Source organism: Caldimonas taiwanensis NBRC 104434 (assembly GCF_001592165.1).
In the GTDB taxonomy this organism is placed as follows: Bacteria; Pseudomonadota; Gammaproteobacteria; order Burkholderiales; family Burkholderiaceae_C; genus Caldimonas; species Caldimonas manganoxidans.
This window is the reverse complement of record NZ_BCWK01000017.1, coordinates 1-56,160: the sequence shown is the minus strand read 5'-3', so window position 1 is coordinate 56,160 and position 56,160 is coordinate 1. Positions and strand designations below refer to the sequence as shown.

55 protein-coding genes and 1 tRNA gene are annotated in these 56,160 nt (G+C 64.0%); 19 read left to right on the top strand and 37 right to left on the bottom strand.

The annotated features are described in order from the left end of the window. Positions 1-20: 20 nt before the first annotated feature. Positions 21-692: a response regulator transcription factor gene (locus CTA01S_RS13140; protein ID WP_062196180.1), complete on the top strand. Its 672-nt coding sequence runs from the start codon at positions 21-23 to the stop codon at positions 690-692. Further along, on the top strand, positions 689-2,137 hold the full coding sequence (locus tag CTA01S_RS13135) for a sensor histidine kinase (protein ID WP_084362427.1): 1,449 nt from the start codon (positions 689-691) through the stop codon (positions 2,135-2,137). Before CTA01S_RS13140 ends, CTA01S_RS13135 begins: the two co-directional genes overlap by 4 nt. Here CTA01S_RS13135 and CTA01S_RS13130 read toward each other — a convergent pair. The 3 genes from CTA01S_RS13130 to CTA01S_RS13120 are packed head-to-tail and all read right to left on the bottom strand — an operon-like array spanning position 2,117 to position 5,109. Beyond that, complete coding sequence (locus CTA01S_RS13130; protein WP_062196178.1) at positions 2,117-3,610, bottom strand: tripartite tricarboxylate transporter permease; 1,494 nt, start codon at positions 3,608-3,610, stop codon at positions 2,117-2,119. The two genes, CTA01S_RS13135 and CTA01S_RS13130, sit on opposite strands and share 21 nt — an antisense overlap. Before the next feature lie 33 nt (positions 3,611-3,643). Beyond that, on the bottom strand, positions 3,644-4,138 hold the full coding sequence (locus tag CTA01S_RS13125; protein ID WP_062196176.1) for a tripartite tricarboxylate transporter TctB family protein: 495 nt from the start codon (positions 4,136-4,138) through the stop codon (positions 3,644-3,646). Beyond that, positions 4,135-5,109, bottom strand: coding sequence for a Bug family tripartite tricarboxylate transporter substrate binding protein (locus CTA01S_RS13120; RefSeq protein ID WP_062196174.1), 975 nt, complete (start codon positions 5,107-5,109; stop codon positions 4,135-4,137). The genes CTA01S_RS13125 and CTA01S_RS13120 overlap by 4 nt, the downstream gene beginning before the upstream one ends. A gap of 226 nt (positions 5,110-5,335) precedes the next feature. Between CTA01S_RS13120 and CTA01S_RS13115 the strand changes: the two genes are divergently transcribed. The 5 genes from CTA01S_RS13115 to CTA01S_RS13095 all read left to right on the top strand — a co-directional run bounded on the left by CTA01S_RS13115 (position 5,336) and on the right by CTA01S_RS13095 (position 10,734). Next, positions 5,336-6,616, top strand: a complete 1,281-nt coding sequence (locus tag CTA01S_RS13115; protein ID WP_198150878.1) for an ABC transporter substrate-binding protein — start codon at positions 5,336-5,338, stop codon at positions 6,614-6,616. Positions 6,617-6,701: 85 nt separating this feature from the next. Continuing rightward, positions 6,702-7,592 carry a carbohydrate ABC transporter permease gene (locus tag CTA01S_RS13110; protein WP_019560344.1) on the top strand — a complete coding sequence of 297 codons (891 nt, stop codon included), beginning with the start codon at positions 6,702-6,704 and terminating at the stop codon, positions 7,590-7,592. Continuing rightward, entirely contained in the window at positions 7,589-8,437 is an 849-nt protein-coding gene (locus tag CTA01S_RS13105) for a carbohydrate ABC transporter permease (RefSeq protein WP_062196172.1), read from the top strand. Before CTA01S_RS13110 ends, CTA01S_RS13105 begins: the two co-directional genes overlap by 4 nt. A gap of 5 nt (positions 8,438-8,442) precedes the next feature. Continuing rightward, positions 8,443-9,510, top strand: a complete 1,068-nt coding sequence (locus CTA01S_RS13100; protein ID WP_062196170.1) for an ABC transporter ATP-binding protein — start codon at positions 8,443-8,445, stop codon at positions 9,508-9,510. A gap of 9 nt (positions 9,511-9,519) precedes the next feature. Further along, positions 9,520-10,734: an AGE family epimerase/isomerase gene (locus tag CTA01S_RS13095; protein WP_019560347.1), complete on the top strand. Its 1,215-nt coding sequence runs from the start codon at positions 9,520-9,522 to the stop codon at positions 10,732-10,734. 19 nt (positions 10,735-10,753) lie between these two features. Here CTA01S_RS13095 and CTA01S_RS13090 read toward each other — a convergent pair whose 3' ends face one another. From CTA01S_RS13090 to CTA01S_RS13075, 4 genes are all read right to left on the bottom strand, one after another. Beyond that, a complete protein-coding gene (locus CTA01S_RS13090) occupies positions 10,754-12,634 on the bottom strand; it encodes a carbohydrate-binding module family 20 domain-containing protein (protein ID WP_062196167.1) in 1,881 nt (626 codons plus the stop codon). A 232-nt stretch (positions 12,635-12,866) separates the two neighbouring features. Continuing rightward, positions 12,867-14,063, bottom strand: a complete 1,197-nt coding sequence (locus tag CTA01S_RS13085; RefSeq protein WP_084362425.1) for an MFS transporter — start codon at positions 14,061-14,063, stop codon at positions 12,867-12,869. Positions 14,064-14,067: 4 nt separating this feature from the next. After that, positions 14,068-15,174, bottom strand: a complete 1,107-nt coding sequence (gene aroC, locus CTA01S_RS13080) for a chorismate synthase (RefSeq protein WP_019560350.1) — start codon at positions 15,172-15,174, stop codon at positions 14,068-14,070. Between the two features lie 166 nt (positions 15,175-15,340). Beyond that, positions 15,341-15,799 (bottom strand): CBS domain-containing protein, encoded by a 459-nt coding sequence (locus CTA01S_RS13075; RefSeq protein ID WP_019560351.1) that lies wholly within the window; start codon positions 15,797-15,799, stop codon positions 15,341-15,343. Positions 15,800-15,932: 133 nt separating this feature from the next. Here CTA01S_RS13075 and CTA01S_RS13070 point away from each other — a divergent pair, with 133 nt between their 5' ends. The 3 genes from CTA01S_RS13070 to CTA01S_RS13060 are packed head-to-tail and all read left to right on the top strand — an operon-like array spanning position 15,933 to position 18,414. After that, positions 15,933-17,255, top strand: a complete 1,323-nt coding sequence (locus CTA01S_RS13070; protein WP_062196165.1) for an O-acetylhomoserine aminocarboxypropyltransferase — start codon at positions 15,933-15,935, stop codon at positions 17,253-17,255. Continuing rightward, positions 17,252-18,082 carry an alpha/beta fold hydrolase gene (locus CTA01S_RS13065; RefSeq protein WP_062196163.1) on the top strand — a complete coding sequence of 277 codons (831 nt, stop codon included), beginning with the start codon at positions 17,252-17,254 and terminating at the stop codon, positions 18,080-18,082. The genes CTA01S_RS13070 and CTA01S_RS13065 overlap by 4 nt, the downstream gene beginning before the upstream one ends. Continuing rightward, positions 18,079-18,414 (top strand): Mpo1-like protein, encoded by a 336-nt coding sequence (locus CTA01S_RS13060; protein WP_026330090.1) that lies wholly within the window; start codon positions 18,079-18,081, stop codon positions 18,412-18,414. The genes CTA01S_RS13065 and CTA01S_RS13060 overlap by 4 nt, the downstream gene beginning before the upstream one ends. 6 nt (positions 18,415-18,420) lie before the next feature. Here CTA01S_RS13060 and CTA01S_RS13055 read toward each other — a convergent pair whose 3' ends face one another. Beyond that, the gene (locus CTA01S_RS13055; RefSeq protein WP_062196160.1) at positions 18,421-19,653 is read right to left on the bottom strand and encodes a YihY family inner membrane protein; all 1,233 of its coding nucleotides are present in this window, start codon (positions 19,651-19,653) and stop codon (positions 18,421-18,423) included. 19 nt (positions 19,654-19,672) lie between these two features. Between CTA01S_RS13055 and CTA01S_RS13050 the strand changes: the two genes are divergently transcribed. After that, positions 19,673-20,056 (top strand): DUF2069 domain-containing protein, encoded by a 384-nt coding sequence (locus CTA01S_RS13050; RefSeq protein ID WP_019560356.1) that lies wholly within the window; start codon positions 19,673-19,675, stop codon positions 20,054-20,056. Positions 20,057-20,063: 7 nt separating this feature from the next. Continuing rightward, on the top strand, positions 20,064-21,470 hold the full coding sequence (locus CTA01S_RS13045; protein ID WP_019560357.1) for an FAD-binding oxidoreductase: 1,407 nt from the start codon (positions 20,064-20,066) through the stop codon (positions 21,468-21,470). A 33-nt stretch (positions 21,471-21,503) separates the two neighbouring features. Here the strand turns inward: CTA01S_RS13045 and CTA01S_RS13040 are convergent, their stop codons facing one another. The 25 genes from CTA01S_RS13040 to tsaD all read right to left on the bottom strand — a co-directional run bounded on the left by CTA01S_RS13040 (position 21,504) and on the right by tsaD (position 45,495). Beyond that, complete coding sequence (locus tag CTA01S_RS13040) at positions 21,504-21,938, bottom strand: DUF1178 family protein (RefSeq protein ID WP_019560358.1); 435 nt, start codon at positions 21,936-21,938, stop codon at positions 21,504-21,506. Further along, positions 21,935-22,549 (bottom strand): NUDIX domain-containing protein, encoded by a 615-nt coding sequence (locus CTA01S_RS13035; protein ID WP_062196158.1) that lies wholly within the window; start codon positions 22,547-22,549, stop codon positions 21,935-21,937. The genes CTA01S_RS13040 and CTA01S_RS13035 overlap by 4 nt, the downstream gene beginning before the upstream one ends. 12 nt (positions 22,550-22,561) lie before the next feature. Further along, positions 22,562-22,864, bottom strand: coding sequence for a DUF2818 family protein (locus tag CTA01S_RS13030; protein WP_019560360.1), 303 nt, complete (start codon positions 22,862-22,864; stop codon positions 22,562-22,564). Between the two features lie 18 nt (positions 22,865-22,882). Then, positions 22,883-24,379 (bottom strand): NADH-quinone oxidoreductase subunit NuoN, encoded by a 1,497-nt coding sequence (nuoN, locus tag CTA01S_RS13025; protein WP_062196156.1) that lies wholly within the window; start codon positions 24,377-24,379, stop codon positions 22,883-22,885. Positions 24,380-24,392: 13 nt separating this feature from the next. Continuing rightward, positions 24,393-25,868 carry an NADH-quinone oxidoreductase subunit M gene (locus CTA01S_RS13020; RefSeq protein ID WP_062196154.1) on the bottom strand — a complete coding sequence of 492 codons (1,476 nt, stop codon included), beginning with the start codon at positions 25,866-25,868 and terminating at the stop codon, positions 24,393-24,395. Positions 25,869-25,884: 16 nt separating this feature from the next. After that, the gene (gene nuoL / locus CTA01S_RS13015; protein ID WP_062196151.1) at positions 25,885-27,909 is read right to left on the bottom strand and encodes an NADH-quinone oxidoreductase subunit L; all 2,025 of its coding nucleotides are present in this window, start codon (positions 27,907-27,909) and stop codon (positions 25,885-25,887) included. A 21-nt stretch (positions 27,910-27,930) separates the two neighbouring features. Next, on the bottom strand, positions 27,931-28,239 hold the full coding sequence (gene nuoK, locus CTA01S_RS13010; RefSeq protein ID WP_019560364.1) for an NADH-quinone oxidoreductase subunit NuoK: 309 nt from the start codon (positions 28,237-28,239) through the stop codon (positions 27,931-27,933). Continuing rightward, the gene (locus tag CTA01S_RS13005; protein WP_062196149.1) at positions 28,236-28,892 is read right to left on the bottom strand and encodes an NADH-quinone oxidoreductase subunit J; all 657 of its coding nucleotides are present in this window, start codon (positions 28,890-28,892) and stop codon (positions 28,236-28,238) included. The genes nuoK and CTA01S_RS13005 overlap by 4 nt, the downstream gene beginning before the upstream one ends. A gap of 66 nt (positions 28,893-28,958) precedes the next feature. After that, positions 28,959-29,456: an NADH-quinone oxidoreductase subunit NuoI gene (gene nuoI, locus CTA01S_RS13000; RefSeq protein WP_019560366.1), complete on the bottom strand. Its 498-nt coding sequence runs from the start codon at positions 29,454-29,456 to the stop codon at positions 28,959-28,961. A 25-nt stretch (positions 29,457-29,481) separates the two neighbouring features. Then, positions 29,482-30,546 carry an NADH-quinone oxidoreductase subunit NuoH gene (gene nuoH / locus CTA01S_RS12995; RefSeq protein ID WP_019560367.1) on the bottom strand — a complete coding sequence of 355 codons (1,065 nt, stop codon included), beginning with the start codon at positions 30,544-30,546 and terminating at the stop codon, positions 29,482-29,484. Positions 30,547-30,561: 15 nt separating this feature from the next. Continuing rightward, entirely contained in the window at positions 30,562-32,880 is a 2,319-nt protein-coding gene (nuoG, locus tag CTA01S_RS12990; RefSeq protein ID WP_062196147.1) for an NADH-quinone oxidoreductase subunit NuoG, read from the bottom strand. A gap of 12 nt (positions 32,881-32,892) precedes the next feature. Then, on the bottom strand, positions 32,893-34,239 hold the full coding sequence (gene nuoF, locus CTA01S_RS12985) for an NADH-quinone oxidoreductase subunit NuoF (RefSeq protein WP_019560369.1): 1,347 nt from the start codon (positions 34,237-34,239) through the stop codon (positions 32,893-32,895). Next, positions 34,239-34,769 (bottom strand): NADH-quinone oxidoreductase subunit NuoE, encoded by a 531-nt coding sequence (gene nuoE / locus CTA01S_RS12980; RefSeq protein WP_062196145.1) that lies wholly within the window; start codon positions 34,767-34,769, stop codon positions 34,239-34,241. The genes nuoF and nuoE overlap by 1 nt, the downstream gene beginning before the upstream one ends. Then, a complete protein-coding gene (locus tag CTA01S_RS12975; RefSeq protein WP_019560371.1) occupies positions 34,766-36,019 on the bottom strand; it encodes an NADH-quinone oxidoreductase subunit D in 1,254 nt (417 codons plus the stop codon). Before CTA01S_RS12975 ends, nuoE begins: the two co-directional genes overlap by 4 nt. 13 nt (positions 36,020-36,032) lie before the next feature. Continuing rightward, a complete protein-coding gene (locus CTA01S_RS12970) occupies positions 36,033-36,629 on the bottom strand; it encodes an NADH-quinone oxidoreductase subunit C (protein WP_062196142.1) in 597 nt (198 codons plus the stop codon). Between the two features lie 10 nt (positions 36,630-36,639). Continuing rightward, positions 36,640-37,116 (bottom strand): NuoB/complex I 20 kDa subunit family protein, encoded by a 477-nt coding sequence (locus tag CTA01S_RS12965; protein WP_019560373.1) that lies wholly within the window; start codon positions 37,114-37,116, stop codon positions 36,640-36,642. Positions 37,117-37,131: 15 nt separating this feature from the next. Beyond that, complete coding sequence (locus tag CTA01S_RS12960) at positions 37,132-37,491, bottom strand: NADH-quinone oxidoreductase subunit A (protein WP_019560374.1); 360 nt, start codon at positions 37,489-37,491, stop codon at positions 37,132-37,134. Positions 37,492-37,703: 212 nt separating this feature from the next. Beyond that, positions 37,704-37,788: transfer RNA gene (locus CTA01S_RS12955), tRNA-Leu, on the bottom strand. Positions 37,789-38,057: 269 nt separating this feature from the next. Then, the gene (gene secG, locus CTA01S_RS12950; RefSeq protein WP_062196140.1) at positions 38,058-38,456 is read right to left on the bottom strand and encodes a preprotein translocase subunit SecG; all 399 of its coding nucleotides are present in this window, start codon (positions 38,454-38,456) and stop codon (positions 38,058-38,060) included. 33 nt (positions 38,457-38,489) lie between these two features. After that, positions 38,490-39,230 carry a triose-phosphate isomerase gene (gene tpiA, locus CTA01S_RS12945; protein WP_019560376.1) on the bottom strand — a complete coding sequence of 247 codons (741 nt, stop codon included), beginning with the start codon at positions 39,228-39,230 and terminating at the stop codon, positions 38,490-38,492. Positions 39,231-39,263: 33 nt separating this feature from the next. Further along, entirely contained in the window at positions 39,264-40,274 is a 1,011-nt protein-coding gene (locus tag CTA01S_RS12940; RefSeq protein WP_062196138.1) for an NAD(P)H-quinone oxidoreductase, read from the bottom strand. A gap of 28 nt (positions 40,275-40,302) precedes the next feature. Continuing rightward, positions 40,303-42,450 carry a polyribonucleotide nucleotidyltransferase gene (pnp, locus tag CTA01S_RS12935; protein WP_062196136.1) on the bottom strand — a complete coding sequence of 716 codons (2,148 nt, stop codon included), beginning with the start codon at positions 42,448-42,450 and terminating at the stop codon, positions 40,303-40,305. A gap of 203 nt (positions 42,451-42,653) precedes the next feature. Beyond that, a complete protein-coding gene (gene rpsO / locus CTA01S_RS12930) occupies positions 42,654-42,923 on the bottom strand; it encodes a 30S ribosomal protein S15 (RefSeq protein WP_062196133.1) in 270 nt (89 codons plus the stop codon). A gap of 170 nt (positions 42,924-43,093) precedes the next feature. Further along, entirely contained in the window at positions 43,094-44,386 is a 1,293-nt protein-coding gene (locus tag CTA01S_RS12925) for a branched-chain amino acid ABC transporter substrate-binding protein (protein WP_157451368.1), read from the bottom strand. Between the two features lie 74 nt (positions 44,387-44,460). Continuing rightward, entirely contained in the window at positions 44,461-45,495 is a 1,035-nt protein-coding gene (gene tsaD / locus CTA01S_RS12920; protein ID WP_062196129.1) for a tRNA (adenosine(37)-N6)-threonylcarbamoyltransferase complex transferase subunit TsaD, read from the bottom strand. A gap of 225 nt (positions 45,496-45,720) precedes the next feature. Between tsaD and CTA01S_RS12915 the strand changes: the two genes are divergently transcribed. The 5 genes from CTA01S_RS12915 (at position 45,721) to CTA01S_RS12895 (ending at position 50,000) form a co-directional block, all read left to right on the top strand. Further along, the gene (locus CTA01S_RS12915) at positions 45,721-45,993 is read left to right on the top strand and encodes a hypothetical protein (protein WP_019560382.1); all 273 of its coding nucleotides are present in this window, start codon (positions 45,721-45,723) and stop codon (positions 45,991-45,993) included. Positions 45,994-46,037: 44 nt separating this feature from the next. Further along, positions 46,038-46,670 (top strand): ANTAR domain-containing response regulator, encoded by a 633-nt coding sequence (locus tag CTA01S_RS12910; RefSeq protein ID WP_019560383.1) that lies wholly within the window; start codon positions 46,038-46,040, stop codon positions 46,668-46,670. Positions 46,671-46,993: 323 nt separating this feature from the next. Further along, a complete protein-coding gene (locus tag CTA01S_RS12905) occupies positions 46,994-48,247 on the top strand; it encodes an ABC transporter substrate-binding protein (RefSeq protein WP_062196124.1) in 1,254 nt (417 codons plus the stop codon). 24 nt (positions 48,248-48,271) lie between these two features. Further along, positions 48,272-49,183 (top strand): nitrate ABC transporter permease, encoded by a 912-nt coding sequence (gene ntrB / locus CTA01S_RS12900; protein ID WP_062196122.1) that lies wholly within the window; start codon positions 48,272-48,274, stop codon positions 49,181-49,183. A 13-nt stretch (positions 49,184-49,196) separates the two neighbouring features. Further along, the gene (locus tag CTA01S_RS12895; RefSeq protein WP_062196120.1) at positions 49,197-50,000 is read left to right on the top strand and encodes an ABC transporter ATP-binding protein; all 804 of its coding nucleotides are present in this window, start codon (positions 49,197-49,199) and stop codon (positions 49,998-50,000) included. A 1-nt stretch (position 50,001) separates the two neighbouring features. On the opposite strand, the gene lgt is transcribed toward CTA01S_RS12895, so the two are convergent. Together lgt and CTA01S_RS12885 are read right to left on the bottom strand one after the other, a co-directional pair. Beyond that, a complete protein-coding gene (gene lgt, locus CTA01S_RS12890; protein ID WP_062196118.1) occupies positions 50,002-50,829 on the bottom strand; it encodes a prolipoprotein diacylglyceryl transferase in 828 nt (275 codons plus the stop codon). Then, the gene (locus tag CTA01S_RS12885; protein ID WP_019560388.1) at positions 50,829-51,737 is read right to left on the bottom strand and encodes a LysR family transcriptional regulator; all 909 of its coding nucleotides are present in this window, start codon (positions 51,735-51,737) and stop codon (positions 50,829-50,831) included. Before CTA01S_RS12885 ends, lgt begins: the two co-directional genes overlap by 1 nt. A gap of 126 nt (positions 51,738-51,863) precedes the next feature. Here CTA01S_RS12885 and ilvD point away from each other — a divergent pair, with 126 nt between their 5' ends. Then, positions 51,864-53,543 carry a dihydroxy-acid dehydratase gene (gene ilvD / locus CTA01S_RS12880; protein ID WP_019560389.1) on the top strand — a complete coding sequence of 560 codons (1,680 nt, stop codon included), beginning with the start codon at positions 51,864-51,866 and terminating at the stop codon, positions 53,541-53,543. A gap of 5 nt (positions 53,544-53,548) precedes the next feature. Here the strand turns inward: ilvD and CTA01S_RS12875 are convergent, their stop codons facing one another. Beyond that, on the bottom strand, positions 53,549-53,794 hold the full coding sequence (locus CTA01S_RS12875; RefSeq protein ID WP_019560390.1) for a TIGR04438 family Trp-rich protein: 246 nt from the start codon (positions 53,792-53,794) through the stop codon (positions 53,549-53,551). 120 nt (positions 53,795-53,914) lie between these two features. Here CTA01S_RS12875 and CTA01S_RS12870 point away from each other — a divergent pair, with 120 nt between their 5' ends. Further along, positions 53,915-54,217: a c-type cytochrome gene (locus CTA01S_RS12870; RefSeq protein WP_062196114.1), complete on the top strand. Its 303-nt coding sequence runs from the start codon at positions 53,915-53,917 to the stop codon at positions 54,215-54,217. Between the two features lie 56 nt (positions 54,218-54,273). Here CTA01S_RS12870 and pabB read toward each other — a convergent pair whose 3' ends face one another. Continuing rightward, on the bottom strand, positions 54,274-56,013 hold the full coding sequence (pabB, locus tag CTA01S_RS12865; RefSeq protein WP_062196113.1) for an aminodeoxychorismate synthase component I: 1,740 nt from the start codon (positions 56,011-56,013) through the stop codon (positions 54,274-54,276). Positions 56,014-56,160 lie beyond the last annotated feature (147 nt).

Sequence of the window (56,160 nt, the reverse complement as noted above, 5' to 3'; positions counted from 1 at the left end):
GGTCGTTTTGCAGGGCCGACTTGTTAGCCGAAGACGACGCCATACTCGCCGACGCCTTGGTGGCCAACCTCGAACACGCCGGCTTCGAGGTGGAGACGGCCGACAACGGCGCCGTGGCCGAATATCTGCTCAACCGCCAGCACTTCGATGCGGCCATCCTCGACATCGGGCTGCCGCTGGTCGATGGTCTGACCGTGCTCAAGCGCGTGCGCGCCAGCAAGCCAGCCCAGCCCATTTTGGTGCTGACGGCGCTGTGCGATCTGGAACACCGTGTCGAGGGGCTCAATGCCGGGGCCGACGACTATCTGACCAAACCTTTCGAGTTTCCCGAACTCGAAGCCCGGGTGCGAGCCCTGCTTCGGCGGGCTCAGCCGGGCCATGGATCGCTGCTGCAAGCCGGGCAATTGCAGATGGACCGTGACGCACGACGCGCCACCATCGCCGGCGAGGTGGTGGACCTGTCGCCTCGGGAATGGTCTTTGCTGGAGCTCTTGCTCAGTCAGCGCGACAAGGTCGTCACCAAGGAACAGATCACCCAGTCCTGGAGCGGTGAGGCCGCGGCCAAGGGTGAGCCTGCCGGGTCGATCGAGGTGTATATCCACCGTCTGCGACGCAAGCTGGAGCCCTCGGGCTTGTCGATTCGCACGGTGCGCGGCCTGGGCTACTTGCTCGAAACGGATCCCAAGGCGTGAACCTTTCGCGCTGGAGCGCCGTGCAGGCGCGCTTGGGTCTGGCCCCCGGGCGACGCTCGCTGCATCGCCACTTGATGTGGTGGCTGCTGATGCCGCAGCTCGTGCTGTGGATCGCTGCGGCTTTCGTGACCTACAGCGTGGCCGCGCGTTATGCCAACCTGGCCATCGATCGCAGCCTGTACCAATCCTCACGCGCGCTGGCGCAGCAAGTCAAGCCCATCGACAATGGACTGCTGATCGATTTACCCAAGGCAGCCCAGGCGATTTTGGAGACGGACCCGGATGACCGCGTCTACTACATGGTCAGCACGCCCCCGGGCCAGTTCATCCTGGGCAACAACACACTGCCGCCCCCACCGCCGATCCCCAATCTGGAACTCGATCGCCCCTACTTCTACGACGGTCTGGTCGATGGCGTGCCGGTGCGTGTGGCGGCCTTGTACCTTGCCTATGGCGATCAGTCCTCGCCGCAGCACATGCTGGTGCAGCTGGCCAAGAGCCGAGCCAGCCGGGAGGAGCTGGCCCGACAGATCCTGATCGATACGGTCTTGCCTCTGTCGGGCTTGATCCTGTTGATGTCACTGATCGTTTGGGGCGGCATCCGCGCCGGCCTGGCCCCGCTGGCACGGCTGCAGGCCGTGGTGGAAGACCGTGCCCCCAACGACTTGGCCCCCATCGAACTCGAAGCCGCCCCCCAAGAGGTGCGTGCCCTGGCCCAAGCCGTCAACAGCCTGCTGGCCCAGGTGCAGGAGAGTGTCAGCACGCAGCGCCGCTTCATCAGCAATGCCGCTCACCAGTTGCGCACCCCTTTGGCCGGGCTGAAGTCGCAAGTCGAGCTCGCCTTGGCCGAGGCCCAGGACCCGGCTCTGCGGACACAGCTGCAACGCGTCCACGAAAGCGCCACTCGTGCGGCCCACTTGGTGGGACAGCTGCTGGTGCTGGCACGCGCCGAACCGGAATCGGCTGCCGCGCTCGGCCGTCGCCGCTTCGATCTGGACCGGCTGGTGCGCGAGGTGACCGCCGAGCAAGTGCCCCGCGCCCTGCAAGCAGGAGTGGATCTGGGCGTGGAGGACCGCGATGCACAGCCTTTGCCTGTCCTGGGCAACCCGTTGTTGATTCGTGAGCTGCTGCTCAATCTCATCGACAATGCCGTGCGCTACGCTGGCCGAGGTGCCAGCGTTACCGTGCTGACCCGCGCGGTGCACGGGCAGGCCGAAGTGGTGGTCGAGGACGATGGGCCGGGCCTGCCCGCCGAGGCCGGCCCCGATGCCCACCAACGGGTCTTCGAGCGTTTCGTGCGCGCCAGCCAGGACGGCCATGGCTGTGGACTGGGATTGGCGATCGTCAAGGAAATCGTCGAGCGCCATGCCGGCCATGTCCACCTGGAACCCGTGCAGCCGCACGGTTTGCGGGCCGTGGTGCGCCTACCGATGGCGACGGACTGACACTCGCTTCCACAGAGGAGGCACCACCAGCAGCAGTGCGGCAATCAACAGCAAAGAGCCCGAGATCGGCCGGGTCACGAAGGTGCTCCACTGGCCCTGACTGATGGTGAGCGCCTGACGCATCGATTGCTCCAGCATCGGGCCCAGAATGAGCCCCACGACCAAAGGCGCGACGGGGAAATCGAAGCGCCGCATCGCATAGCCGACCACGCCAAAGACGTACAGCAAGGCCACATCGAACAGCGAGTTGCCAGCCCCGTAGACCCCAACCGTGGAAATCAGGATGATGCTGGCATAGAGCAGTGGCACCGGAATCGACAGCAGCTTCACCCACAGCCCCACCAACGGCAAGTTGAGCATCAGCAGGATCACATTGCCAATGTACAAACTGGCAATCAAGGTCCACACCAAGCCGCCTTGCGAAGCAAAGAGTGTGGGTCCCGGTTGCAAGCCATAGCTCTCGAAAGCCGACAGAATGACCGCAGCGGTGGCCGATGTCGGAATGCCCAGGGTGAGCAAGGGCATCAGCACGCCTGCGGCCGAGGCATTGTTGGCCGCCTCCGGTCCGGCCACGCCTTCGATGGCGCCGTGACCGAATTCGTCTTTGTGCTTGGAGAGCTTTTTCTCGGTGTAATACGACAGCAGTGTCGGCAACTCGGCGCCTCCGGCGGGCAAGGCTCCGATCGAAAAGCCAAAGCCCGCGCCACGCACCCAGGGCCAGAAGCTGCGCCGCCAGTCCTCGCGCGTCAGCCATACCCGCCCTTGCAGCCTGAGCACTTCGCCTTGCCCCGCTCGCCCCTGCCAGGCCAAATACAAAGCCTCACCCACCGCAAACAGGCCCACGGCCACGGCAGTGAACTCCACGCCATCGAGCAGCTCGGCCTGCCCGAAGGTGAACCTTGGCTGACCGGTTTGCAGGTCGATGCCCACCAAGCCCAACAGCAAACCCAGCGCCAGTGCGATGAGGCCACGCAGCATCGAGCGGCCCAACACCGCCGAGACGGCCACCAGCGACAGCAGCATCAGGCTGAAATACTCGGCCGGCCCGAAGCGCAAGGCCAGCTCGACCACCCCGGGCGCCACGAAGGTCAGCGCAATGGTGGCCAAGGTGCCTGCCACGAAGCTGCCGATGGCCGCCGTGGCCAGCGCGGGGCCGGCGCGGCCGTTCTTGGCCATCTTGTAGCCCTCCAAGGCCGTCACCACGGTGGCCGACTCCCCGGGGGTGTTGATCAGGATGGACGTGGTCGAGCCCCCGTACATCGCGCCGTAGTACACCCCGGCAAACATCACGAACATCGCCGCGGCCGGCACCTTGTAGGTCAGTGGCAGCAGCAAGGCGATGGTCAGTGCCGGCCCGATCCCGGGCAACACCCCCACCATCGTCCCGAGCAGACAGCCCAAAAACCCATAGAGCAGGATCTCGGGCTGTAGCGCGGCGGCAAAGCCGCCCATCAGGGCTGCGAAGGTGTCCATGCAGTCAAGGCAATGGCCAAGGTCATGAGGCGCTCAAGGCCAGGGCAGGAAGTTGGCAAAGCGGCCGAGCGACACACCCAGCAACCGGTCGAAAAGGATCCACACCGCAAGAGAAACACACCCTCCCACGCACAGATCTCGCCCCCAGCGCGCGCTGTCGAAGGCTCGGGCGATCCCCACGAAGGCCAGCACACCGGCCAGCCCGATGCCCACCACGGGCGTGAGCCCCAGCAGAGCCGCCAAGCCGCCGACAAGCCAGGCCACCCGGCGGTGCTGCCCCGGCAAGGGCGACTCGTGTTCATCGAGCAGCACGTCGCTGCTGCGGCCCTGCAAGCTCATGGCCAGATACAACACCGACAGCACGGCCAACGCTGCCACCAGGATGCGGGGCATCACTGCTGGCCCCACCGCCGCAAACACCGGGGCCTCGGGAATCCTGCCGACCTGCCAGGACGCCACCCCGACCACCGCCAACAACGCCAGCCCCATGCCGATGGGGCCTGCACGCGGGCGCAGCGGTCCGGTCATGCCAGGCCCAAATCTTTCATCACGGCCTCGGTGGCCGCGATGTCTGCCGCCAGCATTTGCGCAAAGGCATCCCCGGCCAGGAACACATCGGTCCATTTGCGTTGCTCGAGTGCCTCCTTCCAGGCCGGCGAGGCATGCATGCGGGTCAACAAATCGATCAGCGCTTGGCGCTGTGATGCCGAAATCCCGGGCGCGCCGAACACACCGCGCCAATTTGCGGCCGTCACGTTCAGGCCCTGCTCCTTCAGCGTGGGCACGTCCACGCCCGGGATGCGCACACTGCCGGACACCGCCAGGGCCCGCAGCCGGCCGCTACGGATGTGTTCGGCGAACTCGGAATACCCCGAGATCCCCGCCACCACCTGGGCGCCCAACACCGCCGCCGTGGCCGGGCCTCCACCGGCAAATGCCACATAGGCCGCCTCGCGGGGGTTCTTGCCCAGCGCCCGCAGGATGAGCCCCAGCAGCAAATGATCGGTTCCTCCGGAAGAGCCGCCGGCCACACTGACGGCCTTCGGGTCGGCACGCAGGGCGTTCTCGAGGTCCTTCCAGGTCTTGTGTGGACTGCTGGCCGGCACCACGATGACGCCAGCTTCTTCGGTCAATCGGGCCAGCGGGGTGACGTCTTTGATCGTGACCGGGCTTTTGTTGGCAATGCCCCCACCGACCATCACCGAGCCGCCCACCATCATCGCGTTGCCCTGGCCTCGGCGCTGGTTGACGAAGCGCGGCAAGCCCACCATGCCCGCGGCCCCACCGACGTTTTCGAACTGGAAACTCCCCACCAGGCCGGCGGCCTTGCAGGCCGCCTCGATGGCCCGGGCCGTGCCGTCCCAGCCACCGCCGGGAGCCGCAGGCACGAACATCAGGATCGATTCGAACAGCTGCTGAGCCCAAGCCAAAGAGGACAGGCCCCCCAGCGTGGGAGCCAGACCGGCCGTCACGATGATTCGTCGGCGAATGGGGTTCATGAGCGTCTCCAATCAATTGATCCTGTCATGGGGCTACGGCACTCGCGCCCGCGCCTGTCGAGCGTAATTGGCGGCGCTGATCCTGGCATCAGCGTTTGCGAGGGGTGGGGCAGCGCGCCTATCCGTGGAATCCCTCATTAATACTGCATGGATAATTCTTTAATTTTTTCTTAACATTGGCAGACACGTCCCCGACGTGCATACCCACAACCTGAGGAGCAAGGACATGACCCTGACCCGATCCACACGCTCGCGCCTCGCGCGCCTTTCAAAGCAGGCCTGGGCGGCCTGCGCCGCCCTGGGCCTGAGCACGGCCGTGACGGCCGGTGAGGTGGAAGTGCTGCATTGGTGGACCTCTGGCGGCGAAGCCAAGGCCGCCACCGCGTTGAAAGGCCAAATGCTCAAGCTCGGACACACTTGGCGCGATTTCGCGGTGGCCGGCGGCGGTGGCGACTCGGCGATGACGGTGCTCAAATCGCGTGTGGTGTCGGGCAATGCACCGGCAGCCGCCCAGATCAAGGGACCGTCGATTCAGGAGTGGGCCCGAGAAGGCGTGCTGGCCAGCATCGATGACGTGGCCAAGGCCAACAACTGGGACGCCCTGCTACCCAAGCCCATTGCCGATGGACTGAAATACAAAGGCAGCTATGTGGCCGCACCGGTCAACGTGCATCGCGTGAACTGGCTATGGGCCAACCCGGCGGTCTTGGCCAAGGCGGGCGTGAAGATGCCGACCACCTGGGACGAATTCTTTGCCGCGGCCGAGGCCCTCAAGAAGGCCGGTGTGATCCCCGTGGCCCATGGCGGCCAGAATTGGCAGGACTTCACCACCTTTGAATCGGTCGCTCTGGGCGTGGGCGGCGTGGACTTCTACAAGAAAGCCCTGGTGCAACTGGACCAGACCGCGCTCAAGAGCCCGACCATGGAGAAGGTGCTCACCACCTTCAAGCGCATCAAGGACTACACCGACCGCAACGCCCCAGGACGCGACTGGAACCTGGCCACTGCGATGGTCATCAACGGCCAAGCCGGCATGCAGCTGATGGGGGACTGGGCCAAAGGCGAGTTCGTCGCCGCTGGCAAAGTGCCCGGCAAGGACTTCCTCTGCGCCCCGGCCCCTGGTACGGCCCAGGCCTTTACCTACAACGTCGACAGCTTCGCGATGTTCAAGATCAAGAACGAAGCCAACGTCAAGGCGCAGAAAGACTTGGCCGCAGCCCTGGTCTCGCCGGAGTTCCAGGAGGTGTTCAATCTGAACAAGGGGTCGATCCCGGTGCGCTTGAACATGGATTTGTCCAAGTTCGATGACTGCGCCAAACTCTCGGCACGCGACTTCGCCGCCTCGGCCAAGTCCGGCACCTTGGTGCCCTCCATCGCCCATGGCATGGCCGTTCCCTCGGCCATCGAAGGCGCGATCAAGGATGTGGTCTCGCAGTTCTGGAACAGCGACCGCATGAGCGCGAAAGAAGCCATGGATCGTATCGCTGCGGCGGCCCGCGCGCAGTGATTTCTTTGTCCCCGGCGTGTGTTGCGCCGGCGGCCGCGGCCCTGGGGCCGCGGCCGCCGTCTCTGAAGTTCCTCACCGATCCCGCATGACCTCCTCCCCTGCCTTGCGGCCGCGCCAGCCTTGGCTGCCGCGCTTGGTGCTCGCGCCTTCTTTCGTGCTGTCGATGATCTTCATCTACGGCTTCATCGCCTGGAACGGCTACCTTTCGCTGTCGGCCTCACGGCTGCTACCCAACTACGAATTCGTCGGTCTCGAGCAGTACGTCACCTTGTTCGAGAGCGAACGTTGGTGGCTGGCCATGCGCAACCTGGGCATCTTTGGTGTGCTCTTCATCGGCCTGTCGATGGCCTTGGGCTTGTTGCTGGCCATCTTGCTGGACCAGAAGGTGCGCGCCGAAGGCGCCTTGCGCACCATCTTCCTCTATCCGATGGCGCTGAGCTTCATCGTCACCGGCACGGCCTGGAAATGGATTCTCAATCCGGGCCTGGGCCTGGAGCACCTGATGCACCAATGGGGCTTCGAGAGCTTTCGTTTCGACTGGCTCATCGACCCCGATCGGGCCATCTACACCGTGGTGATCGCCGGGGTGTGGCAATCGGCCGGCTTCGTGATGGCCCTGTTCCTGGCCGGGCTGCGCGGCATCGACGACAGCATCATCAAGGCCGCCCAACTCGACGGCGCCAGCCTGCCGCGCATCTATTGGCGCATCCTCATCCCCAGCCTGCGCCCCGTCTTCTTCAGCACATTGCTGGTGCTGTCACACATCGCAATCAAGAGTTTCGACTTGGTCATGGCGCTGACCGCCGGTGGCCCTGGTTTCGCCACCGACGTGCCTGCCACTTTCATGTACACGATGGCCTTCACTCGTGGTCAGATCGGCCTGGGAGCGGCATCGGCCACCATCATGCTGGCCACGGTCGCAGCCATCGTCGTTCCCTACCTCTACAGCGAACTGCGCACGAAGAAGTCCGCATGAAGCATTTGCATCGATTCCTCATCTTGGGCGCCTTGGCGGTCTTCGCTGCGCTGTTCCTCGCGCCGCTGTATGTGATGGTGGTCACCTCCCTGAAGGACATGGACCAGATCCGTGCCGGCGGCCTGCTGGACCTGCCGTCCAACCCAAGCTTGGCCGCTTGGTCCAAAGCCTGGTCCAGTGCCTGCACGGGCACCGACTGCGGAGGGCTGCGGCCCTTCTTCATGAACTCCATCGCGATGGTGGTGCCTGCCGTGCTGATCTCCACCGTGCTTGGCGCTCTCAATGGTTATGTGTTGAGCAAGTGGCGCTTCCGCGGCAGCGAGCTGGTGTTCGGGCTGATGCTCTTTGGTGTGTTCATGCCCATGCAGGTGGTGCTGCTGCCGATGTCGCAAGTGCTGGGCTGGCTGGGGCTGTCGACCTCCATCTGGGGCCTGGTGCTCGTCCACGTGCTGGCTGGCCTGCCCTCCACCACGCTGTTCTTCCGAAACTACTACGTGGGTCTGCCCGACGAGTTGGTCAAAGCCGCCATGATCGATGGTGCCGGCTTCTGGCGCATCTTCTGGCGCATCGTCCTGCCGCTGTCCACGCCCATCCTGGTCGTCACCCTGATCTGGCAGTTCACGCAGATCTGGAACGACTTCCTCTATGGCGTGGTGTTCACTGGCGCAGAGTCCAAGCCGGTCACGGTGGGCCTGAACAACCTGGCCAACACCACCGCTAACGTCAAGGAGTACAACGTCGACATGGCCGCCGCCATGATCGCCGCCCTGCCCACGCTGATCGTCTACATCATCGCTGGCAAATATTTCGTGCGCGGCCTCACCGCCGGCGCCGTGAAAGGTTGAGTCCCATGGGAGCCCTCTCCATCCGCCAAGTCCGCAAGGCCTACCATTCCATCGAAATCCTCAAAGGCATCGATCTCGAAGTCGAGGCGGGCGAATTTCTGATCCTCGTCGGCCCTTCGGGCTGCGGCAAGTCCACGCTGCTGGCGATGATCGCCGGACTGGACCACCCGACCTCCGGCAGCATCCACATCGGCGATCGCGATGTCACCCACGCCCTGCCCAAGGATCGCGACATCGCCATGGTGTTCCAGAGTTATGCGCTCTATCCGAACATGACGGTGGCCGACAACATCGGCTTTGCCCTGGAGATGCGCAAGGTGCCCAAAGCCGAGCGCCAAGCCGCGATTGCCCGCGTGGCCAAGATGCTGCAAATCGAGCATCTGCTGGACCGCAGGCCGGCCCAGCTTTCGGGCGGCCAACGCCAGCGTGTGGCCATGGGCCGGGCCCTGGCGCGCAATCCCAAACTATTTCTCTTCGACGAACCCCTGTCCAACCTCGACGCCAAGCTGCGCGTGGAGATGCGCGCCGAAATCAAACTGCTGCACCAGCGCACCCGCACGACCACCGTGTACGTCACGCACGATCAGGTCGAAGCCATGACACTCGGAGACCGCATCGCCGTGATGAGGGACGGCCAGGTCCAGCAGTTCGGCACCCCTGAGGACATCTACAGCCGACCGGCCAACCGTTTCGTTGCCGAATTCATCGGCTCACCGGCCATGAACTTCATCGAGGCCTCGCGCACCGGCTCCCACGAGCTGCAGGCCCATGGATGGAGTCTGGCGCTCACTCCTGGGCAGCAGCAAGCCCTGCAGGCGCATGCCGGTCAGGCCATCAGTTACGGCCTGCGCCCTGAAGCCCTGCAGTTCTCAGACCACGGTCTGCCCGGTGAGTTGGGCATGGTCGAACCCACGGGGCCGGAAACCTACGCCTTGGTGGACACCCCCCTGGGCCGCCTTACGGTGCGCGTGCCCGGCAAGGTCACGCAACGCGTGGGCGAGCGCGTCCATCTGACCTGGTCTGCCGAGCACAGCCACCTCTTCGACGGACAGACCGAGCTGCGCATCGCCTGATACTCTTGCATGATGCAAGTCTTTCCGCTCTATCGCTCCGCTGCCTTTTTGAAAGAGCACATCTTTCACACGATGGCTTTCTACCACCCGCGCTGCATCGATCGGCGCGGGGGGTACTTTCACTTCTTCCTCGACGACGGCACGGCTTACGACACACAACACCGGCACCTCGTCAACAGCACGCGCCTGATCTACAACTACGCCCAGGCGCATTTGCATTTCCGCACGCCGACCTATCTAGACGCCGTTCGCCACGGCCTGGCCTTCTTGCGCGAAGCCCACCTCGATGCAGCCACCGGCCGCTATGCCTGGATGCTGCGCGTGGAGGACCGCCCCGACGGCAGACGTGAATACATGGTGGAAGATGACGCGCAATATGCCTATGGCTTGGGCTTCGTGATGCTGGCCTATGCCCATGCGCTCAAAGCCGGCGTGGTGCAAGCGCGCGAATGGCTGACCCAGACCTGGCAGACCTTGAATGACCTATTCTGGGACCCATCCCAAGGGCTGTATGCCGACGAGCTGACCGAAGATGGCCGCTGGGGGTCGTACCGCGGCCAAAACGCCAACATGCACGTCTTCGAAGCGCTGCTGGGCGCCTTTGAAGCCACGGGGGACACGACCTACCTCGACCGGGCCGAGCAAATCGCCCGACGTGTCACGGTGGATCTGGCCGACCAGACCGACGGCCATATCTGGGAGCACTACCACGCCGACTGGACGCCCGATTGGACCTACCACCGCGACCAGCCCGACGAGATCTTTCGTCCCTGGGGCTACCAATTGGGTCATCAAACGGAATGGGCCAAGCTGTTGCTCATCCTGGACCGCCTGCGTCCGGCCCCTTGGCTGTTGCCGCGCGCCCAGGCCCTGTTCGACTTTACCGTGGCCCATGGCTGGGACGAAGAAGCCCGTGGCCTGTTCAACCGCATGGCGCCCGACGGCAGCATATGCGACGACCGCAAGGCCTTCTGGGTACAGTCCGAAACCGCCACCGCGGCCGCCCTGTTGGGCCACCGCACCGGCCTGGAAACTTATTGGCGCTGGTACGACCGACTGTGGTCTTACTGCTGGGACTATTTCATCGACCACGAACACGGCGCCTGGTACCACACGCTCACCCGCGACAACCGCCGACTGGGCGAAGAAAAAACCCCGGTGGGCCGGCTGGACTATCACACGCTGGGCAACTGCTACGAGATGCTGCGGGTGGTGGGCGCCTGAAGAGCGCCCCCGCCGCCGGCTACTGCCAATTGCCGCCCGTGCTCACCGATCCGCCCCCAGACGGCGTGCTCACGACGCGATTGCCACCGCCCTCCCAGACCACGTTCCCAGCCCCGTCCTTCTTGATGAACTTGTATTGGTAGGTGGTATTGGCCGGCAAATTGAGCACCGCGCGCCAGTTCCCGCGCGTGCCCGAACCGGAAATCCAAGTCATCGGCCTGGCGGCCGCCGGCGACCAGTTGCCCAGTGCGCTGTGGTTGCCCACGACGAACAGGTTCTGTCCCCAGAAGGTATCGGCCGACGCGTTGAACGTCACCGAAGCGGTCGTCGGCGGCTGAGAGGCGCCGTCCAGACGGGCGCCCACGTGGATGGCCGCCGCACCATTGGGCCCGGCCGTCAGCGTCACGTAGCCGCCGGCATCGACCGTCACCACATGGCCCGTGCACTGACCGTTGCTGAAGTCCCCGGAGATGACATCGCAGTACTGGCCGGCTGGCAGGCTGGTCTTGAAGTTGCGCGTCAGCGCGGCGTCTTCGCGGTTGATCACCACGAAGCCCTTGTCACCCCGCCCGAAAGCGATCTGGTTGTTGCCGTTGTCCCACCAGTCGGTCACGGTCCAGTTGGGCAGCGTGGCGTTGCGGAAGGCCACCATGTTGGCGATGCCCCGCCAGCGGTGCTCACACACCCAGCCACCGATGCTCTGGTTGAAGCAGGCCGGCTGGCTGCCGCCACCGTCCCAGGGGCCACGGGTGGCCCCGCCGCTGTAATGCGGCGGGCCGAAGCTCGTGTCGTAGGCCGTGCTGCGGTTGAAGGCATAGCTGGACATCAGCGCCGGGTAGCCATAAGGCCAAGCCAGCATGAAGATGTTGGCCAGGTCGTAGGTCGAGCCATAGTGGTAGGTCAGATAGTTGCCACCACCGCCATGCCCCCGCTGCTTGTCGTGGTTGTCGATGAAAGCAATCGCTTTGCTGCTGGGCATCAGGCCCCAGGTTTCACCGAAGCTGCGCAGCTCGGCCAGACGGCCGCCACCGGCGAACTTGCCGAAGATTTGCTTCCCATAGTTGAACTCGGTCACGGTGACCTGGCCGCCGCCGAGCGAGAAGTACTGGTTCGGCTGCACTGCCTCGCCGGCCGCGCCAATCACCTCCAGAAACCAGAAAGGGCGGTTCGCGCCGGTGCGGCTGTTGACCGCATCGATGATGGCGCCCAGGTCGGTCGGGCTGATGTGCTTGGCCGCATCCACCCGGAAGCCCTTGACCCCCATGTTGACCAGATCCACCAGATAGTCGGCGATCTTGCCGCGCACATAAGCGCTCCCAGTGTCCAGGTCCTGCAAGCCCGAGAGCTCGCAACGCTGCACATTGTTCGCATCCCCGTAGTTGGTGATGCTGCACACCGGCTGGTGGAAGTCGTTGGGGCCATAGAGCCCAGGGTAGTTGTGATAGCTCCAGCTGCGCCCAGCGCTCGAGGTGCCGCCCGTGCCGCCGGACATGTGATTGATCACGGCGTCCACGTAGATGCCCACGCCCACGGCATTGCATCGGTTGACCATGTCCTGGAACTCGGCGCGCGTGCCGCTGCGGCTGCGGTCCAGGCTGTAGCTCACCGGCTGGTAGCGCATCCACCACGGATAAGGTGCACCATCACCGCTGGTCACCCAGTTGTGCTCGTTCGGGGGCGACACCTGCACCGCCGCGAAGCCCTTGGGCCCGAGGAAGGTCTCGCACTCGCGCGCGATGTCGGTCCACTTCCATTCGAACAGATGCACGAAGGCCGTGCGCGGTGCACTCTGGGCCTGGGCCGTCGAGATGCCCAGGGCCGTGGTGGCCAGCGTCAAGGCGGCCAGGCCCTGCCGGGCCGCGCGCCGCCAGCGCGGCGGCAATGGGGAAAGCTGCGGCATCGATGTCTCCTGCGGTGCTCGATGGGGTGTCGGCCGGTGCCGCCGGCCTCGGTTGGGGAATGAGCCGCAGCATAGGCAGCCTGGCCTGGGGGCGCCAGAGGTCGAGCCCCGGTACGCCCGCGTTACATCGGACTTTTTTGTAAGGACTACGCACACTACACGGCCAAGCCGTCAGCAGCGGCCCGTTTTGCGCCGAAGCATCAGGGAAAACCAGCCACGCTACGCGCGAGGCTCATCCCTCGATCTGCGCCACCCGCCACGCCGCCAGCGTGGCCAAGCCTGCGGCCAGCGCGGCCGCCCAGAACACGCTGGACCAGCCCCACGCATCACCCAATGCGCCGCCGACCACCCCCCCGAGCACGCCTGGCACCCCATAGCCCAGCACCGAGTACAAGGCCTGGCCGCGTCCGCGCAGGCGATCACCAAAGTGCCGATGGATGAAGGCCATGCACACCGTGTGATGGGTGGCAAACGTCAAGGCATGGCTGAGCTGCGCGACCACCAGCACCACCAGGCTGGTTCCGAACGCGGCGGTGGCTCCGAAGCGCAACGCAGCCACCCCACAGACCAAGACCATCCAATACGACAGCGGCCAGCGCACCAACCAGCGCCCCTGCAACAAAAACCAAACGATCTCCACCATCACCGACACGGCCCACAGCATCCCCACCACACGCTTGCTGTGGCCCAGGGCGTCCAGGTACAGCGAGAAAAAGGCATACAACGCGACATGCGCCAGGATCATGAAGAACACCGAGACGAAAAACCAGCGCACCGCCGGCAGCGACAACACCGGGGCCAAGGCCGGCGCCGGGCTGCCGGCTGCGGACGCCTCATCGCCAGCCGGCAAGCGCCAGCACACGGCCACCAGGGCCGCCAGCAGGGCCACCGTGCCCGTCGCAAACCAAGCCAAGCCAAAACGCTCGAACACGAAACCGAAGACCAGCACCGTGACGATGAAGCCCACCGAACCCCACACACGCACCTGGCCGTAGCGAGCGAGGTCCAGGCCCTGCGACGTACTCACCCGCTGGGCCAGGGCTGCCTCGGCCATGGGCATCATCGCGCTGGTGTTGAAGAACATCAAAAAGAGCACCACCGCGACAAGGCTCACCGAAGGCGGCACCCACTGCGGCATCCACAACAGGCCCAGACTGCTGGCCAAACCCAGGCTGGCAGCCCAGCGCATCAGCAACGTGCGTCGGCCCGTGTGGTCGGACAGCCACCCCCAGCTATAAGGCGCGATCACCCGAGTGAGGCTTTGGACGGCGGTCAGTCCACCGATGGCCAGCGAGCCAAAGCCCAACTCCTTCAACCACAACGGCAAATACGGGTTGAAATAGCCAATGAAGCCAAAGTAGACCGCCGCCAGTGCGGCAAATCGCCACAGGCCCTGGGGGCGCGCGGACACGCCGGTGGCCGCCGCCACGGGCTCAGGCCTGCGCAGCGCTGGCGGGGATCTTGGGCGTGGTCACCGCCACATCACCACATTGGGCGCGGTGACGCAAGGCGTGATCCATCACCACCAGGGCCAGCATGGCCTCGGCAATCGGCGTGGCACGGATGCCCACGCAGGGATCATGGCGCCCGAAGGTCTCCACCGTGGTCGGTTGGCCTTGCAGGTCGATCGAGCGACGCGGCGTGCGGATCGAACTCGTCGGCTTGATCGCCAAATGCACCACCAGATCCTGACCGGTACTGATGCCGCCCAGCACACCGCCGGCGTTGTTGCTCAAAAAGCCCTCCGGCGTGAGCTCATCCCCATGCTCGGTGCCCTTCTGAGACACGCTGGCAAAGCCTGCACCGATCTCCACCCCCTTGACCGCGTTGATGCCCATCATGGCGTAGGCAATGTCGGCATCGAGCTTGTCGAACAACGGCTCGCCCAAGCCCACCGGCACGCCGCAGGCCTCCACACGCAGACGGGCGCCGACCGAATCACCGGCCTTGCGCAGGGCATCCATGTAGGCTTCCAGCCGCTCGATCATGCTGGCATTGGGGGCGAAGAAAGGATTGTGGGGCACATGCTCCCAGGACTCGAACGGAATCTCGATCTCGCCCAACTGGGTCATGCAGCCACGGAACGTGGTGCCGTACTGCTGACGCAACCATTTCTTGGCCACAGCCCCCGCGGCGACCATCGGGGCGGTCAGCCGCGCCGAGGAACGCCCGCCACCGCGCGGATCACGGATACCGTACTTGTGCCAGTAGGTGTAGTCGGCATGCCCCGGACGGAAGGTCTGCAAGAGATTGCCGTAATCCTTGCTCCGTTGGTCCGTGTTGCGGATCAGCAGGCAAATCGGCGTGCCGGTGGTCCGCCCTTCGTACACCCCCGAGAGGATCTCCACCGTATCGGGTTCGTTGCGCTGGGTCACATGACGCGAAGTGCCAGGACGGCGACGGTCCAGATCCGGCTGGATATCAGCCGGCGACAAGGCCAGTCCAGGCGGGCAACCGTCGATCACGCAGCCGATGGCCGGACCGTGGGACTCGCCGAAGTTGGTGACACGAAAGAGCTGGCCGAAAGTGCTGCCGGACATGGAACCCAAGCGATCAAGGGACCGGAGTCGCACCAACATGGCAGCCCCGGCCTGTGGAAGAGAACCCCCGATTTTACGGGCCGAAGCACCGCTCGATACGGCGCGGGCTGCGCCAAGACGCCTGGGCCCCGGTGGCCGGGGCTGGGCAGGGCCCGCCCCGCAGCGTTCAGGAGGCCTGCGCCGGCTCGTCGCCCACGGGCCAGTCGCGGATATAGGCCTTGAGCATGCGGTTTTCGAAGTCTTGGCTTTCCACCACCGCTTTGGCCACGTCGTAGAACGAAATCACGCCCATCAAGGTGCGATCGTTCATCACTGGCATGTAGCGGGCATGCCGTCCCAGCATCATGCGACGCACCTCGTCGATCTCGGTCTCCAGGGTGCACGTCAGTGGCGCCGCATCCATCACGGTGCGAACGATCGTCTGACCCACCGAGCCCCCATTGGCCACCACGGCCTGGATGCACTCACGGAAGGTCAACATCCCCACCAGCTCGCCGTGCTCCATCACCACCAGCGAACCGATGTCGTGCTCGGCCATGGTCTTCATGGCCTCTCCCAGGCGCTCGTCGGGCGACACCGTGAACAGCGTACCTCCCTTGACACGCAAGATGTCACTGACTTTCATGGTGGCCTCCTCTGGCAAGACTCGGATCGGCGAAACGGAAACGGGACTTCAATATAGCCCACAATGCCGGTGCGCGAGCAGTACGCCTTCTCCTGGATCATCCCAGGAGCCAGACCAAGACCTTGGAGACATCATGCCAGGATATTCCGACCCCGGCTTCGACACACTGGCCTTGCACGCCGGCAGTGCGCCCGACCCCACCACCGGCGCCCGCGCGGTGCCCATTTATCTCAGCACCTCGTTCGTCTTCGACGACTGCGATCATGCCGCTGCGCTGTTCAACATGGAGCGCGCCGGCCATGTGTACTCCCGCATCTCCAACCCCACCACGGCCGTGCTGGAGGAGCGCATGGCCGCTCTCGAAGGCGGCGTCGGAGCCATTGCCACGGCCAGCGGTCAGGCTGCGCTGCACTTGGCGGTGGCCACGCTGATGGGCGCCGGCTCCCACATCGTCGCCAGCTCGTCACTGTATGGCGGCTCGCACAACCTCTTGCACTACACCTTGCCTCGCTTCGGCATCGAGACGACCTTCGTCCCGGCTGGCGACCTGGACGCCTGGCGGGCCGCCATCCGCCCCAGCACCCGGCTGTTTTTCGGTGAAACACTGGGCAACCCTGGGCTGGACGTGCTGGACATTCCCGCCGTCAGCGCCATCGCCCATGAGCACGGTGTGCCCCTGCTGGTGGATTCCACCTTCACCCCACCGTCACTGCTGCGCCCCCTCGAGCATGGCGCCGATCTGGTGATGCACTCGGCCACCAAATTCCTCAGCGGCCATGGCACCGTCATCGGCGGCGTGCTGATCGACGGCGGGCGCTTCGACTGGGAGGCTTCGGGGCGTTTCCCCGAACTGACCCAAGCCTACGAAGGCTTTCACCAGATGGTGTTCACCGAGGAAAGCAGCGTGGGCGCCTTCTTGCTGCGCGCACGCCGCGAGGGCCTACGCGACTTCGGTGCCTGCCTCAGCCCGCATTCGGCCTGGTTGATCCTGCAAGGGATCGAAACCCTGTCGATGCGCATGGAACGTCATGTCGCCAACACCCGAGCCGTGGTGAAATTTCTGGCCGAGCACCCGATGGTCGAATCGGTCGCCTATCCCGAACTGCCCACCCACCCCGGCCATGCATTGGCCCAACGCCTCCTGCCCAAAGGCTGCGGTGCCGTCTTCAGCTTCAACCTACGGGGCAGCCGCCAGCAAGGCCGCCGCCAGCAAGGCCGCCGCTTCATCGAAAGCCTGCGCTTGTTCTCACACCTGGCCAATGTGGGCGACTGCCGCTCGCTGGTCATCCACCCGGCCAGCACCACCCATTTCCGCATGGACGACGCCGCACTGGCCCGAGCCGGCATCACACCGGGCACCATCCGCCTATCCATCGGCCTGGAAGACCCGGCCGATCTGATCGACGATCTGGGTCGCGCCTTGAAGGCCGCCGAAAAAGCAGGGGCAAGCACATGAAACTCTCGGTTCAGGGCCGTCAAGCCCATGTCTACACCGGTGGCAAGCCCTTCGATCCGGCTCTGCCTTGTGTGGTCTTCATCCATGGTGCGCTGCACGACCACAGCGTCTTTGCCTTGCAAACCCGTTACCTGGCCCATCACGGCCACGCCGTGCTCGCAGTGGACCTTCCGGGGCATGGGGGCAGTCCCGGACCGGCCCTGGACAGCGTCGAGACGCTGGCCGACTGGCTCATGGCCCTGCTGCAGGCCGCCGGCGTCAGCCGAGCGGCTCTGGTGGGGCACAGCATGGGGTCGCTCGTCGCGCTCGAGGCTGCCGCCCGCCTGGGCGACCGCGCGACCCACCTGGCGCTACTGGCCACGGCCTACCCGATGAAGGTCTCGCCGGCGCTGTTGGACACCGCGCTCAAAAACCCGCACCAGGCCATGCGCATGGTCAACGGCTTCTCCATCGGCACGCTGGCGGCCAAGCCATCGGCGCCAGGGCCCGGCGCCTGGTTGCACGGGGTCAACCTGGCCCTGATGCAACAGACCCAAGCCCGCTATGCCCGGCAACACGCCGGCGCCAACCTCTTCCACATCGATTTCTCCATCTGCGACCGCTACGCCGCCGGACTGCAAGCGGCCCAGCGCGTGCAGTGCCCGGCCCTGCTACTGCTGGGCGCCCGAGACCAAATGACCCCACCCGCGGCAACGAAAAACCTGAGGGCGGCGCTGCGCGCGCACATCCAGACCTTGCCCGCCGGGCATTCCCTGATGACGGAAAACCCCGATGGGGTGTTGAATGCCCTCAAAGGTTTTCTGGCCTCGCCTGGGAGTCCCACATGAGCACCCCATTGCCAGCGCAGGGTGTGGACCCGCGCAGCTTCAGGAGCTTTTCCGAGTTTTACCCCTTTTATCTCAGCGAACACAGCAACCGCACCTGCCGTCGGCTGCATTTCGTCGGCTCCACCTTGGCCTTGATCTGCTTGGCAGCGCTGCTCATCACCGGCCAGCCGCTGTACTTGCTCTACGGTTTGTTGGCCGGATACGGCTTCGCGTGGATCGGCCACTTCGGCTTCGAGAAAAACAAGCCCGCGTCCTTCAAGCGCCCGCTGTACAGCTTCATGGGCGACTGGGTGATGTACAAAGACATCTGGACGGGCAAGATCCCGTTCTGATGAGGCTCACTCCAGCAAGTCGGCCAGCGTCATGCGGCCGAAGCCGGCTTTGTCCCAAAAACGACGCACATCGGGAGCCGGATCGAGCAGCAGCTCGGCCACCAAGGGCTGCGCCAACGTGTGCTCGGGCTCGACCAGCAGCACATGGCGCGCCCCGCCCTCCTCGTCCAACCGGCCCACCCAATCCAAGGCACGCAGCTTGTCCAGCAAAGGCTCGATCTGCAAAGGATCCACACGCAACCGCCGCGACAACGCCTCCACGCTCAGCCCATGACTGGCCTGCTGGCGACTGGAGCGCAATTCGCGCAGCACCGACAAGGCCAAATGGAAACGGTGCCCCGGCGTGGGCGGGCGGCGCACCACCCGCATCTGCAAACTTGGTGCATACGCGGCAATCACCGCTCCCAGCAACACCACCACCCACACCAGATAGAGCCACACCAAAAAAATGGGCACCGTCGCAAACGTGCCATACAAGGCCGAGTAGGTCGGCACGCTGCGCACGTACCAAGCCAACAACGCCTTGGCCAGCTCCAAACCCGTGGCCACGAACACCCCACCGGCCAACGCATGTGACCAGCGCACATGGGTATTGGGCACATACCGGAACAAGCCGGCAAACGCCACGGCCATCAAAAGGTATTCCAATGCGTTGAACAACAGGTTCACGCCGGCAGGCAACTGGCCGACCCAGCCGCGCGAAGCCGTCAGCGCATACGAGGTCAACGTCAGGCTCATGCCCAGCAACAGCGGCCCCAACGTCGCCGCGGCCCAATACACCAGCACCCGCTGCGCGATCGGACGCGGCTTGCGCACCCGCCAAATGGCATTGAGCGTGCGATCGATCGTCAGCATCAGCGACAGCGCCGTCAACACCAACACCACCAAACCCGCCGTCCCCAGCCGATTGGCATTGGCTGCAAAACGGGTCAGCGCCTTCAGCACGGGCTTGGCGATGGCCTCGGGCACCAAGGTTTTGATGAAATAAGCCTCCAACGCCGCCTGAAAACTGGCGAACATCGGAAATGCCGTGAACACCGCCAACGTCACGGTGAACAGTGGCACCAAGGAAATCAGCGTGGTGAACGTCAGACTGCCGGCGGTCAGACCCAATCGGTCCTCACGGAAACGCTGACCCAACGTTCGCAAGGTCTCGCGCCAAGGCCAGTCCTGCAAGGCATGGACCAGCGCCGACAGCCGCTCGCGCGCCGACAGCGGCAGCTGCTTGGGAACATTCATGCCCGTTATGATGCCACCGATGGAGCATCACGACCGCATCGACCTCACGCGCGCCTTGGCCGTCGGCAGCCTTACGGGCCTGATCCTGCTCGGCCTGGCGTGGGAGCTGTGGCTTGCCCCCCTGCGCCCCGGGGGCTCCTGGCTTGCGCTGAAGGTCTTGCCCCTGCTTCTTCCCTTGAGCGGCTTGCTCAGACACCGCATGTACACCTACCGCTGGGTGAGCCTGCTGGTGTGGATCTACTTCACCGAAGGCGTGGTGCGCGCCACCTCCGACCGCGGCTTCAGCGCCGTGCTCGCGGCCATCGAAGTCGTGCTGTGTCTGCTGCTGTTCACCGCCTGCGCCTTGCACGTGCGTTGGCGGCTACGCCATGCGCGCAACGCCTCCCCCCATCCCTCGGCCTGAACCCCTTATGAGTCTGCTCGACGATTTACGCGCAGCGGTAGGCGCCTCTCAGGTGCTCACCGATGGTGACCTCTCGGCATACGAACTCGACTGGCGACGCCGCTATCGAGGCAAGGCCCTGGCCGTCGTTCGCCCCGCCAACACCGCCGAAGCCGCCGCGGTGGTCCGCGCCTGCGCCCGACACGGCGTGAGCGTGGTACCCCAGGGCGGCAACACCGGCTTGGTCGGCGCCTCGGTGCCCGACGACAGCGGCCGACAAGTCTTGCTGAGCACGCAAAGAATGCAGCGCATTCGCGACATCGACAGCGCCAACCTCACGATGACGGTGGAGGCCGGCTGCGTGCTGCAAGCCGTGCAAGAAGCCGCCGCGGCAAAAGGGCTGCTGTTCCCCCTGAGCCTGGCAGCCGAGGGCAGTTGCACCATCGGTGGCAACCTGGCCACCAATGCCGGAGGCACCCAGGTGTTGCGTTACGGCAACGCTCGCGAGCTGTGCCTGGGCCTGGAGGTCGTGACGGCCGATGGCGACATCTGGGACGGCCTGAGTGGCTTGCGCAAGGACAATACTGGCTACGATCTGCGCGACCTCTTCATCGGCAGCGAAGGCACTCTGGGCCTCATCACGGCCGCCACCCTGCGGCTGTACCCGATGCCCGCGGCCCGCATGACCGCATGGGCCGCCCTACCCTCGATGGACGCTGCCGTGCGTCTGTTGCAGTGCGCGCAGACCCGCCTGGGCCCCAGTCTCACCGGCTTCGAGGTGATGAACCAGTTCTCACTCGACCTCGTACGCCGCCATTTCCCGCAACGGCCTCAACCGCTACCCCCTTCGCCTTGGACGGTGCTGATGGAAGCCTCCGATCACGAATCCGAGGCCCACGCGCGCGCGCTGTTCGAGCAGCTGCTCGAGCAAGCCTATGAAGCTGGCCTCATCAGCGACGCGGTCGTCGCCGAAAGCCTGGAGCAATCCCGCGCGCTGTGGCATCTGCGGGAATCCATCCCACTGGCGCAGGCCGAGGAAGGCCCCAACATCAAACACGACATCTCGCTGCCGGTGTCGCGCATCCCCGCCTTCGTCGCGGCCACCGACGCGACCCTTGCCGCCCGACTGCCGGGAGTCCGCCTGGTCGATTTTGGTCACCTGGGCGACGGCAACCTGCACTACAACGTCCAGGCCCCGGCAGGCATCTCCGGCGCGGAGTTCCTGGCCGCCCATGAAAAGACCGTCAATCGCATCGTTTACGACGCCGTCACGGCGCATGGCGGCTCCATCTCGGCCGAGCACGGCGTGGGGCAGCTCAAGCGCGACGAACTCGCGGCACGCAAATCACCGGTCGCCTTGGGCTTGATGCGGGCCATCAAACGGGCCCTGGACCCTCAGGGCCTATTCAACCCGGGCCGGCTGCTGAGTCCTTGAGCCCAGGGCGCCGCAACCGCAAGGGGCACCGTCTTACTGCAACGGCCCCTTCATGCCCACCGGCAATGGCAGGGTCAGCACCTCGATGCCCTCCTCGCGCAGTGCTTGAGCATCTTCCTGCGTCGTCTGACCACGGATGCCTCGCGAAGGCACCTCGCCGTAATGGATACGCCGCGCCTCCTCGGCGAAGCGCTCCCCCACATCCTCCGTGTGTTCGAGCACATGCCGCACCGCCCGCAGCCAAAGCTGTTCCGGCGTTGGCATCGCCTCCTGCGGCGCGGACGCCTCGGGTTGGCTGCCCGCGCCCAGGTTCAGCCGCGGGGCACTGGGCAATTTTTCGACCGTGGCATCCCCACACAGCGGACAGCTCAACAAGCCCCGCGCGAGTTGGGACTGAAAGTCCTCCTCCGAAGCGAACCAGCCTTCGAAGCCGTGGCCATGACCACAGCGCAGATCGAACACCTTCATGGCGTAGATGATGCCTGATTTGAGTCATCCACGTCTTGCCAATCCGGGCACCAAAGCCCAGCTTGCCATTGCTGCCACCACAGCAAACCGATCAGCGTCTTGGCATCGGTGACCGTTCCATCGCGAACCCAGGCCTCGAGCTGCTGCGGCCAGGCCGTGAACACCTCGACGAACTCGCCCTCGTCCAAGCTTGCCGGCCCCGGGCTCAGTCCACGCGCAAGCCACACCTCGATCCCCTCGGTGGAATAGGCCATCGCATTGTGCAACACGCCCGCCCGAGCCCATTGGCGAGCGACATAGCCGGTCTCCTCGCGCAGCTCACGCATGGCGCATCGCAAACCCGGCTCGCCCGCATCGAGCTTTCCAGCAGGGAACTCGATCATCACGCGCCCGAGGGGATAGCGGAACTGGCGTTCCAACACCAAGCGGCCATCGTCGAGCACGGGCACCACCATCACGGCCCCAGGATGCACGACGTATTCGCGCTTGGCCAGCCGCCCATCGGGCAAGCGCACACGGTCGCTGCGGACCTTCAGAAAGCTGCCATCGTAAGCGACACGGCCTTCCACGCAGGTTTCGAGCAAGGAGCGATCGTCTTCATGTCGACTCATGTCCGCCTCGGATCAGCGATGCCGCCGCCGCAAGTAGCGCCACACGAAGCCGGGAAAGGCCAAGGTCGCGAACAGGCAGACAGCCACGACATAAAACTCCCAGCCCTGCGCATGACGCTGACCCAGGCGGGCCTCCAGCCCCATGCCCAGCGCCAGCACCAAGCCCAGCAAGACCAGCCATTCCAGCAGCCGCCACGCCAGACGCTTCGGATGCTGCACAGGCCCAACGAAAAAGACCCGCTCACTGAAGAAAGGCAAGTTGGCCGCAACAGCCGCCGCAATCACGATCACCCAGATCGACGCCGACTGGTCCATGCGCCAACCCGGCCTCGCTCAGACCGAGAAGGCGCGCACGATGGCCTGGGCGCACATCGCCATCAGACCACCGGGCAAGACGCCCAGCACCAAGACCGCCAAGCCGTTGACCGAAAGCACCGCACGCGCCTCGGCACTGGCCTGGATCGGCGTGCGATCCTCGGCCTCATCGAAATACATGACCTTGACCACACGCAAGTAATAGTAGGCTCCCACCAGCGACAGCAGCACCGCAAACACCGCCAAGCCGATGTAAAGCTCCACGTTGGTCGACACCAGCGCCTGCAACACCGCCAGCTTGGCGTAGAAACCCACCGTGGGCGGAATGCCCGCCAGCGAGAACATGAAGATGGCCATCACTGCGGCATACCAAGGGCTGCGCTGATTCAGCCCCTTGAAGTCCTTGATCTCTTCCGCCTCGAACCCTTCACGCGACAGCAGCAGAATCAGGCCAAAGGTTCCCAGCGTCGTGAGAACGTACGTGACCACATAGAACATCGCCGAACTGTAGGCATTGGCTGCGGACAACGTATTGCCATTGACCACGCCGCTGGTCAGGCCCAGCAGCATGAAGCCCATCTGAGCGATGGTGGAATACGCCAGCATGCGCTTGAGATTGGTCTGCGCAATGGCTGCAAGGTTGCCCACCAACAAGGACACCACCGACAGCACGATCAACATCTGCTGCCAGTCCACCGCCAGGGCGATCATTCCGTCGATGAGCAAGCGCACCGTGATCCCGAAAGCAGCCAGTTTCGGAGCGCCAGCGATCAACAACGTCGCAGCCGTGGGCGCCCCCTGGTAGACATCGGGCACCCACATATGGAACGGCGCCGCACCCAACTTGAACGCCAAGCCAGCCACCACGAAGACCAGGCCGAAGACCAGCACCTGACGGTTGACCTGTCCGGCAGCGATCGCTTTGAAGACTTCGTCGATGTCCAGCGATCCGGTCGACCCATACATCATCGACAAACCGTACAGCAGGAAACCGCTGGCCAACGCGCCCAGCACGAAATACTTCATGGCCGCCTCGGTGGCCACGAGATCGTCCCGCCGCAAAGCCACCAAGGCATACAGCGACAGCGACATCAACTCCAGCCCGAGATAGATCACCAGGAAGTTGTTGCCCGAGATCATCACCATGATCCCTAGCAGGGCCAGCAAGCTGAGCGTGAAGAACTCCCCGCCGCGCAGCATGTCGCGCTTGGCGCTGTACAGATGACCGTAGACCAGCGTCACGAACACCGACAGCGTCGCAAAAAACTTCAGCAAATTGCCCAGCGGGTCATTGACGACCATGCCATGCGCCGCATAGACCGTCTGCCCGTCCAGGTAGTACCCCAAGAAATAGGCCATTTGCATCGCACCCACCACGGCCAACGTGGCCAACGCAAGGCCATACGTCAGGCGGCGCAGAGGATGCGTCACGAACAGGTCGATCACAAGGATGGCGCTGGCCAGCACCAGCAAGGTGATTTCGGGGTAGATGGCGATCCAGTTCATCGTGTTCATGGTCATCGCCCCGTCAGTTCAGCTTGGACACGGCCACGTGTTTGAGCAAATCCACCACCGATTGATGCATCACATCGGTGAAGGGCTTGGGATACACGCCCATCCAAAGCACCGCCAGGGCCAGCAGCGCCAGCATGAAGAACTCGCGCTTGTTCAAGTCTTGCAAGGCACGCACGTGGTCATTCGCGACATCGCCAAAGTACACGCGCTTGACCATCCACAGCGTGTACGCCGCACCGAAAATCAGCGTGGTGGCCGCCAACAGCCCGATCCAGAAGTTCTTCTTCACGGCACCCAGGATCACCATCCATTCGCCCACGAAGCCAGCCGTCCCCGGCAGGCCACAGTTGGCCATGGCAAACAGCACGGCAAACGCGGCAAACTTCGGCATGGTGTTGACCACCCCGCCATAGGCAGCGATTTCTCGGGAGTGCACACGGTCATACAACACACCGATGCACAGGAACATCGCCCCCGAGACGAAACCGTGCGCAATCATCTGCACGATCGCCCCCGAGACGGCCAGCTCATTGAACAAGAAAAAGCCCAAGGTCACGAAGCCCATGTGGGCAATCGAAGAATAGGCCACGAGCTTCTTCATGTCCTGCTGCACCAAGGCCACCAAGCCGATGTACAGCACGGCGATCAGCGACAGGCTGATGATGAGCCAATCCAGCTCACGCGCCGCATCAGGCACGATGGGCAAAGAAAAGCGCAGGAAGCCATACGCGCCGAGCTTGAGCATGATGGCTGCCAGCACCACCGAGCCACCGGTGGGGGCTTCCACGTGGGCATCGGGCAGCCAGGTGTGCACCGGCCACATCGGCACCTTCACCGCAAAAGCCAAGAAGAAGGCCCCAAACAGCAACATTTGCACGTCCAGCGGCAACGGCAACTGATGCCAGCTCAAGATGTCGAAACTGCCGCCCGACTTGTAGTACAGATAGGCCAGCGCCACCAGCATCAACAGCGAGCCCAGCAGCGTATAGAGGAAGAACTTGAACGCGGCATAGACCCGCCGCGGACCGCCCCAGATGCCGATGATGATGTACATCGGAATCAGCGTGGCCTCGAAAAACACGTAGAACAGCAGTCCGTCCAGGGCCGAAAACACCCCCACCATCAGGCCGGAGAGGATGAGGAAGGCCCCCATGTACTGGTTCACGCGTTCGGTGATCACCTCCCAGGCCGAGATCACCACCACGACGGTGATGAAAGCCGTCAGCAACACGAACCAAACGGACAAGCCATCCACGCCCAGGTGGTAATGGACATTGAAGCGCTCGATCCAGGTCACGTGTTCGACGAACTGCATCGCCGAAGTGCTGGTGTCGAAGCCGGCGATCAGCGGGACGGTGACGAAAAAGCTCAACACAGCCCCGGCCAGAGCGATCCAGCGTACCGCGTTGGCATGCTCATCGCGCCCCAGGGTCAGCAAGATGACGCCAAAGAGAATGGGCGTCCAAATCGCGAGGCTCAGCAGACTCATGTTCAGACCACCTCGCTCAACGAACCAGGAAGGACTGCAGGTGAGGCCACAACTGCCAGGTGATCAGCGCGATCACGCCGACGATCATCACCAAGGCATAGTGGTAGATGTAGCCCGACTGCACCAGACGCACCACCGAGGCGGTCCAGCCCACCAGTTTGGCCGAACCATTGACGAACAGGCCGTCGATCAAACCCACATCGCCCCCCTTCCACAAACCGCGGCCCAGCAATCGCGCGCCTGCGGCGACGACCTTCTCGTTGATCCAATCCATGTAGTACTTGTTCTCCATGATGCGCACCAGCCACCCCAGGCGAGCGCGCAGCGCCGCTGGAATCTCGGGTTTGACTAGGTAGAAGACATAAGCCGTCACAACCCCCGCCAACGCCAGCCAGAACGGAAGCGTCTGCAACCCGTGCAAAGCCATCGCCGCTGCACCATGAAACTCCTCGGCCAACACCTTCATCGCGGGATGGGCCTGGGTATCGACGAAGATGGCGTCTTTGAGGAAGTCGCCAAAGAGCATCGGACCAATGGTCATGAAGCCGATCACCACTGACGGCACGGCCAACAGCAGCAGTGGCGCGGTCACCACCCAGGGCGACTCATGCGGCTCATGATGGCCGTGTGCATCGTCATGGTGGCCATGGTCATCCGCTGAGGGATGAGGTTTGTCGTGGAAGCGCTCCGGGCCATGAAACACCAGGAAATACATCCGGAACGAATAAAACGCAGTGATGAACACACCGGCCACCACGGCGAAGCTGGCAAAGCCAGCCCCCGGCAAGGTGCTGGCCTGCACGGCCAGGATGATGCTGTCCTTCGAATAAAAACCCGAGAACAGCGGCGTACCGATCAGCGCCAAGGAGCCCAACAGCGAAGTGATCCAGGTGATGGGCATGTACTTGCGCAGGCCGCCCATGTTGCGGATGTCCTGATCGTGGTGCATGCCGATGATCACCGACCCAGCGGCCAGGAACAGCAAGGCCTTGAAGAACGCGTGCGTCATCAGGTGGAACACCGCGACCGAATAAGCCGACACGCCCAGCGCCACGGTCATGTAGCCCAGCTGCGACAACGTGGAATAGGCCACCACGCGTTTGATGTCGTTCTGGATGATGCCCAGCAACCCCATGAACAGCGCCGTGATGGCCCCAATCACCAGCACGAAGTTCAAGGCCGTGTCCGACAACTCGAACAGCGGCGACATGCGCGCCACCATGAAGATGCCAGCCGTCACCATGGTCGCGGCATGAATCAGCGCCGAGATCGGCGTAGGGCCTTCCATCGAGTCCGGCAGCCACACATGCAGCGGAAACTGGGCCGATTTACCCATCGCACCGATGAACAAACAGATGCAAATCACCGTGATCAGCATCCACTCGGTGCCCGGGAAGCTCAAACGAGCCAGCTCGCCGGCTTTGCCAAAAGCTTCGGTGTAATTGAGCGTGCCGGCAAACGCCGCGATGAGGCCGATCCCGAGAATGAAGCCAAAGTCGCCCACCCGGTTGACCAAGAAGGCCTTCAAGTTGGCGAAGATGGCCGTCGGTTTCTTGTACCAGAAGCCGATCAACAGATACGACACCAGCCCCACCGCTTCCCAGCCAAAGAACAGCTGGAGGAAGTTGTTGCTCATCACGAGCATCAACATTGCGAAGGTGAACAGCGAGATGTACGCAAAGAAACGCTGATAGCCCGGGTCTTCCTCCATGTACCCGATGGTGTAGATATGCACCATCAAGGACACGAAGGTCACGACGCACATCATCATGGCCGACAGGCCATCGATGAGAAAGCCCACCTCCATCTTCAAATCGCCCAACACCATCCACTCGTACACGGTGGCATTGAAGCGCGCCCCGTCCACCGCCACGGCCTTGAGCACCATGGCCGACAGGATGAACGAGATCAGCACCCCAAGGATGGTGAAGAAGTGAGCACCGCGACGGCCGACGTAACGACCGAACAAACCCGCGATGATGGCTCCGGCCAACGGCGCCAAAGGCACCGCCACCAGCATGTTCTGTGAGAGTTGCGACATCTTGTGGTGTCCTGTGCTGCGTCAACCCTTGAGGGCGTCGAGTTCGTCCACATTGATGGTCGAGCGGTTGCGGAACAACACGACCAGAATGGCCAAACCAATGGCCGACTCGGCCGCAGCCACGGTCAGGATGAAGAAGACGAACACCTGGCCGGCCAGGTCGCCCAAATAATGCGAAAAAGCCACGAAGTTCAGGTTGACGGCCAACAGCATCAGCTCGATGGCCATCAGCAGAACGATCAAATTGCGCCGGTTCATGAAGATGCCAATGACCGACATCGCGAACAGAATGCCCCCGAGCGTCAGGTAATGTCCCAGCGTGATGCTCATGCCTTGCCTCCAGTGGTGGGCTGTTCACCGCCTGGGGCGGTTGCCGCAGCCGGCTTGTCGACGACCGGATCGATGCGCAGCACGCGCAGGCGCTGTGCTTTGGTCACGCGGATCTGGTCGGCCGGGTTCACATAGCGAGAATCCTTGCGCCGGCGCAGCGTCAGGGCAATCGCCGCGACGATGGCCACCAGCAAAAGCACGGCGGCCACTTGCAACGGATAGAGATAGTGCGTGTACATCTCGATGCCCAGCAGCTTGGTGTTGCCCATCTGCAGCTGCTCGGGGCTGAGCTGCGGAGGGCTGGCTGGCGTAAAGCCCGTCATCAGCACCAAAGCCATCTCCAAGGCAATCAACACCCCCACCAGACCCGCAATTGGAAAGTGCTTCCAGAAGTTCTGCCGCAAAGCATCGACGTTGATATCGAGCATCATCACGACGAACAGGAACAGCACCATCACCGCACCGACGTAGACCAGCACCAAGGCGATGGCAAGGAACTCGGCCTGCAGCAGCATCCACACGCCGGCAGCGTTGAAAAACGCCAGCACGAGGTACAGCGCGGCATGCACCGTGCTTCGCGCCGTGATGACGCGAAATGACGCGAACAGCAACACTGCTGAGAACACGTAGAAAAGCGCGCTTAGGGTATCCATATCTTTGTTCTCGGTTGGCCAGTGGCCCGGCGTGCCTCGGCACTGGCAGGGCCCGAAGGGCCGGAATCACCGGTACTTCGCGTCCGCCTCCTTGTTGGCCGCGATTTCTTTTTCGTAACGGTCGCCCACGGCCAACAACATGTCTTTGGTGAAGTAGAGGTCACCGCGCTTTTCGCCGTGATACTCGAAGATGTGCGTCTCGACGATGGAATCGACCGGGCAGCTCTCTTCACAGAAGCCGCAGAAGATGCACTTGGTCAAATCGATGTCGTAGCGGGTCGTGCGGCGCGAACCGTCCTCACGCACCTCGGACTCGATGGTGATGGCCATGGCTGGGCACACCGCCTCACACAGCTTGCAAGCGATGCAGCGCTCCTCACCGTTCTCATAGCGGCGCAAGGCATGCAAGCCCCGGAAGCGGGGTGACAAGGGGGTTTTTTCCTCCGGAAACTGCACGGTGATGTGCGGCGAGAGGAAATGCCGCCCCGTCAGGGCCAGGCCCTTGATCAGCTCCGTGAGCATGAAGCTGTTGATGAACCCCTTGAGGGAAGCTACAGCAGACATCGTGGGACCTCGTCAGACTTCCGGTTCAGTGCCAGATGTTCCAGGGCGATTGGATCCACAGACCCACCACCACCAGCCACACCAAGGTCACGGGGATGAACACCTTCCAGCCCAGGCGCATGATCTGGTCGTAGCGGAACCGGGGGAACGTGGCGCGCACCCACAGGAAAATGGTGACCAGCACGAAGGTCTTCAGCCCCAACCAGATCCAACCCGGGATCCAGTTGAACAGCGCACTGTCCAGTGGCGGCAGCCAGCCGCCAAAGAACATCAGTGCCGCCAGGGCCGACACCAGGATCATGTTGGCGTACTCGGCCAGGAAGAACATCGCGAAGGACATGCCGGAGTACTCGATCATGTGTCCGGCGACGATTTCCGATTCACCTTCGACCACGTCGAAAGGATGGCGATTGGTCTCTGCCAATCCGGAAATGAAGTAGACGACACAGATGGGCAGCAGCGGCAGCCAGTTCCACGACAAAAAGTTGAGACCCAAATCGGCGAAATAGCCCTTGTCCTGGCTGAGCACGATGTCGGTGATGTTCAGGCTGCCGGCCACCATGAGGACCACGACGAAGGCAAAGCCCATGGCGATCTCGTACGACACCATCTGCGCCGACGCGCGCATGGCGCCCAAGAACGCATACTTCGAATTGGAAGCCCAACCCGCGATGATGATGCCGTAGACCTCCAGCGATGTGATCGCCATCAAGAACAGCAGGCCGGCGTTGATGTTGGCCAGCGCCACCTCCGGACCAAAGGGAATCACCGCCCAAGCCGCCAAGGCGGGCATGATGGTCATCACCGGCGCCAGGTAATACAAACCCTTGTTGGCCGCCGTGGGTGTGATGATCTCCTTGAAGATCAGCTTGACCGCATCGGCAATGGGCTGCAACAAGCCAGCGGGTCCGACCCGGTTGGGTCCAGGGCGCACCTGGGTCCAGCCGATGGCCTTGCGCTCCCACAAGGTGAGGTAGGCCACGCAAATCATCAGTGGCACCACCAAGGCCACGATCTTGATCAGGGTCCAGACCACGGGCCACGCACCACCGAGCTGGGCCTGGCCGTATTGAGAGAGGGTCTCAAGCATTTGCAGCGTCCTCGATCACGCCTTGCTCAGTTCAACGGCCGCAAACATCGGCCCCAGTTCGGCGGTGTGGGCATGCCCCGCAGCCACGCGCACGACATTGGCCGCCAAGCTCGCATCACAACGCACCGGCAAGGTGGCCACACCACCACCGACTTGCACACGCACGCGATCGCCGTCCTGCAACCCCAAACGCTCCCAGGTGGCAAGTCCGACGCTCACCACCGGGCCTTGCGCATCGCGCGTGCGCTGCAGCGCGGGCGCGCGTCGCACCAGCATGTCGCTGCTGTAAATGGGTACGTCGGCGATGCGCTCCAGGCCGGCCGAGCCCGCCGTCGGACGCACCGTCACCTGCACCTCGTTGTTCAGCCGCGCAGACAGCGTCGTCACGTCACCCAAAGCCAGGGCCCGCACTTCTTCGGCGGTCTCGAAGGCAAAACCAGGCAGCTCGAGCATCGTGCCCAGCACCCGCAGCACCTTCCACGCCGGGCGAGTCTCGCCCAAGGGCTTGACCACACCATAGAAACTTTGCGCACGACCTTCAGTGTTGACGAAGGTGCCGGCCGTCTCGGTAAAGGGGGCGATGGGCAACATCACGTCCGCATGCGCCGATGCGGCCGACTTGAACGGGGTGAGCGCCACGACCATGTCGGCGCCTTGCAAAGCCCGCGTCGCACGCAACGGATCGGCCACATCGAGCGAGGGCTCGACGTGCAGCAGCACGTAAGCCTTGAGCGGCTGCGCGAACATGCCTGCCACATCCAGCCCGCCCGGCCCAGGCAGGGCCCCTACGAGCTGCGCACCCACGCTATTGGCGGCCTCGCCCAACACGCCGCAGGTCGCACCCGTGTGGGCAGCGATCCAGTGGGCCAGCGCGAGCAACTCCGAGGCCTGCGGATGCTGCACCGCGGCGTTACCCAACAGCACGGCCTTGCGTTGTCCTGAGAGCAGGGAGCGGCCAATCGCGACGGCCTCCTCATCGACTGCGACTTGCACCGGGGCTTCCACGCCCCGCTCGGCCGCAATCGCTGCAGCCACCGACGCCAGGGCCTGCACCCAGGCCGAAGGCGCTGCCGTCAGGCTGGAGGCCATGGGCATCAGCCAGTCATCGCGCAGCGCATGCAGGCTGTGGATGCGCGCCCCACGCCGCGCCGCCTGACGCAAGCGCTGCGCCAACAGGGGATGATCTTTGCGCAGGAACGACCCGACGATCAGCGCGGCCTCCAACTGTGACAGCGAGGCAATGGAGCACCCCAACCAACGCGCTTGGCCGGCAGGCGGCGCCGTGAAGTCGGCATGCCGCAATCGATGGTCGACGTTCTGGCTGCCCAGGCCTCGCATCAACTGCCCCAGCAGGTACAGCTCCTCGGCGGTGGCATGGGGACTGCCCAAGGCGCCGATGGCTTGCGCACCATGCTGCTGGCGGATCTGCTTGAGACCGTTGGCCACATACTCGAGTGCGGTCTGCCAATCGACCTCGCGCCATTGGCCGCCTTGCTTGATCATCGGAACGGTCAGGCGGTCTTCGACGTTCAAAGCCTCGTAGGAGAAGCGGTCACGGTCGGCGATCCAGCATTCGTTGACCTCCTCGTTTTCGAGGGGCACGACACGCATGACCTTGTTGTTCTTGACCTGCACGATCAGGTTCGCCCCGGTGGAGTCGTGCGGACTGACGCTCTTACGGCGCGACAGCTCCCAGGTGCGCGCCTTGTAACGGAAGGGCTTGCTCGTCAGCGCTCCGACCGGGCAGATGTCGATCATGTTGCCCGACAACTCGGAATCGACCGTCTGTCCCACGAAAGTGGTGATCTCGGAATGCTCGCCGCGATGCAGCATGCCCAGCTCCATGACGCCGGCGATCTCTTGACCGAAGCGCACGCAGCGGGTGCAGTGAATGCAGCGGCTCATTTCCTCCATCGAGATCAGCGGGCCGACCTCCTTGTGGAAGACCACACGCTTTTCCTCCTGGTAGCGGGAGGACGAGCCGCCGTAGCCCACGGCCAGGTCTTGAAGCTGGCATTCGCCGCCCTGATCGCAAATCGGGCAGTCCAGCGGATGGTTGATGAGCAAGAACTCCATCACCGCCTGCTGGGCCTTGATCGCCTTGTCGCTCTTGGTACGCACGACCATGCCCTGCGTCACCGGCGTGGCACAGGCGGGCATGGGCTTGGGCGCCTTCTCGACATCGACCAGGCACATGCGGCAGTTGGCCGCGATCGACAGCTTCTTGTGGTAGCAGAAGTGCGGGATGTAGGTACCGGCCTTCTCGGCCGCATGCATCACCATGCTGCCTTCGGGCACCTCGACCTTGCGGCCGTCCAGTTCGATTTCAACCATATGCTGCAAGCCTCAAACGTAGGCCGGAACCTGGCAGGTCTTGTGTTCGATGTGGTGGGCGAACTCGTCGCGGAAGTGCTTGATCATGGCCCGCACGGGCATCGCCGCCGCATCGCCCAAGGCGCAAATGGTGCGGCCCTGGATGTTGTCGGCCACCGAGTTCAGCAATTCGAGGTCTTCGGGGCGGCCCTTGCCATGCTCGATGCGGTGGACCATGCGCCACAACCAACCCGTGCCCTCGCGGCACGGCGTGCACTGTCCGCAGGACTCGTGCATGTAGAAGTACGACAGTCGCAGCAGCGACTTGACCATGCAGCGCGTCTCGTCCATCACGATGACCGCCCCCGATCCCAGCATCGAGCCGGCCTTGGCGATGGAGTCATAGTCCATCGTGCATTCCATCATGATGGATGCAGGCAGCACCGGCGCCGAGGAGCCGCCCGGAATCACGGCCTTGAGCCGGCGCCCCTGACGCACCCCGCCGGCCAGTTCCAACAAGGTGGCAAACGGCGTGCCCATCGGGATCTCGTAGTTGCCCGGACGCTCGACATCCCCCACCACCGAGAAGATCTTGGTGCCACCATTGTTGGGCTTGCCTACCTGAAGGTAGGCATCGCCCCCGTGGCGAATGATCCAGGGCACCGCCGCGAAGGTCTCGGTGTTGTTGATCGTGGTGGGCTTGCCGTACAAACCGTAGCTCGCCGGGAATGGCGGCTTGAACCGCGGCTGACCCTTCTTGCCTTCCAGGGATTCCAGCAACGCGGTCTCTTCCCCGCAGATGTAGGCCCCAAACCCATGGTGGGCATGCAGCTGGAACGAGAAACCGCTGCCCAAGATGTTGTCGCCCAGATAGCCGGCCGCACGCGCTTCTTCGATCGCTTCCTCGAAACGCTCGTAGACCTCGAAAATCTCGCCGTGGATGTAGTTGTAGCCGACGCTGATGCCCATCGCATAGGCGGCAATGGCCATGCCTTCGATCACGATGTGCGGGTTGTAGCGCAGGATGTCACGATCCTTGCAGGTGCCCGGCTCGCCTTCGTCGGAGTTGCACACGAGGTACTTTTGCCCAGGGAACTGGCGGGGCATGAAGCTCCACTTGAGCCCCGTGGGGAAGCCTGCGCCGCCACGGCCGCGCAAGGCCGAGGCCTTCACTTCGGCAATCACCTGGTCCGGCGTCATGCCTGCCCCACCGTCCACGCCCAGCACCTTGCGCAGCGCTTGGTAGCCGCCACGAGCCTCGTAATCCTTCAGGCGCCAGTTGCGGCCGTCCAATCCGGCATAGATCTGCGGCTGGATGTGGCGACCGTGGAAACAGGTCTCAAGGCCGGTGGCCTGGAACTTGGACAGGTCGAGGGCCATCACTTCACCCCTTGCTTGGCGGCCGACTCCAGCTCGGCCAGCAGCGCATCGAGTCGCTCGTTGCTCATGAAACTGCACATCTGGCGATCATTGACCAGCATCACCGGCGCATCGGCGCACGCTCCGAGGCACTCGCATTCCTGCAGGGTGATCCGCCCATCGGGCGTGGTGCCTCCGATCTCGATGCCCAGACGTTGGGCCAAATACTCGGCAGCGGCCAGCCCGCCGCGCAACTGACACGGCAGGTTGGTGCAGACGTTGAGCTTGAACTTGCCCACCGGCTGCTGGTTGTACATGTTGTAGAAGGTGGTGACCTCACGCACCGCCACCGGGGGCATGCCGAGGTACTGGGCCACGCCCAACTCGGCCTCGGCCGACACCCAACCTTGCTCCTGCTGCACGATGGCCAGACACGCCATCACGGCCGACTGCTTCTGATCGGGCGGGTACTTCGCCACCTCGCGGGCAAAACGCTCCAGCGTGGCCGGCTCGAACTGCATCGGCTGGACCTGCTTGGCTTGGGCGCTCATCGGTCAATCTCTCCGAACACGATGTCCATGGTGCCGATCACGGCCACGGCATCGGCAATCATGTGCCCGCGGGACATTTCATCCATCGCGGCCAGGTGGGCAAATCCCGGGGCACGGATCTTCAGGCGATAGGGCTTGTTGGCACCATCGCTGATGATGTAGATGCCGAACTCACCCTTGGGATGCTCGACGGCGGCATAGGCTTCGCCCTCGGGCACATGGAATCCCTCGGTGAAGAGCTTGAAGTGATGGATCAGCTCTTCCATGCTGGACTTCATCTGCACACGCGACGGCGGTGCCACCTTGTGGTTGTCGGTGATGACCGGCCCCGGGTTTTTGCGCAGCCACTCCACGCATTGCTGGATGATGCGATTGGACTGCCGCATCTCCTCCACGCGCACCAGGTAGCGGTCGTAGCAGTCACCATTGGTGCCCACCGGCACGTCGAACTCCATGCGGTCGTACACGTCATAGGGCTGCATCTTGCGCAGATCCCAAGCGACGCCCGAGCCGCGCAGCATCGGACCGGTGAAGCCGAGGTTGAGCGCACGCTCCGGGCTGACCACGCCGATGCCCACCGTGCGCTGCTTCCAAATCCGGTTGTCCGTCAGCAGCGTCTCGTATTCGTCCACATGCTTCGGGAAGCGGCGGGTGAAGTCCTCGATGAAGTCCAGCAGCGAGCCTTGCCGGTTCTCGTTGAGCTTGGCCACCGCCTTGGCGCTGCGAATCTTGGAAGGCTTGTACTGCGGCATGCGGTCGGGCAGGTCGCGGTAGACCCCGCCAGGGCGGAAATAGGCCGCGTGCATGCGCGCCCCCGAGACCGCCTCGTACATGTCGAAAAGATCTTCCCGCTCGCGGAAGCAGTAGATGAGCATGTTCATCGCACCGCAGTCCAGCCCATGAGCGCCCAGCCACAACAAGTGGTTCAGCAGCCGGGTGATCTCGGCAAACATGACGCGGATGTATTGCGCACGCTCGGGCACCTGGATGCCCAACAGCTTCTCGATGGCCAGACAGTAAGCATGCTCATTGCACATCATGGACACGTAATCGAGACGGTCCATGTAGGGCAAGGACTGGATGTAGGTCTTGCTCTCGGCCAGTTTCTCGGTGGCTCGATGCAGCAGCCCAATGTGGGGATCGGCGCGCTGAATGACCTCTCCGTCGAGTTCCAGCACCAGGCGCAACACGCCGTGGGCGGCAGGGTGCTGTGGGCCAAAGTTGAGCGTGTAGTTCTTGATGTCAGCCATGGTTGCCTCGGGCTCAGTGCAAGCCGCCGTAGCGCTCTTCGCGGATCACGCGCGGCGTGATTTCGCGCGGCTCGATCGTCACCGGCTGGTAGATGACGCGCCGCTGCTCGGGGTCGTAGCGCATCTCGACATGGCCCGTGGTGGGGAAATCTTTCCGGAACGGATGCCCGATGAAGCCGTAATCGGTCAGGATACGGCGCAAGTCCAGATGCCCTTCGAAGACGATGCCAAACAAATCGAAGGCCTCGCGCTCGTACCAGTTGGCCGAATTCCAGATTTCGTTGACCGAAGCCACCATGGGCAAGTCGTCATCGGGGCAGAAGGTGCGCACACGCAAGCGCCAGTTGTGCGTGATCGACAACAGGTGGCACACCACCGCGAAGCGCGGCCCGTCATGACGGCCGTCGCCATAGGTGCTGTAGTCCACGCCACACAAGTCGATGAGCTGCTCGAAGCGCAAAGTCTCGTCGTCGCGCAGGATGCGGCACACACCGAGGTAGTCGGCTGCAGCCACCTCGACAGTGAGCTCGCCGCGCTCACGCCGCAGCGAACGGATCTGGCCGCCCAGACGGGCCTCGAGCGCGCTTTGCAAAGTGTCGAGTCGGGTCATGGGCGTCTCTTCAACGGGCAATGGTGTTTTCGCGACGGATCTTGGACTGCAGCTGCAAGATGCCGTAGAGCAAGGCCTCGGCCGTGGGCGGACAGCCCGGCACATAGACATCGACCGGCACGATGCGGTCGCAACCGCGCACGACCGAGTAGCTGTAGTGGTAATAACCACCCCCGTTGGCACACGAACCCATGCTGATCACCCAGCGCGGCTCGGCCATCTGGTCATAGACCTTGCGCAGCGCCGGCGCCATCTTGTTGCACAAGGTACCCGCCACGATCATCAGGTCGGACTGGCGCGGGCTGGGGCGAAACAACATGCCGAATCGGTCGATGTCATAGCGCGACGCACCGGCGTGCATCATCTCCACCGCACAACAAGCCAACCCAAAGGTCATGGGCCACAACGAGCCGGTCTTGGACCAGTTGACCAGCTTGTCCACCGTCGTGGTGATGAAACCTTCCTTGAGAACGCCTTCGATACTCATGACTGCACTCCTTGGTCATTCCCAATCCAGGGCGCCCTTCTTCCACTCGTACACAAAGCCCACCACGAGAATGGACAGGAAAACCATCATGGCCCAGAAGCCCGCCGGCCCGATCTCGTGCAAGGCCACGGCCCAGGGGAAGAGGAAGGCGATTTCGAGGTCGAAGAGAATGAACAGAATGGCCACGAGGTAGTAGCGCACATCGAACTTCATGCGCGCGTCTTCGAAAGCCTCGAAGCCACACTCGTACGGGGAATTCTTCTCGGGATCGGGCCTTCGCGGCCCGAGGAGCAACCCAAGCAGCTGCGGCGCCACGCCCACCGCGACGCCGACCAGAATGAACAAAAGGACGGGGAGATACTGGTCGAGGATCATAGGCGTTGCGTCGCTTGGCTCATCGTTTCGTGGGTCCTGGCTGCGCCATGTCTGCGTCGTCCGGCCTTGCCGCAAGCGGCAAAAATAAGGCGCGCTGTCCTCAGCGGTCAACCGCTGCTTCAGCACGCCCGATTTCCCTGCACCCGCCTCGATGGACCGGCCTCAGGGTCGGCGAAGCACCGGATGAAGACTCCGCCGAAGATGCATTTCAATGGTGCCGACGGCGAGACTCGAACTCGCACAGCTTTCGCCACTACCCCCTCAAGATAGCGTGTCTACCAATTCCACCACGTCGGCCCGGAACACTTTCGCAGGCCAAGCCTGCGACATGCACCAATCGTTGGGTTGGGTCCCGTAAGCGGCCGCAAAATCTGAGGGGCGCCGCTCACTGCACAGACATAAATTCTAACCCGAAATGCAGGGTTTTCTCCAAGCGTCCTGAGCGATTTTTAAGACCGCTTTGCGCGGTTTGCCGCCACGTCATCGGCGCATCGACCCAACCCGCGGCGCTCTGGCTGCAGGCCCACTGGCAGGCTCCCCTCCCGGAGGTCCCCCCTGCTTCGGCCTCACTGCCCCGAGGCTGGAATCTGCGCGGCTCCAGCCGCCGAAGCCGGCTGCCCAGCCGAAGGGGCCGACGCGGCCTCGGGCGCCGCCGGAATTTGTGCGGCCGCCGGGTTGGCGGGCTGGTCGAGCACACTGGCGCCGGGTGCAGTCGCCCCCCGGATCTCGGGCGTGGAGAGATAGGCCAAGGCCAGCGTGCAGGCAAAGAAGACCGTGGCACACACCGCGGTGGTCCGCGACAAGAAGTTGGCGCTGCCGCTGGCTCCGAACAAGCTGCCCGAGGCTCCGCTGCCGAATGAGGCCCCCATGTCGGCACCCTTGCCGTGTTGGATCAGCACCAACCCGATCATGGCCAGCGCAGCCAGCAACTGCACCACGAGGATCAGGGTCATCATGAACTGCATCAGTGTTCTCCGGTGATTCAGGAGCCGCTCGCCTCATTGGGCCGCGCGGCAGATGGCGATGAAGTCGGCGGCCTTCAGCGAGGCGCCACCGATGAGCCCGCCGTCGATGTCGGGCTGCTGGAACAAGGCAGCGGCATTGTCGGGTTTGACGCTGCCCCCGTAGAGAATGCGCATGCTCTGGGCATGCGGCGTGGCCGCCGCAAGCTGCGCACGCAACACGGCGTGCACGGCCTGCGCCTGCTCAGGGGTGGCGGTCTGGCCGGTACCGATGGCCCACACGGGCTCGTAAGCCACCACGATTTGCGGTGTGCAAGAACCCAAGGCGTGAATCACGGCCGACAGCTGACGCTTGACGACCGACTCGGTCTGCCCGGCCTGGCGCTCGGCCAAAGTCTCGCCCACGCACACCACCGGGATCAGGCCCTTGGCAAGGGCCATCTTCGCCTTGTCGGCCACCAGTGCGTCGGTCTCGCCATGCAGGCTGCGACGCTCGGAATGGCCGACGATCACGTAGCGGCAGCCCAGGTCGGCGAGCATGGCCGCGGACACTTCGCCGGTGTAGGCGCCCTGCTCGTGGGCCGAGCAATCCTGCGCACCCAAGGCGATGCGGCTGCCCTGCAAGGCCAGCACACAAGCCGCCAGATAGGGATATGGGGGGCACACCGCCGTATCGCATCCGAAAGGCTCGGCCGCACGCAAGCCGGCCAGCAGCTCGGCGTTGGAGGCCAGGCTGCCGTGCATCTTCCAGTTGCCGATGACGAGTTTGCGTCGCATGGACGAAGCACTCCGCGCAAAAAGCTGCGAATTTTAAGGGGACGCGGGGTCCGCAGGGCGCCACTGCAGAATCAGCTTGCCAATGTGCTGATTGGACTCCATCAGTGCGTGCGCCTGGGCCGCCTCCTGCGGCTCGAAGCATCGAAAGACGACCGGCACGATGCGTCGCGAGGCGAGCAAAGGCCACACCTGCTGGCGCAGTTCACGCGCGATCTGGGCTTTGAAGGCCACCGAGCGAGGACGCAGTGTCGAGCCCGTCACCGTCAGGCGCCGACGCATCAACGCCCCCAGGTCGAGCTCAGCCTTGGACCCCCGCTGCAAGGCAATGATGACCAGGCGGCCGTCGTCGGCCAGGCAGCTGATTTCGCGCGGCAGGTAGTCACCGGCCACCATGTCGAGGATGACATCGGCGCCACGCCCGCCGGTCAGCTCACGGGTACGCTCGGCGAAGTCCTCGCGACGGTAGTTGATCGCGTGGTCGGCCCCGAGCCGGCAGCAAGCCTCGCATTTCTCATCGGAGCCTGCCGTGGCGATGACGGTCGCGCCGAAGGCCTTGGCCAGCTGGATGGCCGTCACGCCGATGCCGCTGCTACCCCCCTGCACGAGCAGCGTCTCGCCTGCCTGGAGGCGGCCGCGCTGAAAGACGTTGGACCACACGGTGTAGAAGGTCTCGGGCAGTCCCGCGGCCTCGACATCGGACCACCCCGGCGGCACCGGCAAGCATTGAGCCACTGGCGCCACGCACAGCTGCGCATAGCCGCCGCCCTGAACCAAGGCGCAGACCCGATCGCCCAGCCGAAAGCCGGCTTCGGCCAACGCCTGTGCATCTCCGGCCACGATCTGGCCAGCCACCTCGAGCCCCGGGATGTCCGAAGCCCCCGGCGGCACGGGATAGAGGCCCTTGCGCTGCAAGACATCGGGCCGGTTGACCCCCGAGGCGCTGACACGAATCAGCACCTCACCAGGCCCCGGCACTGGATCGGGGCGCTCGGTCAGGCGCAACACCTCGGGTGCGCCGTATTCAACGATCTCGACCGCTTTCATGAGGTCTCGTCCCGTGGCCTGCTCTGGCTCACTGTTGCTGCTGTTGTTGCTGCTGCTCCTGAGCGTCACGTTCGGCCGCGGGCGCCCGTTCGGTCAAGGCCTTCATCGACAGCTTCACGCGCCCCTTGTCGTCGGTTTCGAGCACTTTGACACGCACGATCTGGCCCTCTTGCAGGTAGTCGCTGACCTTGTTGACACGCTCGTGAGCGATCTGGCTGATGTGCAGCAAGCCGTCTTTGCCGGGCAGCAAATTGACCAGGGCACCGAATTCCAGCAACTTGGTGACGGGGCCTTCGTAGATCTTGCCGACTTCGACTTCGGCAGTGATCTCCTCGATGCGGCGTCGGGCCTCCTCGGCGCGCGCGCCATCGGTGGAGGCAATGGTGATCGTGCCGTCTTCGGCGATGTCGATCTGGGTGCCGGTTTCCTCGGTCAGAGCGCGGATCGTGGCCCCTCCCTTGCCGATCACGTCGCGGATCTTCTCCGGATTGATCTTCATGGTGTACAGACGCGGAGCGAACTGCGACACCTCGGCCTTGGCGCCACCGACGGCCTCAACCATCTTGCTGAGGATGTGCATGCGCGCCTCCTTGGCCTGGGCCAGCGCGACTTGCATGATCTCTTTGGTGATGCCCTGGATCTTGATGTCCATCTGCAAGGCCGTGACGCCTTCGGTCGTGCCGGCGACCTTGAAGTCCATGTCGCCGAGGTGGTCCTCGTCGCCCAGGATGTCGGTGAGCACCGCAAAGCGGTTGCCCTCTTTGATCAGGCCCATGGCAATGCCGGCCACATGGGCCTTCAGGGGAACACCGGCATCCATCAGCGCCAAGCAGCCACCACACACGGAGGCCATGGAGGACGAGCCATTGGACTCGGTGATCTCGGAGACCACGCGCATCGAGTAGGCAAATTCGTCTTTGGAGGGCAGCACGGCCACCAACGCCCGCTTGGCCAGACGGCCGTGGCCGATCTCGCGACGCTTGGGGCTGCCCACACGGCCGGTTTCCCCGGTGGCAAACGGTGGCATGTTGTAATGCAGCATGAACCGGTCGGTGAACTCACCGGTCAGCGCATCGATCTTTTGCGCATCGCGATCGGTGCCGAGGGTGGCCACGACCAGCGCCTGGGTTTCGCCGCGGGTGAACAGGGCCGAGCCATGGGTGCGCGGCAGCACGCCGGTGCGGATCTCGATCGGGCGCACGGTGCGCGTGTCGCGACCGTCGATGCGCGGCTCTCCGGCCAGGATCTGGCTGCGCACGATGCGCGCCTCGATGTCGAAGAGCAGCCCATCGACTTTGACCTCGTCGAATTCGAGGCCTTCGGCGCTGAGCGCCTCCTTGACGGCGGCATAGGCTTCCCGGCAAGCCTGGGTGCGGGCCTGCTTGGAGCGAATTTGGTAGGCCGCGCGCAGTTTGTCTTCAGCCAGGGCAGTGACCTTGGCGATGAAAGCCTCGTCTTTGGGGGGCGGCTGCCAGTCCCATTCAGGCTTGCCCCCCTCACGCACGAGCTCATGGATCGCTTCGATCGCCACCTTGCCCTGCTCGTGGCCGAAGACGACGGCGCCAAGCATGACATCTTCGGGCAACTGGTCGGCCTCGGACTCGACCATCAAGACGGCCGCCTCGGTACCGGCCACCACCAGGTCCAAACGGGACTGCGCCAGCTGGGTCTTGCCCGGATTGAGCACATACTCACCGTTGATATACCCCACGCGCGCCGCGCCGATCGGACCGTTGAAGGGGATGCCCGAGACGGCCAACGCAGCGCTGGTGGCAATCATCGCAGGAATGTCCGGCTCGACCTCGGGATTGAGCGAGAGCACGTGCACGACGACCTGCACCTCGTTGAAGAAGCCCTCGGGAAAGAGCGGACGAATGGGTCGGTCGATCAGGCGAGAGGTCAGGGTTTCGTACTCGCTGGGCCGGCCCTCCCGCTTGAAGAAGCTGCCCGGGATCTTGCCAGCAGCATAGGTCTTTTCGATGTAATCGACGGTCAGGGGGAAGAAGTCCTGGCCAGGCTTGGCATTCTTGGCCGCCACCACCGTGGCCAGCACGACGGTGTCGTCCATGTTGACCAGCACCGCACCGGTGGCTTGACGAGCGATCTCGCCCGTCTCCATCGTGACGGTGTGCTGCCCCCATTGGAAGGTCTTGGTGACTTTGTTGAACATACTCATGGATATCTCCGGTGATCGACGCGCATGTGGCCGCGCGCGAAGCCTGGAGCCTCGTCACCGGAGCGGAGTGCCATTCCAGGGCGCCTGCCCCGCAGGCGCCTTGGAATGACACAGCAACTCCATTGCAGTGGCGCGGACTCCGACAAAAAAACAAAGAGCCTGTGCTGGGGACGCCAGACAGGCTCTCGGTCATCCTCGGGCGCTTACTTGCGCAGACCCAGTTTCTGGATCAACGCCGTGTAGCGCTCGGCATCCTTGTCTTTCAAATAGGCCAGCAGACGCTTGCGGCGGTTGACCATCTTCAGCAAACCACGGCGACCGTGATGGTCCTTCTTGTGGAGCTGGAAATGCGGGGTGAGTTCATTAATGCGGGCGGTCAGCAAAGCCACCTGCACCTCGGGAGACCCGGTGTCGGCAGCGCCGCGGGCGTGGGCCTTGATGATCTCGGCCTTGTTCAGATCTGCGATCGACATATCGTTCCTTGGAATCGACCGCCTCCGCCGGCACGCGAAAAGCGTGGCTGCCGGAAGGGACGGTTTCGTGTTCACTTGCGGTCGCGGGTGAAACCTCCCCGCGCCGTGCCTCGTCCTGCAGTTTCGAGCTGCAAAACTTGAGCATTGTACACGATGGCTCGGTGCCGGGCTCAGGGTCGGCGCATCTGGCACTGATGAGGCGGCTCGGTGCTTGCGGCGCTCAGATGGCGCACGGTGGCAAATCCGTAGCCAGAGCCCTCGTTGTCGAAGCGCACGCCTGGGCCACCGGCCTTTTGCATCAGGCTGACGTACAAGGGCTGGATGAACTGGTGATCGGCAGCACGCATGTAGCCCTGATGGACCCCGCCGAGGGCCGCCCCATCGAAGCGCGCGCCCTCCAGAGCCCGGGCCACGGCCAAGGGATCGGTCGTGCCCGCGCGCTCGACGGCAGCCACCAGCATCTCGACCATGGCCTGCATGCGCATGTGCAGGTAGTCGTCAGCGGCTCGGGGAAAGCGTTCGCGGAACGAGGCATAAAAGCGGTCAGAGGCCGCGCCGCCCGCATTCGGATGCCATTCAGCCACCGCCAGGACACGGCCCACGCCGGCCTCGCCGATGGCCGCCGGGACCCCCAGGGCATTGCCGTAGAAGGTGTAGAACTTGGCCTGCAGGCCCACCTCGCGCGCCGCCTTGATCATCAGCGTCAAGTCGTTGCCCCAGTTGCCGGTCACCACGGCCTGCGCGCCCGAAGCCTTGATCTTGGCCACGTAGGGCAGGAAATCCTTGATGCGGCCCATCGGGTGCAATTCTTCGCCGACGATGTTCAGGTCGGGCCGGCGCTTGGCCAGCATCTCGCGGCTTTTGCGCACGACATGCTGCCCGAAGCTGTAGTCCTGGCCGATGAGGTAGACGCTGTGGACCGAACGGTCTTCGGCGAGCACGTCCATCAGCGCGGCCAGGCGCATGTCGGCATGGGCATCGAAACGAAAGTGCCAGAAACTGCAGCGCTCATTGGTCAGGCTGGGCTCGACGGCGGCATAGTTCAAGAACAGCACGCGGCGCTGAGGGTCGCGCTCATTGTGCTTGTCGATGGCGTCGATCAGTGCGGCCGCCGTGGCCGAGCTGTTGCCCTGCGCCACGAAGGCAATGCGCTGGTCGATCGCCGAGCGCAGCATCGACAGGGCTTCTTCGGTTTGGCCCTTGCTGTCCAGGCGCACGATCTGCAGCGGCCGCGCGCCCTCGGGCAGTTGGACGCCGCCGCGGGCATTGATCCGCTCGGCCGCCCAGGCAAGATTGCGAAACACGGCCTCCCCGGCATTGGCGAAGGGGCCCGACAAGCCTTCGATGAGCGCCAAACGCACCGGCTCGGGCCTGGGCTGAGCCGCCGCAGGCCAGCTGCCGCACCACGTGGCCACCAACACGGCAAGCACAGACTTCAAGACACGGTTTTTCATGGGCCGCAGGCGTGGACATCGATCGAGACAGGAACCGGGCCCGGATTGTGCCAGCACGCCGGGCCGCGCCGACGACGGCTGGCTCAGGCGCTGGCCAGGTCCCAACGGGGGGCCACGTCGAAGGCGTAGTCGCGCCGGGCACGCTCGGGCTCACGTTGCAGACGCATGGCAGCGGCCAAGGCAATCATGGCGCCATTGTCCGTGCACAAGTGCAGCTCAGGATAGTGCACCCGCCAGCCGCGGCGCTGCGCCTGGGCGTTCAGCCGCTCGCGCAGCCGCCGGTTGGCCCCAACCCCACCGGCCACGACCAGACGTCGCAGCCCGGTTTGTTGCAAGGCCGCCAACGACTTGTGCACCAACACATCCACGATGGCGGCCTGCGTCGAAGCCGCCAGGTTCGCCCGGTCTGGATCGCTCATGGACGGCCCGAGTTTGCGCACCTGGGTCCACACGGCGGTCTTCAAACCGGCAAAAGAGAAGTCGAGGTTGCCGCTGTGCAGCAAGGGGCGCGGCAATGCAAAGGCCTCGGGGTGGCCATGCTCGGCCAGCCGCGCCAGCGCCGGACCGCCGGGGTATCCCAGCCCCAGCAACTTGGCCGACTTGTCGAAGGCTTCGCCGGCCGCATCATCGATGGTCTCCCCCAGCAGGGTGTAGCAGCCCACATCATCCACCCGCATCAACTGGGTGTGGCCGCCAGACACCAGCAGGGCGACGAAGGGAAACTCCGGCGGATCGGCCGACAGGAAGGGCGAGAGCAAGTGCCCCTCGAGGTGATGCACCCCGACCACCGGCCGATCCAGTGCCATCCCCAGTGCGCACGCCAGCCCGGCACCCACCAGCAAGGCGCCAGCCAAGCCCGGACCGCGCGTGTAAGCGATGGTGTCGATGTCGTCCAGGCGGCAGCCGGCCTCGGCCAGCACTTGCCGCGTCAGTGGCAGCACGCGCCGGATATGGTCTCGTGAAGCCAGCTCGGGCACCACGCCGCCGTAGGCTTGGTGCATGTCGATCTGGCTGTGCAGCGCATGGGCCAGCAAGCGGGGCGCCACCCGGCCCGCCTCGGCGCGCACCACGGCCACGCCAGTTTCGTCACAGGAAGACTCGATGCCAAGAACCAACATCCGGCCAGTGTAGCGCCCTAGGGTCGGCCCGGATGGCAAGAGCCTTGCGCGCGACGCTGTTACAAATTCGCCGAAACCGTTTGCGCTTTGTCACAACTTGGACCTAGGGAATGCACCACACTGCGTCGAAATCACTTTCAGAAAAACGCACGGGCGGTTAGTCTTGTCACCCGTTTGCGCGAAGTAGGGAAACGGCGTTCGACCGTTGCAAAGTCGTTTGGGAACATGAAGGAATACAAGCTCTCGGGCTGGCCCGAATTGCCCCCGGCATACCAGCGCACCGCCTATCAGCGGATGCTGCACCAAATGTCCCAGGGTTTCGTCCCGTTGAGTTTGCTGGTACGCGCCAGTGGGTTGGGCCGCGACGCGGTTCAGCATTTCCTTGCGCAGCTCGACACCCGCGGCGTGCTGGTGGAGCGCACCCAGCCGCGTCCTCCTTTGGGCGCGGGCATGGCCTCGCGGTCGCTCGCCTGGCTGCGCCGCGCGCTGCGCGTTTGAGTGCAAAGCCTTGGCATGGCCCGATATTTGCATCCTCGACGGGCATGAGCCCGTCTGCTGCACTACGCATTCTCATCGTTGCACCAGAAACGCTCAGCCCGGACCCTGACGATGCCCTCGCGGGCTGGCATGCCGAGCGCTCGCGCCGCCTGCGCATCGGTTTGCTGGAGGCCGGCTGCAACATCGTGGCCGTGCTGCCGGCCGATGCCTATCTGCCCGAGCGGGTGGCCCAGATCCAACCGGACATGATCATCGTCGATGCCGAGAGCGAGGCACGCGACACGCTGGAACACGTGGTCATGGCCACGCGCGATGCGCGCCGGCCTATCGTGCTGTTCACCGACGATGAAGACACCTCCCATGTGCGCGACGCCATCGCCGCGGGCGTCAGCGCCTATGTCGTGGCCGGGCTTGCACCGGAGCGGGTCAAGCCAGTGCTGGAAGTGGCGATGGCCCGCTTTCATCACGAGGAAGGTTTGCGGCGAGAACTGGCCGACGCACGCAACCAGTTGCATGAGCGCAAGCAGGTCGATCGGGCCAAGGGCATCTTGATGGAGCGCCTGGGCTGCACGGAAGCCCAGGCCTATGCACGACTGCGCAAGATGTCGATGGACAAAGGCTTGCGGCTGGCCGAGTTGGCCCAGCGGCTGATCGACGCCCACGACTTGCTGGCTTGAGGGTGTTCGGGGTCGGGCCCCTGCCCGCCCCATCGTGCGCGATCATTGTGCGCCGCACCATCCCTCAAGGCCTGCCGTCTGCGGTGCTTGCACCGTGCCAGGGCAGGAATGCCGGCCGGTTCACCGCCTCCCCGAGGCCACCGCTGGCACGGTTCATGCATAGCCTCCTGTGCCCGGGTCAATGGCGACCCGCGGTCGTGGCCCGGCGGCATCGAGGAGGATGCACCGGCCCCTAGGACGAAGGCGTCCCCACCGGTCTGTCATCAGACCGCGTGAGGACGCCTTTTCTGTTTGGTGCTTCGATGAAATCAAGGACGCGACGCATGAAAGCCCACGATCTGCTCAAGGCCCGCCTGAGCCGCCGGACCCTGCTCAAAACCACGGCCGCCGCCGGCGCCACTGGCATGGTGCCCGGACTGCAAACGGCCGTATGGGCCCAAGGCTCAGACAAGCCCGAGAAAGAGGAGGTGAGAATCGGCTTCATCCCGCTGACCGATTGCGCCTCGGTGGTGATGGCCTCGGTGCTGGGATTCGACAAGAAGTACGGCATCAAGATCATCCCCAGCAAAGAAGCCTCTTGGGCGGGCGTGCGGGACAAGCTGGTCAACGGTGAACTCGACATGGCGCATGTGCTGTACGGCCTGGTCTACGGTGTGCACTTGGGGATTGCCGGGCCCAAAAAAGACATGGCCGTGCTGATGACCATCAACAACAACGGTCAGGGGCTGACCTTGTCGAAAAAGCTGGCCGACGAAGGCGTCACCCACGTCGCGCAATTGGCCGACCTGATTCGGCGCAAGACACGTGAATACACCTTTGCGCAAACCTTCCCCACCGGCACGCACGCGATGTGGCTGTATTACTGGCTGGCCAGCGCAGGCATTCATCCCTTCAAAGACGCCAAGGTGATCACCGTACCGCCGCCGCAAATGGTGGCCAACATGCGTGTTGGCAACATGGATGGCTTTTGCGTGGGCGAGCCTTGGAACCATCGCGCCATCATGGACGGCATTGGCTTTTCGGCCGCCACCACGCAAGACATCTGGAAAGATCATCCGGAAAAGGTCTTGGGCACGACGGCCGACTTCGTCAAGCAATATCCCAACACGGCCCGCGCCGTGGTGATGGCCATGCTGGAGGGCAGCCGCTGGATCGACGCCGGTTTGCAAAACAAGCTCAAGATGGCCGAGGTCGTGGCGCAGAAGGCTTATATCAACACCAGCGTGGATGTGATCAATCAGCGCATCCTGGGGCGCTATCAAAACGGCCTGGGCAAGACCTGGGACGACCCCAACCACATGAAGTTCTTCAACGACGGAGCGGTGAACTTCCCCTACTTGAGCGATGGCATGTGGTTCCTGACCCAGCACAAGCGCTGGGGGCTGCTCAAGGAACATCCGAACTATTTGGAAGTGGCCAAACAGATCAACCGCATCGATCTGTACAAGCAAGCGGCATCGGCCCTGAACGTGAGCATCCCCAAAGACGTGATGCGCACCAGCAAGTTGATCGACGGGGTGGTGTGGGATGGCAAAAACCCAGCCGCCTATGCCGATGGTTTCAAGATCAAAGTGTGAACGCGCAGCCTCAGGAGTCCCATCATGGTCAGTGCAGTGTTCCATTCCTCGGTAGGTCAGGCCCCCACAGCCCAGACTCAAGCCGCCCAGACTCAAGCCGCACCGAGTCGGACCCAAACGGCCGCTCGCCTCCCCTCGACGTCCCGTGGCCCAGGCCCCAGGATCGATGTGCGCGCCGCCGCCGCGGCATGGCTGGCCCCGATGCTGGGCATGGCCTTGTTGATCGGCCTGTGGGCTTTGGCCACCACCGGGGGCTCGGGCTTTCCGACGCCAGCACAGACGTGGCAAGCGGCGGTGGCCTTGTTTTCCGACCCGTTTTATCACCACGGCCCCAATGACCAAGGCATCGGCTGGAACGTGTTGAACTCCCTGGCCCGGGTGGGCGTGGGCTTCGGCCTGGCCGCCGCAGTGGGCATTCCTTTGGGGTTCCTCATCGGCCGCTTCGCCTTCGTCCACCGAATGGTCTCTCCCGTCATCAGCCTGCTGCGCCCGGTCTCGCCGCTGGCGTGGCTGCCCATTGGGTTGTTGGTGTTCAAGGCCGCGCACCCGGCGGCGATCTGGACGATCTTCATCTGCTCGATCTGGCCGATGATCATCAATACCGCCGTGGGCGTGCAGCGGGTGCCGCAAGACTATCTGAACGTCGCCCGCGTGCTCAATCTGTCCGAATGGAAGGTGATCACGAAGATCTTGTTGCCTTCGGTCTTGCCCTATCTCCTGACCGGCGTGCGTCTGTCCGTGGGCACGGCATGGTTGGTGATCGTGGCCGCGGAAATGCTCACCGGAGGCGTGGGCATCGGCTTTTGGATATGGGATGAGTGGAACAACCTCAATGTGCAGCACATCCTGGTGGCGATTTTCGTGATCGGCATCGTGGGCTTGGTGCTGGAGCACACCCTCGTCACCGTGGCCAAACGCTTCAGCTACACCGACTAATCAAGGTTCGATCATGTCTACCCATTTCATTCAAGTCCAGGCCGCCGAGATGGTGTTTCAGACCCGCCAGGGGCCATTCCATGCGCTGCGCGACATCCATCTGACCGTTCAGCGCGGGGAGTTCGTCAGTCTCATCGGGCACTCCGGCTGCGGCAAATCCACGCTGCTGAACCTGATTGCCGGACTGCTCAAGCCCACGGCCGGGGTGCTGCTGTGCGACAACCGAGAAATCCGTGAGCCCGGCCCGGAACGCGCCGTGGTGTTCCAAAATCACTCGCTGCTGCCTTGGCTGACTTGCTTTGACAATGTCTATCTCGCGGTGGACCGTGTGTTCGCAGCCAAGGAGTCCAAAGCCCAGCTCAAGGCGCGCACCCAGGCGGCGCTGGAGCTCGTGGGCATGGGCCATGCCGCCACCAAGCGGCCGCACGAGATATCCGGGGGCATGAAGCAGCGCATAGGCATTGCCCGGGCCCTGGCGATGGAGCCCAAGGTGCTGCTGATGGATGAACCATTCGGGGCGCTGGACGCCCTCACCCGGGCTCACTTGCAAGACGAGTTGCTCAAGATCGTGGCGCGCACCCACAGCACCGTGGTGATGGTGACCCACGACGTGGACGAGGCCGTGTTGTTGTCCGACCGCATCGTGATGATGACCAACGGGCCGGCGGCCACCATTGGTGACATCGTGCGGGTGGACCTGCCGCGTCCTCGCGACCGTGTCTCACTGGCCGAGGACGCGCGCTACATGGCGTGCCGCAAGGCGGTGCTGGACTTTCTCTACACCCGGCATGGACGAAAAGAAAAGCTGGCCGCCTGACTCAGCGCGCCGGCGTCGGCCGGGGGCCCGCCACGTCTTGTCGGCGCCCGGCCCACCACCACAGCACGGCGCCAGCGACCACCATCGGCACACACAGCCACTGGCCCATGCTGAGGTTGAGCGCCAGCAGTCCGAGGAAGCTGTCGGGCTCACGGAAATACTCGGCCAGGAAGCGCAGCACCCCGTATCCCACCAAGAAGGCCCCCGAGACCTGCCCCATGGCACGCGGCTTGCGGGCATACCACCACAGCACCACGAACAGCAACAATCCCTCCAAAGCAAACTGATACAAGGGCGAAGGATGGCGGGGGATCGCGGTGCCCGACTGCGGAAACACCATGGCCCAGGGCAAGGACGGGTCGGCCTCACGCCCCCAGAGTTCACCATTGATGAAATTGCCCAAGCGGCCCGAAGCCAAGCCGGTGGGCACGCAAGGCGCAATCAGGTCGGTCACTTCGAGAAAGGGACGCTGGCGCTGCCAAGCAAACAAGGCCACGGCCAACAAGACCCCAATCAGTCCACCATGAAAGGACATGCCGCCCTTCCACACGGCAATGATCTCCAGCGGGTGGACCATGTAGTAGCCGGGCTTGTAGAAGAAGACGTAACCCAGACGGCCCCCGATGATCACACCGAGCACCCCATAGAACAGCAAGTCCTCGACATCCCGGCGCGTCCAGCCGGCGTCTGCATAGGGCGAACGGCCGACCCGGATCGAAGCCAACCAAAGGAACAGACCGAAAGCCACGAGATAGGTCAGGCCATACCAATGGATGGCCACCGGCCCGATGTGCAGGGCCACGGGGTCGAACTGGGGATGCACGAGCATCAGAGCTTTTCCTTCTCGAACGATGGCACTGAAGCCATCACATGATCGACGAAGCGGCTCACGACCGGGGGCTGCGGAAGCCGCCACACCAAGCTGGTCTCGCAGGCCAGGCCCGCATCTTCGACGGTGCGGTAGACGACCCCGGGACGCTGCAGCCGCGTGACCGTCTCAGGCACCCAAGCCACACCGATGCCCGCAGAAACCAAGTTCACGATCGTCTGCATTTGAATGGCTTCCTGGGCGATACGCGGAGCACGCTGCCGGTCGCGATAAAACGCGAGCATCGCATCATATAGCGACGGGCTGATGGCGCGTGGGAAGATCACCAGCGGCTCGTCCAACACCTGCGCTGCCTTCAAGCTCGGATGAGCCGTCAGTCGATGGTCGCCCGGCAGGGCCAGCACCAGCGGCTCGCCCTGCACCCGCACGGCGCCAAATCCTGCCAGTCGCTCACCCGGAGCATGCAGCACGAAGCCGGCATCGATCTCGCCGGCCTCGAAGGCTGCCAACTGCACATCGAGGGTGGCCTCACGCAACGCCAACTCCACGCCGGGATGGGATTCGCGAAACGTCTTGAGCCAGCCCGGCAGCGGGCCGTAGCCGATGGTGGAGACGAAACCCAGGCGCAGCCGCCCAAGCGTGCCGGCCGCAGCAGCGCGCGCCATGGGCCCGAGCTGCTCGGCCTGTGCCAGCAGGCGGCGCGCTTCGGGCAACAGGGCGTGCCCGGCAGGACTCAGCAGCACCGAACGCCGCGTGCGATGGAACAAGGGCGCGCCCAACAGCGACTCGAGTTGCCGAATGCCCATCGTCAACGGTGGCTGGGTCATGTGCAAGCGCGCGGCGGCGCGGCCGAAGTGCAGCTCCTCGGCCACGGCCACGAATTGACGGAGGTGACGCAACTCCAGCATTGATATTTAGAACGAATCAAAATGGTTTGAAAGATATATTGGAATCGATTTTGATAGCGCTGCATACTGTGCGGCCGACGGCCCTGCGAGGCCTGCTTCCCCACGACTGCATTGCTAGGACGAGCCATGAGCTACAACCGCCGCTCGAAGAACATCACCGAGGGCATCGCCCGTGCGCCCAACCGTTCGATGTACTACGGCATGGGCTACAAAGAAGAAGACTTTGGCAAACCCATGATCGGCGTGGCCAACGGCCACTCCACCATCACCCCGTGCAATTCCGGCCTGCAACGCTTGGCCGACGCGGCGGTCGAAGGTCTGAAAGCCGCCGGCGCCAACCCGCAGGTGTTTGGCACGCCCACGATCAGCGACGGCATGGCCATGGGCACCGAGGGCATGAAGTATTCGCTGGTGTCACGCGAGGTGATCTCCGATTGCGTGGAGACCTGCGTGGGCGGCCAATGGATGGATGGCGTGATGGTCATCGGCGGCTGTGACAAGAACATGCCCGGCGGCATGATGGGCATGCTGCGCGCCAACGTGCCCAGCATTTACATCTACGGTGGCACGATCCTGCCGGGCAAATACAAAGGTCAGGATCTCAACATCGTCAGCGTCTTCGAGGCCGTGGGCCAGTTCACCGCGGGCAAACTGAGCAAGGAAGACTTCTGCGAGATCGAGCGTCGCGCGATTCCCGGCAGCGGCTCCTGCGGCGGGATGTACACCGCCAACACGATGAGCTCGTCCTTCGAAGCCTTGGGCATGAGCCTGCCCTACTCGTCCACGATGGCCAATGTCGAGGACGAGGTGGTGGAGAACGTGAAAAAGGCTGCCGCCGTGCTGGTGGAAGCCGTCAAGAAAGACTTGAAACCGCGCGACATCGTCACGAAAAAAGCGATCGAGAACGCCGTGGCGGTGATCATGGCCACCGGCGGCTCGACCAATGCCGTGCTGCATTACCTGGCCATTGCGCATGCCGCCGGCGTGGATTGGACCATCGACGACTTCGAGCGCATGCGCAAGAAGATTCCCGTGCTGTGCGATCTGAAACCGAGCGGCAAGTACCTGGCCATCGACCTGCACCGCGCCGGAGGCATCCCGGCGGTGATGAAGGAACTGCTCAAAGCCGGCTTGCTGCATGGTGAGTGCATGACCATCACGGGCAAGACGGTGGCCGAGAACCTGGCCGACGTGCCCGACCTTTCCCCGCATCAAGACGTGATCCGGCCGGTCAGCCAGCCCATCTATGCCCAAGGTCATTTGGCGATCCTGAAGGGCAATCTGGCCCCCGAAGGCAGCGTGGCCAAGATCACCGGCTTGAAAAACCCGAAGATCACCGGCCCGGCCCGGGTGTTCGACGACGAACAGTCGGCCCTGGCGGCCATCATGGACAACCAAATCAAGCCCGGCGACGTGATGGTGCTGCGCTATCTCGGCCCCAAGGGAGGACCGGGCATGCCCGAAATGCTGGCACCCACCAGTGCGCTGATCGGCCAAGGTCTGGGCGAATCGGTGGGCTTGATCACCGACGGGCGCTTCTCCGGCGGCACCTGGGGCATGGTGGTCGGCCATGTCGCCCCGGAAGCCGCCGAGGGCGGCGCGATCGCCTTGGTGCGCGAGGGCGACTTGATCACCATCGACGCCCACACGCTGAGCCTGCACTTGCATGTCAGCGACGAAGAATTGGCCCGTCGCCGCGCCGCCTGGACGCCGCCAGCGCCGCGCTACACCCGCGGCGTGCTGGCCAAGTTCGCCAAGCTGGCCAGCAGCGCCAGTTCAGGCGCGGTGCTGGACAAATTCGAGTGATCGCCTCAGAGCCTGCGCTTGCGCGGCTCTTGCCCCAGGGCGGCCAAGTTCTTCTTGCGCCGCTCTTTCTTTTTTTCTTCCAGCTTGTCCATTTGCCGGCGCTTGGTGTACCCCGAAGCGTCGGCCCAAGCCCACCACACCACCGCCAGCGCAAACGGCGACAAGACGACCCACCACGACCATTGGGCCACGGCGCCGAACTCGGCCAGCTTCAGCACGATCAGCAAGACACCCAAGACGACGAAATACATGCCAAGACTCCGTGAAGCCGCCGGGGCCATCGGCTCGAAGGCCCACCCAGGCACCGGGCGAAAAGCCTAGAATGCATGGTTGCGACTGTCAATCAACCCCACGATCGCAGGAATCACGACATGAAGCCTTTCCTCGCCCTTGCGGCCCTTGCCTGCCTGAGTGCCCCCGTCCTGGCCAGCCCCCAGCTGGCCCAGCAAAAGGCCTGTGTGGCTTGCCACGCCGCGGACAAAAAGATACTTGGCCCGTCCTTCAAGGACATCGCGGCCAAATACGCTGGACAAAAAGACGCCGTCGACAAACTGGCCCAGAAGGTCATCAAAGGCGGTGTGGGGGTCTGGGGCCAAGTGGCCATGCCGGCCAATTCCTCCGTCAGCGAAGCCGAAGCCAAGACACTGGTGCAGTGGATCCTGACGCACAAGTGATCGACGTCCGGCCCCCGGCCTGAATCGGCACCCCGCTTGGGCGGGGTGTCGTCTTTTCAGGAGATCAACTCGGCATCCAGCCAGCCGCGCAAGCTGTTGAGGAAGGCCAGCCCTTGCGCCCGCGCCAGAGCGTCCCGGTGGACCACTTGCTCGACCAGACGGCCTTCACGCAGGGCCACGGCCCGGCCGATCCCCCCCAACAGCCCGCAGGCCAGAGGAGGCGTCACCCAACGGCCATCCAGTTTCACCGCAACATTGCCGCGGGTGAATTCGGTGAGCTCCCCCGCCTCGTTCCACAGCAAGGTGTCGAAAACCGCCGCATCCACCGGCGCGAAGGCTTCATAGTGCGCACGCCGGGTGGTCTTGAAGCGCACGAATTCGCTGCCAGCCGCCTCGAAGGGACGCTCGGCCAGCCGAACCCGCACCGGGCTGGCCAGCTCGTGCAGTTCGAACGCCTCGGCGCGGCAACCCCCGTCGGCCCTGGCCAGCAGTCGCACCCGCCACAAACCGTGCGGATGCTCAGCCACCAGCCGGTCCAGCGCCCGCTCGGCGGCATCGATCTGCCAAACAAAGCCAAAGTGCCGCGCCGCGGCGGCCATGCGCGCCAGATGTTCAGCGCGGTGGACCACCTGGCCAGACTCCAGCCGCAGGGTCTCCAGCAGCTCGAAAGCCGATTGGGCCCGCACGAGAAAGGCCTGCTTGCTGCGCCATTCCGCCCACTCGCCCGCGGCATCGGCATCGGCCGTGATGCCGCTGCCAATGCCGCAACGGGCTTGGCCAGCGGCCAAACTCACGGTACGGATGGGCACATTGAAAGTGGCCGAGCCGCCCGGGCGCACCACACCCACGGCGCCGCAGTAGACGCCACGCGGGCCGCGCTCGAGCCGTGCGATCCAGTGCATGGCCCGCAGTTTGGGCGCCCCGGTGACCGAGCCGCAGGGGAACAGCGCCTGGAAAACGTCCTCCAGCCCCACCCCCGCTCGGGTGCGCGCGGTCACATCCGAAGTCATCTGCCAAACGGTAGGCAGCGCCTGCACCTGGAACAGACGGGGCACCTGGACGCTGCCCGGCTCGGCCAGACGCGACAGATCGTTGCGGATCAGATCGACGATCATCAAGTTCTCGGCACGCTCTTTCTCGCTGCTGCGCAAATGGGCGGCGCGGCGCGCGTCGGCCTGTGGATCCGCCTCACGCGCGGCGGTGCCCTTCATCGGCCGGCAAAGCAAGCAGCCATCGCGCCAGTCGAAAAACAATTCAGGCGATACCGACAGCACCTGCTGGGCGCCGGTATCGATGTAAGCGGCATAGCCATCGGGCTGGGCCCGCAACAAGGCCTGGAACAAGCCCAAGGGCTCGCCATGAAAAGCGCTATGCCAAGGCGCAGTGAAGTTGATTTGGTAGACCTCGCCATCGGCGATGGCTGCGTGGATGCGGGCCACTGCCCGGTCGAATTCGGCGCGGTCGATGCCTGCGGTCCACGACAGCGGCTCATATGGCCACAGCGGCCCATCCGGCCAAGGACGCGCCTGGTCGAACACGCCGAACCAGGCCAACGGCCCATCTTGCGGCCGATGCACGGCCATCGCGGCATCGAAGGCCGGCGCCGCCTCGTACGCAACGAAGCCCACACACCATCGCCCCTGCCGAGCTTGGGCATGGACCTGTTGCAACACGTCCCGTACCTGCTCCAGCCGGTTCGCCTGGAGCACGGTCAGCGGCTCATAGAAAGCCAGACGCTCGCGTGAGGCGCCATCGGTCGGCGCGATGAAATCGATCAGGGCGGTCGGGGCAGACACGAAGACGGGGCAGAAGACGGCATTGGGGCCGACAGTCTAGCGCCCGGCCGCTATCGGGGGGTTCGGGTGAGCCCATCACGTCGCTGCGCGACATGAGTGCTCCCCGTCCCCTCTCGGGCGCTACCGCGCCCGGCCGCCATCGCGGCA

Coding starts and splice junctions, on each gene's coding strand:
- CTA01S_RS13130 (WP_062196178.1), bottom strand. CDS start 3,610: ATGGACACCTTCGCAGCCCTGATGGGCGGCTTTGCCGCCGCGCTACAG.
- CTA01S_RS13125 (WP_062196176.1), bottom strand. CDS start 4,138: ATGACCGGACCGCTGCGCCCGCGTGCAGGCCCCATCGGCATGGGGCTG.
- CTA01S_RS13120 (WP_062196174.1), bottom strand. CDS start 5,109: ATGAACCCCATTCGCCGACGAATCATCGTGACGGCCGGTCTGGCTCCC.
- CTA01S_RS13115 (WP_198150878.1), top strand. CDS start 5,336: ATGACCCTGACCCGATCCACACGCTCGCGCCTCGCGCGCCTTTCAAAG.
- CTA01S_RS13110 (WP_019560344.1), top strand. CDS start 6,702: ATGACCTCCTCCCCTGCCTTGCGGCCGCGCCAGCCTTGGCTGCCGCGC.
- CTA01S_RS13105 (WP_062196172.1), top strand. CDS start 7,589: ATGAAGCATTTGCATCGATTCCTCATCTTGGGCGCCTTGGCGGTCTTC.
- CTA01S_RS13100 (WP_062196170.1), top strand. CDS start 8,443: ATGGGAGCCCTCTCCATCCGCCAAGTCCGCAAGGCCTACCATTCCATC.
- CTA01S_RS13095 (WP_019560347.1), top strand. CDS start 9,520: ATGATGCAAGTCTTTCCGCTCTATCGCTCCGCTGCCTTTTTGAAAGAG.
- CTA01S_RS13090 (WP_062196167.1), bottom strand. CDS start 12,634: ATGCCGCAGCTTTCCCCATTGCCGCCGCGCTGGCGGCGCGCGGCCCGG.
- aroC (WP_019560350.1), bottom strand. CDS start 15,174: ATGTCCGGCAGCACTTTCGGCCAGCTCTTTCGTGTCACCAACTTCGGC.
- CTA01S_RS13075 (WP_019560351.1), bottom strand. CDS start 15,799: ATGAAAGTCAGTGACATCTTGCGTGTCAAGGGAGGTACGCTGTTCACG.
- CTA01S_RS13070 (WP_062196165.1), top strand. CDS start 15,933: ATGCCAGGATATTCCGACCCCGGCTTCGACACACTGGCCTTGCACGCC.
- CTA01S_RS13065 (WP_062196163.1), top strand. CDS start 17,252: ATGAAACTCTCGGTTCAGGGCCGTCAAGCCCATGTCTACACCGGTGGC.
- CTA01S_RS13060 (WP_026330090.1), top strand. CDS start 18,079: ATGAGCACCCCATTGCCAGCGCAGGGTGTGGACCCGCGCAGCTTCAGG.
- CTA01S_RS13055 (WP_062196160.1), bottom strand. CDS start 19,653: ATGAATGTTCCCAAGCAGCTGCCGCTGTCGGCGCGCGAGCGGCTGTCG.
- CTA01S_RS13050 (WP_019560356.1), top strand. CDS start 19,673: ATGGAGCATCACGACCGCATCGACCTCACGCGCGCCTTGGCCGTCGGC.
- CTA01S_RS13045 (WP_019560357.1), top strand. CDS start 20,064: ATGAGTCTGCTCGACGATTTACGCGCAGCGGTAGGCGCCTCTCAGGTG.
- CTA01S_RS13040 (WP_019560358.1), bottom strand. CDS start 21,938: ATGAAGGTGTTCGATCTGCGCTGTGGTCATGGCCACGGCTTCGAAGGC.
- CTA01S_RS13035 (WP_062196158.1), bottom strand. CDS start 22,549: ATGAGTCGACATGAAGACGATCGCTCCTTGCTCGAAACCTGCGTGGAA.
- CTA01S_RS13030 (WP_019560360.1), bottom strand. CDS start 22,864: ATGGACCAGTCGGCGTCGATCTGGGTGATCGTGATTGCGGCGGCTGTT.
- nuoN (WP_062196156.1), bottom strand. CDS start 24,379: ATGAACACGATGAACTGGATCGCCATCTACCCCGAAATCACCTTGCTG.
- CTA01S_RS13020 (WP_062196154.1), bottom strand. CDS start 25,868: ATGAGTCTGCTGAGCCTCGCGATTTGGACGCCCATTCTCTTTGGCGTC.
- nuoL (WP_062196151.1), bottom strand. CDS start 27,909: ATGTCGCAACTCTCACAGAACATGCTGGTGGCGGTGCCTTTGGCGCCG.
- nuoK (WP_019560364.1), bottom strand. CDS start 28,239: ATGAGCATCACGCTGGGACATTACCTGACGCTCGGGGGCATTCTGTTC.
- CTA01S_RS13005 (WP_062196149.1), bottom strand. CDS start 28,892: ATGGATACCCTAAGCGCGCTTTTCTACGTGTTCTCAGCAGTGTTGCTG.
- nuoI (WP_019560366.1), bottom strand. CDS start 29,456: ATGTCTGCTGTAGCTTCCCTCAAGGGGTTCATCAACAGCTTCATGCTC.
- nuoH (WP_019560367.1), bottom strand. CDS start 30,546: ATGCTTGAGACCCTCTCTCAATACGGCCAGGCCCAGCTCGGTGGTGCG.
- nuoG (WP_062196147.1), bottom strand. CDS start 32,880: ATGGTTGAAATCGAACTGGACGGCCGCAAGGTCGAGGTGCCCGAAGGC.
- nuoF (WP_019560369.1), bottom strand. CDS start 34,239: ATGGCCCTCGACCTGTCCAAGTTCCAGGCCACCGGCCTTGAGACCTGT.
- nuoE (WP_062196145.1), bottom strand. CDS start 34,769: ATGAGCGCCCAAGCCAAGCAGGTCCAGCCGATGCAGTTCGAGCCGGCC.
- CTA01S_RS12975 (WP_019560371.1), bottom strand. CDS start 36,019: ATGGCTGACATCAAGAACTACACGCTCAACTTTGGCCCACAGCACCCT.
- CTA01S_RS12970 (WP_062196142.1), bottom strand. CDS start 36,629: ATGACCCGACTCGACACTTTGCAAAGCGCGCTCGAGGCCCGTCTGGGC.
- CTA01S_RS12965 (WP_019560373.1), bottom strand. CDS start 37,116: ATGAGTATCGAAGGCGTTCTCAAGGAAGGTTTCATCACCACGACGGTG.
- CTA01S_RS12960 (WP_019560374.1), bottom strand. CDS start 37,491: ATGATCCTCGACCAGTATCTCCCCGTCCTTTTGTTCATTCTGGTCGGC.
- secG (WP_062196140.1), bottom strand. CDS start 38,456: ATGCAGTTCATGATGACCCTGATCCTCGTGGTGCAGTTGCTGGCTGCG.
- tpiA (WP_019560376.1), bottom strand. CDS start 39,230: ATGCGACGCAAACTCGTCATCGGCAACTGGAAGATGCACGGCAGCCTG.
- CTA01S_RS12940 (WP_062196138.1), bottom strand. CDS start 40,274: ATGAAAGCGGTCGAGATCGTTGAATACGGCGCACCCGAGGTGTTGCGC.
- pnp (WP_062196136.1), bottom strand. CDS start 42,450: ATGAGTATGTTCAACAAAGTCACCAAGACCTTCCAATGGGGGCAGCAC.
- rpsO (WP_062196133.1), bottom strand. CDS start 42,923: ATGTCGATCGCAGATCTGAACAAGGCCGAGATCATCAAGGCCCACGCC.
- tsaD (WP_062196129.1), bottom strand. CDS start 45,495: ATGTTGGTTCTTGGCATCGAGTCTTCCTGTGACGAAACTGGCGTGGCC.
- CTA01S_RS12915 (WP_019560382.1), top strand. CDS start 45,721: ATGAAGGAATACAAGCTCTCGGGCTGGCCCGAATTGCCCCCGGCATAC.
- CTA01S_RS12910 (WP_019560383.1), top strand. CDS start 46,038: ATGAGCCCGTCTGCTGCACTACGCATTCTCATCGTTGCACCAGAAACG.
- CTA01S_RS12905 (WP_062196124.1), top strand. CDS start 46,994: ATGAAAGCCCACGATCTGCTCAAGGCCCGCCTGAGCCGCCGGACCCTG.
- ntrB (WP_062196122.1), top strand. CDS start 48,272: ATGGTCAGTGCAGTGTTCCATTCCTCGGTAGGTCAGGCCCCCACAGCC.
- CTA01S_RS12895 (WP_062196120.1), top strand. CDS start 49,197: ATGTCTACCCATTTCATTCAAGTCCAGGCCGCCGAGATGGTGTTTCAG.
- lgt (WP_062196118.1), bottom strand. CDS start 50,829: ATGCTCGTGCATCCCCAGTTCGACCCCGTGGCCCTGCACATCGGGCCG.
- CTA01S_RS12885 (WP_019560388.1), bottom strand. CDS start 51,737: ATGCTGGAGTTGCGTCACCTCCGTCAATTCGTGGCCGTGGCCGAGGAG.
- ilvD (WP_019560389.1), top strand. CDS start 51,864: ATGAGCTACAACCGCCGCTCGAAGAACATCACCGAGGGCATCGCCCGT.
- CTA01S_RS12875 (WP_019560390.1), bottom strand. CDS start 53,794: ATGTATTTCGTCGTCTTGGGTGTCTTGCTGATCGTGCTGAAGCTGGCC.
- CTA01S_RS12870 (WP_062196114.1), top strand. CDS start 53,915: ATGAAGCCTTTCCTCGCCCTTGCGGCCCTTGCCTGCCTGAGTGCCCCC.